The organism is Tahibacter aquaticus (genome assembly GCF_004363655.1).
GTDB classification, from domain to species: Bacteria; Pseudomonadota; Gammaproteobacteria; order Xanthomonadales; family Rhodanobacteraceae; genus Tahibacter; species Tahibacter aquaticus.
This window is the reverse complement of sequence record NZ_SNZH01000005.1, coordinates 182,421-240,091: the sequence shown is the minus strand read 5'-3', so window position 1 is coordinate 240,091 and position 57,671 is coordinate 182,421. Positions and strand designations below refer to the sequence as shown.

Sequence of the window (57,671 nt, the reverse complement as noted above, 5' to 3'; positions counted from 1 at the left end):
ATGCGGCAGTCGTTGTGGTTGAGGCTTTTCGGTCCGCCGCCGAGACTGTTCGAGGTCGAGGTATACCGGTCGGCCGGTGTCGGCGGCTGGGTCGGCCGCGGCGAATAGTTCCAGCCCAGCGCGGTTCCGGCGTCCGGCGCATCCCAGCCGGCGATGCCGTAGTCCGTCGCCATGAGCTGGGTTTCCTGTGCCATGGTGCTGCTGTCGGGCGGCAGCACATTGGCCGGCGCGACAAAGCTGCTTTGCATATGCCACTTGCCCACATAGCCGGACTGATAGCCGGCCTGGGCCAGATACGCGCTCAGCGTAGTCCATTCCTTGTTCAAGGTGCCGCCGACGTCGACCAGGCCGTTGGCCGGCGCATACAACCCGGTGTTGAGCACGCCGCGCGAGGGCGAGCAGCGCGAGGCATTGGTGATGGCGTTGACGAAAGTCAGGCCGCTGTTGCTGAGCTGACTCAGATTGCCCAGGTTGGCTTCGACCCAGGCAGCGGGAAAATACTGCAGCGCGCGCTGCTGGTCGGTCATGAAGATGACGATATTGGGCTGGGCAGGAAGAGCCATGGCGGATTCCTTAGGCGTGCTGCATTTTCCAGAGTGCCGGTGCTTGCCGTTTCAGCAGAGCGGATTTCGGGGCATCCGGCGATCACAGCCATCCTGCTAGGCTTTGTGCATGAGCGACATCCTCTACGGTCCGCGCTTCGAACGCCTGGGGCAGGACAGCATCGTGCTGAACGCGCGTGCGCGCCGCCATCAGGTGCGTGCAGTGCAGGGGCCGCTGTCGATCAAGCATGTACTGCAGGGCGAGGCGACCTGGAGCATCGGCACGCAGCGCTTCACCGTCGATGCAGACACCGCGTTGTTGCTGGGGCGCGATGAAATCTACGATCTCGACCTCGCCGCTGCGCAGCCGGTGGAAACCTTCGTGGTGTTCTTCTCCCACGAGATCGAGGCGGATGCCTGCAGTACCCGCCTGGGCCGCCTGCAGCAACTGCTGGATACGCCGCAGCAGCGCCGTCACGAGTTGCTGCCGGTAAGCCGGCGGCTATGGCCGTCATTGCGTTTCCAGCAGGCCCTGCACGAACTGCGCGGACTCGGCGACTTCCCACCCGGGCAGTCCGGCGCGGCGGAACTGCGTCTGCGCAGCCTGCTCGACCTGATGCTGGATCTGCGCAGCGAAGTGCGCAGCGAGCGCGAACGCCTGGCCGCGGCGCGGCCGGCGACACGGGCCGAATTGCACAGGCGCGTATTGCTGGGCAAGGCCTGGCTGGACGAGTGTTTTACCCAGCCGTTCGACCTGCGCGCCGCGGCGCGCGTCGCCTGCCTGGCACCGCATCATTTCCACCGCAGCTTCAAGGCCGTGCTGCGTTGTTCGCCGTTCGCCTATGTCGGCCAGCGCCGCCTGCTCAAGGCGCGGCGGCTGTTGCAGCAGCAGGCCTTGTCGGTCACCGAGGTCTGCCTGGCGGTGGGCTATGCCAGCCTGCCGACGTTCACGCGCCAGTTCCGCCTGCGCTTCGGCGTGGCGCCCGGCCGGCTGCGGCGTGGCGCGGACGGTGCGATTTAGCAAACGGCGATAAGTCGCCGGGACTGGTTCGTCGCATGCTGCGGCATCACGGCTGCGAGGGGCTGCCCATGTCCGAATCGTTGAATATCGCCGATGTGTTCTTTGCCGCGATCGGCCGCGGCGACAGTGCCGCGGTGGAGGCGCTGCTGCTGCAGCAGCCCGGCTTGATCGATACACGCAACGTGCAGAACGTGGGGGCGGTGCTATGGGCGCTGTATCACGAACGCGCCGAGTTGGCCCAGTCGCTGGCGGCACGGCGCGGCCGGCTGGATCTGGCCGAACAGGTTGCGTTGGGTCATGAAGCCGAGGCCCGCGAGGAATTCGCGCGCGATCCGGTCTTGCTACAGGGATATTCCGACGACGGATTCACCTTGCTGGGGCTGGCCGTGTTCTTTCGTCAAGGTGCGCTGGCGTGCTGGATGATCGCGCAGGGGGCTGCGGTGAATGCGGCTGCGACCAATGCCATGCGCGTGGCGCCGATCCATGCGGCCGTTGCGCGCAGTGACGGCGAAACCTTGCTCGCCCTGCTGCTGGCCGGCGCCGATCCGGACCTGGCCCAGACCCAGGGTATACGCCCGCTGCACGATGCGGCGCTGGGCGGCAAGCATGCCATGGCGGGATTGCTGCTGTTGCATGGTGCGCGGGTCGACCTGCGCGACGCGCGGGGGCGCACGGCGGCGATGATGGCCGAGGAGGCGGGCCATGCGATGTTGGCGCGGTGCTTGCGGCGGTTCGAAGGAGGCTTTTCTTTAAAAAATGCTTAGTGGAATATGTACTGGATGGTGGCGTCGGACGGCGGAATCGCACGGCTGAACCGCAGGTCGAAACCAGGCAGTGAGGCAGATTCTGGCGCCTGCCCCTTCACCTAACCTCTCCTCCAAACTTCGCTGGGGGGTAAGGAGGCGACGTACATAGCCAATGGCTCTGTCGCCTCCAGATGCCCAACGGGCCGGAGAGGGGTGGGGTGAGGAGGCAGGCCTTTGCAGCAAGGGTCAGCCGCCGTCATCGCGAGCGCTCCAGGCGTTGGCCAGTCATGGACGCGCCACCCTGTCACTCCACGCGCCACCGAATCACTCCACCGTCACCGACTTCGCCAGATTGCGCGGCTGGTCCACATCCGTGCCCTTCAGCACTGCCACGTGATAGGCAAGCAGCTGCAGCGGGATATTGAATACCGCCGGCGCGATCAGGTTGTTGCCGGCGTCGATGCGCAGCAGTGCGCCGCGGTCGGGGTCGAGCTTGACGTCGACGTCGGTGTCGGCAATCACGAACAGCTCGCCGCCACGCGCGCGTACTTCTTCAAGGTTGGATTTCAACTTTTCCAATAGTTGATTATTCGGTGCGACTGCGATTACCGGCATATGCTCGTCGACCAGGGCCAGCGGGCCGTGCTTGAGTTCTCCGGCCGGATAGGCTTCCGCATGGATGTAGGAGATTTCCTTCAGCTTGAGCGCCGCCTCGATCGCGATCGGGTAGCTGGCGCCGCGGCCGAGGAACAGGGCGTGCTGCTTGTCGACGAAACGCTCGGCCAGCAGGGCGATCTGCGGCTCCAGCTTCAAGGCTTCGGCGACCATGCGCGGCAAGGCCGCCAGTTCGCCGACCAGCTCTTCGTAGCGCGCATCGTCGATGCCGTTCAGGCGCGCCAGCTCCAGGGTCAGCAGGGCCAGCGCGGCGAGCTGGGTGGTGAAGGCCTTGGTCGAGGCCACGCCGATCTCGGGGCCGGCGCGGGTCATCAGCACCAGGTCGGATTCGCGCACCAGCGACGACTCGGGCACGTTGCACACGGCCAGTGCGGCGAGGTAGCGCGCGCTGGCGCGGCCGCTGCGCAGAGCGGCCAGCGTGTCGGCGGTTTCGCCAGACTGGGAAATCGCCACGAACAAGGTGCCCGGCGGCACTACGGTCTGGCGGTAGCGGTATTCGCTGGCCACTTCGACCGCGCAGGGCAGGCCGGCCAGGGCTTCGATCCAGTAGCGCGCCACCATGCCGGCGTGATAGCTGGTGCCGCAGGCGACAATGTGGATGTTTTTCACTTGTGCCAGCAGTGTCTCGGCGTCCACGCCGAACACGTTCGGCAGTATGCGCGAACCGGCGATGCGGCCTTCCAGCGTGCGCGCGACGGCCTCGGGCTGCTCGTGGATTTCCTTCAGCATGTAGTGGCGGTATTCGCCGCGTTCGACGGCGTCGGCGCTGAGGTCGGTCTCGCGCTCTTCGCGCGCGACCGGTGTGCCGTCGGCGTCGAAGATGCGGTAGGCGTCGCGGCGGATCTCGACGATGTCGCCTTCGTCGAGGTAGATGAAGCGGTTGGTCACGCGCAGCAGGGCCTGTACGTCCGAGCCGATGAAGTGCTCGCCCAGGCCGATGCCGACCACCAGCGGACTGCCGCGGCGCGCGCCGACGACGCGGTCGGGTTCGCGCGCCGACAGCACGGCGATGGCGTAGGCGCCGTGCAGGCGCTGGGTGGCGCTGACCACGGCCTGGACCAGGTCCAGGCCGTCGCGCTGCAGCGCATCGATCAGGTGGGCGATGACTTCGGTATCGGTCTCGGACGTGAAGGCATAGCCCTTGGCGATCAGTTCGCGCCGCAGCACTTCATGGTTTTCGATGATGCCGTTGTGCACTACCGACACCATTTCCGAGGACACGTGCGGATGCGCGTTGTGCGTGCTGGGCACGCCGTGGGTGGCCCAGCGTGTATGCGCGATGCCGATGCGCGCGGGCGCGGGGTCGCTTTGCAGCAGCTGTTCCAGTTCGCGCACCTTGCCCTTGGTGCGCCGGCGCAGCAGCGCCTGCCCCTGCAGCACGGCCAGGCCGGCCGAGTCGTAACCGCGATATTCCAGCGCCTGCAGGCCGGCGATCAGGATGGGGCCGACTTCACGGTCGGCGACGGCACCTACGATTCCACACATGTTCGACTCCGGAAAACAAAGGTCTTGGTATTGCAGCGGTGTTTCAGGGCAGCAGGCGGTGCGTTTGCGGGCACGCGGCGGGCCGGGTTGTGGCGCCGCGCGGGCGATGGGACTCGTCAGGTCTGCTGCCTGGCCGCGTACGGTAGGCGGGGCCTGGCCGCAGATCGCCGCCAGGCCGCTGGCCAAACCGCAGAATATGCGTCAGATCGCGCCTTCCCTGCCAGTGCGACGGCGGACAGCGGGTCAGACCGCGTAGAACTCGCGATACCACTGCACGAAGCGGCCTACGCCGACTTCGACCGGTGTCGCCGGGCTGTAGCCGGTATCGCGCATCAGCGCGCTGACGTCGGCGGCCGTGTCGGGCACGTCGCCGGGCTGCAGCGGCAGCAGGTTCTTCTGCGCCGTGCGGCCCAGCGCCTGTTCGATCAGTTCGATATAGCGCGACAGCTCGACCGGCCTGTCGTTGCCGATGTTGTAGACGCGGTAGGGTGCCAGGCTGCTTGCCGGCGTCGGCTTGAGCGGATCGAAGTCGGGATCGCCGGCGGGTACACGGTCCAGCGTGCGGATGACGCCTTCGACAATATCGTCGATATAGGTGAAATCGCGCGTGTGCTTGCCGAAATTGAACACGTCGATGGGCTCGCCGGCGAGGATCTTGCGGGTGAACAGGAACAAGGCCATGTCCGGCCGGCCCCAGGGACCGTAGACGGTGAAGAAGCGCAGGCCTGTCGTCGGCAGTTGGAACAGGTGGCTGTAGGTATGCGCCATCAGCTCGTTGGATTTCTTGCTCGCGGCATACAGGCTGAGCGGATGGTCGACACTGTCCTCGACGGCGAACGGCAGCTTGCGATTGGCGCCGTAGACCGAGCTGGACGAGGCGTAGACCAGATGCTCGATGCGGCGATGGCGACAGGCTTCGAGAACGTTGAGAAAGCCGACGATATTGGCGTCGATATAGGCGCGCGGGTTTTCCAGCGAATAGCGCACGCCGGCCTGGGCCGCCAGGTTGACCACGCGCTCGGGCGCGAAATCGTCGAAGGCCGCTTCCAGCGCGTTGCGGTCTTCCAGGCTGCCTTTGACGAACTGGAAACCTTCGCGCGCGAGCAGATGGTCCAGCCGCGCCTGTTTGAGGCGCACGTCGTAATAGTCGTTGAGGTTGTCGTAGCCCAGCACGTCGTCGCCGCGGTCGAGCAGGCGATGGGCGAGGCTGGAGCCGATGAAGCCGGCGGCTCCGGTGATCAGGATGCGCATAGTCGAAGACCGGAAAGAGAGGAAATGCAATAAAACCGCGTGTGCCGCGGCCCATCCGCCAACCGTGGCGGCGGCGCGCTACAGCCTTTCATCGACTTGGTCGCGCGGGAACAGGTTCTTGACGTCGAACAGCACAGCGTCGGGCTTGCCGGCGGCACGCAGCGCGGCGGCACCGAGCTGGGCGAACTCGCGATGTGCGACGGCCAGCACGATGGCGTCGTAGCGGCCCTGCGGCAGTGCGGGCAGCAGCTCGATGGCGTATTCCTCGCGCGCCTGCTGTGCATCGCCCCAGGGGTCGTACACGTCGACCTGCATGCCGAAGCCGCGCAGTTCGTCGATCACGTCGACGACGCGGGTGTTGCGCAGGTCGGGGCAGTTTTCCTTGAAGGTGAGCCCCAGCACCAGCACGCGCGCATCGACGACGTGGATGCGATGGCGTGTCATCAGCCGCACCACGCGCTGGGCGACATGGGCCCCCATGCCGTCGTTGATGCGGCGGCCGGCCAGGATCACGTCCGGGTGATAGCCGATCTCCTGCGCCTTGTGCGTGAGGTAGTACGGGTCGACGCCGATGCAATGGCCGCCGACCAACCCGGGCCGGAACGGCAGGAAATTCCATTTGGTGCCGGCGGCTTCGAGCACTTCCAGGGTGTCGATGCCGAGGCGGCTGAAGATCTGCGCCAGTTCGTTGATCAGCGCGATATTGAGGTCGCGCTGGGTGTTCTCGATCACCTTGGCCGCCTCGGCCACGCGGATGCTGGAGGCCTTGTGCGTGCCGGCACGGATGATGCGCCGGTACAGCGCATCGACAAAATCGGCCGCGGCCGGCGTGGAGCCCGACGTCACCTTGACAATATCGGGCAGGCGGTGGGCCTTGTCGCCCGGGTTGATGCGTTCGGGGCTGTAGCCGGCGAAAAAATCCACATTGTAGGTAAGCCCGGACTCGCGCTCGATCACCGGAATGCACACTTCCTCGGTGGCGCCGGGATAGACCGTGGATTCGAAAATCACCACGTCGCCGCGTGCCAGCGTAAGGCCTACGCTGCGGCTGGCGTTGAGCAGCGGGGCAAAGTCGGGTCTTTTGAACGCATCGATAGGCGTGGGCACGGTGACGATATAGACATTGCAGTCGCGCAGGCTGTCCAGTTCCCCGCTGCAGCGCAGGTGTACGGCACTGGCGAGTTCGTTAGCATCGACTTCAAGCGTGTGATCGCGGCCAGCGGCGAGTTCGGCGATGCGGGCGCGGTTGGTGTCGAAACCCAGCGTTGGCAGCTGGCGGCCGAATTCCACCGCGAGCGGCAGGCCGACGTAGCCCAGGCCGATGATGCCGATATGGACTGCATCGAGGCTGCCCGGGACCGCTGCACTCATGAACGCTCACTCCGTTGAAAGCGACGAAGTCTACTGTGCGGCGGCGGGCTGTTGCCATTCGGCGCGCATGCGGGCGGCAAGCGGCGGAATCAGCGTGTGGCCGGCCGCTCGCCGGTGACCGGCAACGGCTGCCGCGGCGAGCTGTACCAGTCGACGACGCGGCCGCGGGCGAAGCGTACATGCGAGGGGCCGTAGTCCCAGCGGTCGCGGTTGCGCAGCGGTGGTGCGCCAAGCAGCGCGGCGACGTTGTCGCGGCTGTCGCCCAGTTTCAGCTGTCTGGCGGGCCTGCTGGTGGCGGGCTTGATTGCTGTGGATCTGGTGCTTGCGGGCTTTGCTGCGATGGCTTTGCCTGCTGCAGCTGGTGCTGGTGCTGGTGCTGGTGCTGGTAATGCAGTGGCTGCGACGGCCGGCAGCGGCGCCTCGGCGGCAGGCGACTCCGTTCTTTTTATATTGATGTACAAAATTCCAAATGCCGCGACGATGACGCCGAGGCAGGCCAGTGCCAGTGCACCGGCGCGCCGCTGGCGCGTTGCGCTGGAACGTGGCGCCGGCGGGCCGCCAGCGTCCACGACGGCGCTTGTCAGCGGCAGGCGGCCGTGCTGGCGCTCGAACGCGCGCAGGCGGCGAAATGCGACGTTCGCGCTGTGCAAGGCATCGGCGCCGGCCGGCCCGGCGCGGTCCGGATGCAGTTCGGCCAGGCGGCGTCGCCAGGTCTTTTCCAGGGTGGGAAGGTCGCAGCCCGGCTGCAGGCCCAGCAGGCGGTAGTCGGCGAGGTAGTCGGCAGGCATGGACAAAGCGAAGGTCCTGGGCAGCGATCAGGCGGAAACTGTGACGCACATCTCATTTTGCCTGGCCTCGGCCTGCCATTACAGCCCCGGGACGCCGCCCTGTGTAGCCGGGCCGTGTTGCGCCCGGCCATATCCTTGGCGTCGGTTGCGCGGGGGGGAGTGTGACGACTAGGCAATACGCTGCTGTGCGCCAGGGCAGATTTTGGGTGTGGCAGCTCGCTTTTTTGCCGTCTGGCTGCCCGGGGCGGGCAATATGCTCGCCCGCGGCCCCGCTGCTCAGCGTTTTGCGGTCTTGCGCGGCGTTTTCTCGGTAGCGGATTTACGGGAGGCTGCTTTCCTGGCCGCCGGCCTCTTGCCTGCACTTTCCGTCGCCGTGGTCTTGCGCGCGGTGGATTTCTTTGCGGCGGCTTTTTTCGTCGTAGCCGTCTTCGCCACCGTCTTCCTTGTCGCAGCCTTCTTTGCCGTGGTCTTTTTCGTCGCAACCTTCTTGCGCGCCGGATGCTTGGCCTTGGGGCCGGGCTTGGCACCGCCGTCCTGCTTGTTCACCGTCGCCCAGGCGCGGCGTTCGGCTTCTTCCTTGGGTATGCCGCGCTCTTCGTAGCTTTGCTCGATATGTTCGGCCTGGCGTTTCTGTTTGCCGTTGTAGGCGGATTTGTCGCCGCGGGGCATGAGCCTCTCCTTTCATAAATACAAAATGTATAAACAAAATCAGGCTAGCCGCGCGGCCCACCCATCACCGGCAGGATGGCGCCGCTGATATAGCTGGAGCAGACCGGCGAGGCGAGGAAGACATAGGCCGGCGACAGCTCTTCCGGCTGCGCCGGCCTGCCCATGGCGCTGTCCTTGCCGAAGTTGGCCACGTCTTCGCCGTTGCGGTCGGCCGGGTTCAGCGGCGTCCACACCGGCCCGGGAGCCACGGCGTTGACGCGGATGCCACGGGACTGCAGGTTGCTCGCCAGGGCCAGGGTGAAGGCATGGATGGCGCCCTTGGTGGCGGAGTAGTCGAGCAGTTCCTTGCTGCCGAACAGGCCGGTCTCCGAGCCCGTATTGATGATGCAGGCGCCTTCGCCCAGGTGCGGCAGCGCGGCGCGGGCCATATGGAAGTAGCCGGCGATATTGGTTTGCAGGGTTTCCTGCAGATGCAGTTCGCTGAGGTCTTCCAGGCGGGAACAATGCTGCTGGAACGCTGCATTGTTCACCAGCACGTCGAGGCGGCCGAATTCCTGCACGGTGCGCGCGACGGCGCTGCGGCAGAACTCCACATCGCGCACATCGCCGGCAATGACCAGGCAGCGCCGGCCTTCGGCTTCGATGTTCTTACGCGTGACTTCGGCGTCTTCAGGCTCGTCCAGGTGCAATACGGCGACATCGGCGCCTTCGCGGGCGAACAACACGGCGACGGCGCAGCCTATGCCCGAATCGCCGCCCGTGACGATGGCGACCATGTCTTCGAGTTTGCCGCTGCCGACATAGTGCGGGGCGAGAAAGCGCGGCAGCGGGTCAAGTTCGAATTCGTTGCCGGGCTTCTTCAGGTGTTGCTGCGGCAGCGGGTTCTGCGGTTGTTCGCGCGGGCCGGCCTGCATCGCGCCAATAGGTTTTTCCTTGCGCTTGGCGCCGGGGCTGGCGGACTTCTGCTCCTTGCCGTCCACCGCCTGCTGGATACGGCGCTGGCGTTCGACTGTTGCGGCAGCGGCGGTTGCGGTCGGCGCTTTCTTGCGGGGCATTGCTTGTCCTCCTCACGGTATGTGCAGACTGGCAGACGCAAGAGCGATGCCAGTGCGATGGCTGCGCAAAGGCGACAAAAGCCACCGCTTGATCTGCAAAATGCGCGACTCGTGTACAGACTTTCGTGCAGCTTGCGCGGCGCAGCCGGCGCCTGTGCGAGGGCTGGCAGACTCTGCCAGAGTGGAAAAAAAGAAAAGTATCGTTAAGCCGCGCGAGATACGGCGTCACGGGTCGATGCATACATCGGCTTCACTGGCGCAGGCACGCTTCCTGCGTTGCAGGACTAGCAAGCTTGACTGCGAATCTGCCCGGAGCCGCCATGAAACGCCGCGTATCGAACATTGTTGCCATTGCACTGCTGGGCCTGGCCGCCGCGGCCCAGGCCAGCGAGCAGAAGCCACAGCCCGTCGACAGCGCCCGCGCCGAGCAGGAGCCCGAACAGCGCACGCCGCCTCCGCGCCAGCCCGTGCAACCTGTTGCTGCGGACAAGCGCGATTCATCGTTTGCCTCGTTCGATCAGCTCGACGCCGACAAGAACGGAAAACTGAGCAAGAGCGAGCTTGGTGCCGACGAAGCGGTGGGACTGGAGTTCAGCAAGATCGATCGCGATGGCGACGGCACGATTTCGCGCGACGAATGGAATGCGCACTGGGCCGGACGCCACGACAAGCATTGAAGCGGTCAACTTACCCAAGGAGAGAGAACCATGAGCCTGTCAATGATTTTGCTGATTATCCTGGTGCTGCTGCTGATCGGTGCCTTGCCGACCTGGCCGCATAGCCGCAGCTGGGGCTATGCGCCGGGTGGTGGCCTGCTGGTTGCCGTAGTCATCGTTGCGGTACTGCTGTTCGGCGGATACCTATGAGCGCGGCGCAGCAGCAGGCAGGGCTTGCCGGCGGTGCCATCGACGTGCTGGCCACTGCCCTGGTCAGCCAGGCCTATGCGCCGCAGGCGCATAGCACGCCGCCGCCCGACGACGGCCTCGGCGACGGCGGCAACAGCAACGATCCACTGGACCCGCGCAAGCCGTCGCGGCCGACCGATCCCGCGCCGGTGGATTCGCCACCCGTGCCCGGGCTGAAGCCTCTGGAATAGCGCTGTCTGCTGTGTTCGTGGCCGAGGTGTCTGTTGCGAGCACAGCATTTGTGTAATTGAATAAATCAAGAGCAATCCCTACGCCGCCGGCTGAACGCGCCAGCGCGGTGGCATGCAAACTGCTGCGGACCGTTCGCTCGCAAAGCAACGGAAACGGTCCCATGCATTCTCATCTCAGTTATCTCGTCTGTCCGCAGAGCGCCGACGGCGCCTGGTCCATCGTCAGCGGCGATCTGCTGCTGGCCTTGCACACCACCTGTTCGGAGGCGATCGACCACGTACTCGACCTGGCCGAAAGCTGCTGGCTGGAGTCGGGCATCAGTACCGATATCAGCGTTGTCGACGATGCGGGCGAAGTCTGCCTGTGGCATTGCTACGGCGTGCGCCTGCACTAGCACCGGCACCGATTCGATCGGCGACTGCCTGCCGCGGTCTGCGTCGTGGGGCGCGATAAGCGCAGTGAATTGCGCCGCGGGCCTCAGCGCACTACCCCGCAAAGCCGGTTGAGCAAGCCCGCGATCTGCTCCAGCGGCAGGCAATGGTCGGCGCCGGCCAGTTCCAGTGCTGCGGACGGCATCGCCGAGGCTTCTGCATCGTCGGGCCGCTGCACGATACCCACGCCGCCGCGGCGGCGGATCTGCTGCAGTCCTTCGGCGCCGTCGCTGTTGGCGCCCGTCATGACGACGCCGATCAGGCGTCCGCGGCACGCCTCGGCGGCGGACTGGAACAGCACGTCGATCGATGGCCGCGCATAGCCGACACGGGCGTCGACGGACAGGGCGAAGCGGCCGTCGACACCGAGCAACAGATGATAGCCAGATGGCGCAATATATATTTGTCCAGGTTTTGGCGCGCAGCGCTCGCTGGCTTCCTGCACCGGCAGCGTGCTGGAGCGGGCCAGCAGTTCGCACAGCAGGCTGACGTCTTCGGAACCGGTGTGGCAGACCGCAGCCAGCGGCAGGGGAAAATTCGCCGCGAGGCCCGACAGCAGCACATGCAGCGCGCGCAGGCCGCCCGCGGAACAGCCCAGTACGACCAGGTCGGCCGCTGCCCTCATGCGCGCTGCTGTTCCCGCTGGAAGATGCGCAGGCGCGCGTCGACGGCACGGAAGTCGCGGCCGGCGCGGGCGAAGGCGATGTTTTCCCGCGTACCCAGGCAGAGAAAGCCGCTGCGCACCAGGCTGTCGCGGAACAGTTCCAGCACGTGGTTCTGCAGCGGGTCGGTGAAATAGATCAGCACATTGCGGCAAAGGATCAGGTGCGCCTCGCAGAACACGCCGTCGCAGACCAGGTTGTGGTTGGCGAAAGTGACATTGCGCTTGAGCCGCTCGTCGATGGTGATGAGTTCGTAACGCGCGTGGTAATAGTCGGCGAGGGAATGCTGGCCGCCGGCGGCGAGGTAGTTTTCCGAATACAGGCGCGCCTCGCGCGCAGGGAAGATGCCTTCCTGTGCCCGGGCGATGGCGGCGTCGGAGAAGTCGGTGGCGTAGATCTGGCTGCGGTCGTACAGGCCGGCTTCTTCCAGCAGTATGGCCAGGGAATAGACTTCCTGGCCGAAGGCGCAGCCGGCCTGCCAGATATTGATCTGCGGGTACGAGGCCAGCAGCGGCAATACCTCGTCGCGCAGCCGGCGGAAGACGGCCGGATCGCGGAACATTTCCGAGACCGGCACCGACAGGCCGGCGATGACGACGGGCAGCAGGGCATCGTCGCGCAGCAGGCGCGCGGTCAGCTCGCCGATGGAACCGTGGCCCTGCGCTTGCACCAGGGCGTTGACGCGGCGGCGCAGCGAGGCGCGTGCGTACTCACCGAAATCGTAGCCATGGCGCAGCTTGAGCGCGCGCACGAACAATTCCAGTTCGACTTCCTCGACCTCGGGGCGCGACATCAGGCCGGCAGCCATACGCGCATCATCGACAGCAGCTTGTCGATGTCCAGGGGCTTGGACAGGTAGTCGTTGGCGCCGGCCTCGAGGCAGCGGTCGCGATCGCCGCGCATGGCCTTGGCGGTGATGGCGATGACCGGCAGCCGGGCCAGGGCAGGGCGCTTGCGGATTTCGCGGATGGTTTCGTAGCCGTCCATGCCAGGCATCATGATGTCCATCAGTACCAGTTGTATGGCCGGGTTGTCGTCGAGCTGGCGCAGTGCCTTGGGTCCGTCCTGCGCCATCAGCACGTTGAGGCCGCGGGCGCGCAGGGTCTTGGACAGGGCAAAGATGTTGCGCATGTCGTCGTCGACCACCAGCACGCTTCGCCCGCTCAGGCCGCGGTCCAGCTCGCGCGCGACGTAGTGGCGGTCGTCCTTGCGCATGCTGTGCAGGAACAGGCGCACCTCGTCGAGCAGGCGCTGCGGCGAGCGCGCGCCCTTGATCACGATGCTGTCGGTGAACTGGCGCAGGCGCAGGCTTTCGTCGCTGGACAGGTCGCGCGCGGAATGGATGACGACGGGCGGCGTGTCGTCCAGGCGGGCATACTCGTCGAGGAATTCGAAGCCGGACATGTCGGGCAGCTGCAGGTCGAGCACCAGGCAGTCGAAATGGCGTTCGCGCAGCAGGTCCAGGCCGTCGCGGCCGGTTTGTGCATTTTCCACAAGTACTGTCGGTGCGGCGAGCTGGTTGGCGACGATGAGATAGGAGTCTTCGTCGTCGTCGATCACCAGCACATGGCGCTGGCGGCCCTGGTCGTTGGCGAGCAGGCGCTCGAACGCCAGGGCCAGTCCTTCGCGCGGCGCCGGCTTGGTGAGGAAACCGACAGCGCCCGATTCGCGGCCCCGCGCCGATTCGTCCACGCCGGAAATGAAATGCACCGGTATGCCCTGGGTGGCCGGATTGGTCTGCAGGCGGCGCAGCACGGCCCAGCCGTCCATCCCTGGCAGCAGCACGTCGAGCAGGATGCCGTTGGGACGGAATTGCGCGGCCAGGGCAAGGCCGCTTTCGCCGTCGCCGGCGGCCAGCGCGCGGAAGCCCTTGGCGCGGATCTGCTCCACCAGCACGCGGGCGAAGTGGCGGTCGTCCTCGATGGTGAGGATGACGGTGTCGTCGGCGCGGATCGCGTCGCGGTCGTCGGCGATCCAGTTTTCCACAATGGTGGCTGTCGCCGGGGTGCTGGCGCGTGGGTTGGCCGGCGGCTGTACCGTTGCCGCTGGCAGCGCGGACGGCAGCACGGCAGGGCTGTCCAGCGTGATCATGCGTTGCTGCGCGCGCAGCGGCGTGACCAGGGTAAAGCGGCTGCCGCGGCCTTCGCTGCTGTCGGCGGACACGTCGCCGCCGAGCAGTTGCGCCAGCCGGCGCGCGATCGACAGACCCAGGCCGCTGCCGCCGAACTGGCGCGCGGTACTGGCGTCGACCTGTTCGAACACGCCGAAGATCGCCGCGAGCTTGTGCGGCGGAATACCGATGCCGCTGTCGATCACGCTCATGGCGACCAGTTCGTCCGCCGCCAGTCCCAGCGGCTGCGCCAGCTCGGCCGGACAGGCCGCGAAATTCACGCTGACTTCGCCCTCGCGGGTGAACTTGATCGCGTTGCCGATCAGGTTGCCGAGGATCTGTTCCAGCTTGGGCAGGTCGCTGTGCATCTGCAGCGGCAGGGTATCGTCGATTTCCAGGCTGAAGCGCAGATCCTTTTCCCGCGCCAGCGGCCGGTAGGTGCGCATCAGGCTGTGCGCCAGCTGCTGCAGCGGCACCGCTTCGATCAGCACGTCCATCTTGCCGGCTTCGATCTTGGACAGGTCGAGGATGTCGTTGATCAGCCGCAGCAGGTTGCTGCCGGCGTCGTAGATCACGCGGGCCGATTCGACCTGGTCGGCGGCGAGGCGGCCGTCGTCGTTGTCGGCCAGGTTGCGCGACAGGATCAGCATGCTGTTGAGCGGCGTGCGCAGCTCGTGCGACATGTTGGCGAGGAAGTCGGACTTGTACTGGCTGGCGCGGGCCAGTTCCTGCGCCTTGTGCTCGGTCTCGCGCTGCAGGCCTTCCAGTACGTGCTTCTGTTCGTTGAGGGTTTCGCCTTTCTGGCGCAGTTCCTCGTTGGACGCCTGCAATTCCTCGGCCTGTACGCGCAGTTCCTCTTCCGAGGCTTGGAGGCGCAATTGCTGCTCTTCCAACTGTGCGGTCTTGGCCGACAGCGCGTCGTTGGCCGAGCGCAATTCCTCGCGCTGCACGCGCAGGGCTTCTTCCGAGGCGATAAGTTCCTGCGCCTGGGCCTGGCTGCGCTGCAGCAGCAGCTGCGTGTGCAGGGCACGGCTGAGGTTGTCCCAGCTCAGGGCGACCAGCGGCAGCAGCGCATCGAGCAATTGCTGCTGGCGCTCGTCGAAGGCGGCGAAGCTGGCGAACTCGATCACGCCAAGCAGGCGCTGCTGCAGCAGCAGCGGCAGCGCGATGACGCTGCGCGGCGCGGCTTCGCCGCTGGCGGAGTGGATGCGTGCGTAGTCGTCGGGAACTGGCGCCAGCACGATGGTCTTGCTCTCCCGCGCGCACTGGCCGGTGATGCCTTCGCCCAGGGCGTAGCGCGTTTCCAGGTGACGGCGTTCGCGGTAGCCGTAGCTGCCCAGGCGCTGCAGCTGTGCGCTTTCGCTGTCGTAGCGGAAGAACAGGCCGATGCCGGCCTGCAGCCGCGGTGTCAGCTCGCTGCACAGGGTATCGGCGAATTCCTGCGTGTCGCTGCAGCGCTGCAGCGCCGCGGAGATTTCGCCGATCGCGGTCGTGTTGCGGTTCTGCCACCAGGTGTCGATGGCGGTGCGCTTGAACACTTCCAGTGCTCGCGCGATCGCGCCGACTTCGTCCTGGCGCTGCTGCTGCGGTACCACGACATCGTGGTCATGGTTGGCCAGCCGGGTCATCAGCGTGGTCAGATCGCGGATCGGCTGCACGATCAGGCGCGCGGACAGCCATAGCGCGACCGCGCCGACCAGCACGCCCAGCGCCAGCATCGCCAGCACCGCCCACTCGGTGGTGCGGGTGGCCTGGTCGGCTTCGCCGCGGCGCTGGTGCAGCTCGGCCTCGGCCTTGACCTGGATCTGGCCCAGCAGCGCCAGCAGCGGGTCGCCGTTTTTCCGGTCGAGCTGGTCGAAATGCTGGGTCAGCGCGTGCAGGCGCTGACTGCGCTGGCTGTCGCTGCCGATGGCATCGAGGTCGGCCAGGACGGGCTCGACCGCCGTGGCCAGCCAGTCGCGGCTGCGCCGGGAAATGTCGACTGCCAGGCTGTGCAGTTGTACGTCCTGGGCTGCATCGCCGCGGTCGAGCTCGTCCAGGCGCTGCTGCAGACGCTGCCGGGCCACTTTCAGCTGCTCGGCACCGTCGCTGCGGGTTTCGGCCAGCAGCGCATACACGGCGATCTCGGTTTCGTGCATGGCGCTGCGCAGTTCCTGCGCGGCGTCGATGACCTGGATGGTGGCCTGCTGCGCTGCGCGCGTGCGCGCCTGGCCGTCCAGCGCGAAGACAATGCCGGCGCAGGCGGCGACAAAAGCCAGCAGCATGGCGCCGAAGGCCAGCGCCAGTTTGACCTGTATGGGCCGGTTGCCCAGCCACGACGCGCGGGCGCCGGCCTCGTCCATGCGGTAGTCCACCTCTGCAGTGCGGCCGCGGCGCCGGAAGCGCAGGGCGGCGTACGCGCGCCATTGCCGCGACAGGCTGGCCAAGGCGTGGGCGTATTCCGATGGCGATGGTAGCGGAGTCACCGATTGTTGCGGCGCGCGAAAAAGGTGAAATTATTTCAGCGCACTCAGGTAGCAGGCGCGGGCGCCTACGGCCTGGCCCGGCGGCGCGGGTTGCCAGCCCGGTGCCGGCAGGGACGGGCCGGCCTGGCCCGTGCGGCCGGGCGGCGACAAAGACGCCCTCGGCAACACCGACAAATTGCAAAAACAATTAAAGATGCAGGGGTATGCCGGCTTCAGCCTTGCCGCCCGGCGCTGTTGCCTGGCGGCAGGGCGATCAACTGCTCGCCATTGCAGACAATCAGCTGTTCCGCGCCGTCGACAGCCCATTCCAGGCCGCCGGTGAACTGGGAAAATGCCGGCAGCAGCAATTGCCGCGCGCCGATCACGAAGGCCGGCCAGCGGCGCGGCAGGCCCGGCAGCTTAACCACCGGATGCAGATGGCCGCAGACCACGCCGGTGCGCTCCGGCAAGGGAGTGTGACTGAGCAGCAGCGGTGGCTGCACCAGCTGTGCGCCGGCAAGCTCGATCGCCAGCTCGGCACGGGCCAGCCAGCGGTCGTGATTGCCGGTCAGCGCGACGATACGCAGCGTGGCATGACGCGCGCGCCAGTCCAGCCAGGCCTCGCGCCAGGCTGTGCCGTGCTCGCGCCCGTGCAGTACGTCGCCAAGCAGATAGACACTGGCGGCGCCGGTCTGCAACAGCAGGCGCTGCAGGCGTTCGAGATCAAGCCGGCTGCCGCCGCTGGGCAGGGCCAGGCCGGCTTCGCGGAATCGGTCGCCTTTGCCCAGGTGCAGATCGGCCAGCAGCAGGCTGTTGCGCCGCGGCCAGTACACGGCACGGTCGGCCAGCAAGTGCAGCGGCTCGCCGTTGAAATCGATGGCCAGTTCTTCTGCGATGGCGGCGTTCCAGGCGGGCGGCGGCACGGGCGACGCGTGTTTTCCAATCTTCGCTGCTGAGCTGGCCGCGTGTGCTTTCGGCCCACAGCGCGAACGACAGCGGCGTCAGCGTCGCCGGCCGGCAAAGGCGCAGCGGCCGTTGCGCGCAGTCGGCCAGGGCGGCCTGCAGCGCGCCGAAATCGAGTTGCTGCTGCAGCACTTCGCGTTCGGCCAGAGCGAGCAGGAAGTGGTCCGGATCGTAGCGGCGCAGGGCGTCGTAGATCATGCCGCTGGAAGCTTGCAGCTGGCGCAGCGAACGCGGTGCGCGGCCGGGCAGGGATGGGGTCAGCAGGCCGGCAATGCGGGCGATTTCGCGGAACTGGCGCCGCGCCAGCTCGGCCAGGTTCAGCGCGGCTGCCACATCGGCGGCCAGCGCGTGCGGGCTCAGCAGCTGCTGCAGCGCGGCTTCGTCCAGATCGACGTCCTGCGCTGCGGAAAGCACCAGTCCGTAGTCGTTGGCGGCATAGGCGATGGTGTTCGGCGCCAGCCGGCCCCAGCGCAGCGCCAGCACGGCGGCCAGGCCTTCATTGCTGCTGCGGCCGGCAAACGGATAGAGGAACAGCTGGCGGCCCTGGCGTGCCGGCAGGCTTTCCACCAGCAGATGGCCGGGGCCGGGCAAGCCGGAAAGTTGCTTTTGCAGCGTCAGCAGCGGTTGCAGCGTTGTCCACTCTGGCGAATCTTCGCCCTGGGCCAGCAGGGCCTCCACTTCGCGGCCGAGTTCGTTCGACAGCGGCAGGCGGCCGCCGCGCCAGCTCGGCGTGGCGCCGTCGCGGTCGCGTGCCAGGCGCACGTAGGCGGTCATGTCTTCCAGGCGGACCAGGCGCAGGGTGCGGCCGGCGAACTGGAACTGGTCGCCCGGGCGCAGTGCTCCGGCGAACGCTTCCTCGACCGAGCCCAGGCTGCCGCCGCGCAGGAATTTCACTGCGACTGCCCCGTCGCTGGCGATGGTGCCTATGCCCAGGCGGTGGCGGTAGGCGATGCGCCGCTCGACGACGCGGTAGATGCCATCCTCGCCGCGCTGCACGCGGCGGAAATCCGGATAGCTGGACAGGGCCGCGCCGCCCTGCACGATGAAGTCCAGCACCTGTTCCCAGCTGCGCTGGTCCAGTGCGGCAAAGGCATGCGTGCGGCGCACCTCGTCGAACAGCGCGCCGGCGTCGAAGCCGCCGCCCAGGGCCAGGGTCACGCAGTGCTGGGCCAGCACGTCCAGCGACAGCTGCGGCGGTGTGCGCGACTCGATGCGGCCAGCGGCGACGGCCCGGCGCGCTGCGGCATATTCCAGCAGTTCCAGCGCGTGTGTCGGCACGCCGATGATGCAGGCGCTGCTGCCGGGCCGGTGGCGTGCGCGGCCGGCGCGCTGCAGCAGCCGCGCCATGCCCTTGGGGCTGCCGATCTGGATGGCCTGGTCGACGGCGGGAAAATCCACGCCCAGGTCCAGGCTGGAGGTGGCGACGACGCAGCGCAGGCGCTGTTCGCGCAAGCCTTGCTCCACCTCGCAGCGCAGGGCTGGCGCCAGCGAGCCGTGGTGCAGGGCCAAGGTAGCCGCCGGCTCGGGCCAGACCGCGGCCAGCGCCGCATGCCACAGCTCGGCCTGCGCCCGGGTATTGGCAAACAGCAGGCTGCTGCGCGCGGCGAAGATCTGCGCGATCACGCGCGGCAACTGGGCCAGGCCCCGATGTCCGGCCCAGGCGAAGCGCTCGCCCGGGCCGGGCAGCAGCGAATGCAGTTGCAGTGCGCGTGGAGCCACGCCGCCGACCAGGGCCGCATCCGGCTGCTGTGGCAGCAATACGTCGCGTGCCTGGGGCAGGTTGCCCAGCGTGGCCGACAGGCCCCAGGTGCGCAGCGGCGGCGACAGTGCGCGCAGGCGGGCCAGGCAGAGCTGCAGCAGCACGCCGCGCTTGTTGCCCAGCAGTTCGTGCCATTCGTCGACGATCACGCCGCGCAGCTGGCCGAAGTGCTGCGCGCTTTCCGTGTGCCACAACAGCAGGGCCAGCGATTCGGGCGTGGTCACCAGCGCGTCGAGCTTGCCGCTGCGGGCCAGGCGCCGCTCGCGCGCGCTCGCGTCGCTGCTGCGCAGGCCGATCTGCCAGTCCAGCCCCAGCGCGGGCAGCGGTTCGCGCAGCGCGCGCAACGTATCGGTGGCCAGCGCGCGCAAGGGTGTGATCCAGAGCAGCTGCAGGCGGCGCGTGCGCTTGCCGCCGTCGCGCGCCTGCTGCAAGGCGTCAAGCAGCGGACCGCCGTAGACGGCCCAGGTCTTGCCGCTGCCGGTAGGCGTATGCAGCAGGCCCGATTCGCCGGCGCGGTAGCGGCGCCAGACTTCGCGCTGGAACGCGAACGGCCGCCAGCCCTGCGCGGCGAACCAGCGCTGCAATTGCGCCAGCGGCGTGTCGGGGGGCGTGCTGCGCAGCTCAGCCCCGGCCTGTCGCGCTGGCGCTGTCACCGCGCCAGGGCCTGCAGCGTTTCCAGGCGATCGGCTTCGGCCGCAGGCTTGTCCTGGCGCCAGCGCAGAATGCGCGGGAAGCGCACGGCGAAGCCGGATTTGTGCCGGCTGGAGCGGTTGACTGCCTCGAAACCCAGTTCGAACACCTGCAGCGGCTGGACCGACCGCACCGGGCCGAAGCGCTCCAGCGTATGTGCACGTATCCATTTGTCCAATGCGAGAATTTCCGCATCGTCGAGGCCGGAATAGGCCTTGGCCACCGGCACCAGGGTGTCGCCGCGCCAGAGGCCGAAGGTGTAGTCGGTATACAAGGTACTGCGCCGCCCATGGCCGGCCTGGGCGTAAAGCAGCACCGCGTCGATGCTGAGCGGCGCGAGCTTCCATTTCCACCAGTCGCCGCGGCGGCGGCCGGCCTGGTAGACGGAGCTGCTCCGTTTCAGCATCAGCCCTTCCACCCCTCGTTCGCGCGCGGTATCACGACAGCGGGCGGCTTCGTCCCAGTCGGTGGCGGCCACCTCGGGCGAGAGCAGGATGCGTGCATCGGGCAGGCCAGTGAGCAGTTCCTGCAAGGCAGCGCGGCGCTGTGCCAGCGGCCGTTCGCGCCAGTCTGCGCCGTCGAGTTCGAGCAGGTCGTAGGCGAGCAGGCGCGCCGGCGCCTCGGCCAGGCTCTTGGGGCCGGGCTTGCGCCGCTGGATGCGCGTCTGCAATGCGCTGAACGGCAGCGGCATGTCCTGGTGCAGGGGCCAGGCCAGCAGTTCGCCGTCGATGACGCAGTCGCGCGGCAGTTGCTGCGCGGCATTTTCGATTTCCGGAAAGCGGCCATCCAGGCGTTCTTCGCCGCGCGACCACAGGGCCGTCTGGTGGGCGCGGCGGATCAGTTGCAGGCGGATGCCGTCCCATTTCCATTCCAGCAGCCAGTCGCCGATCGCGCCGAGACTGCCTGCCTCACCCTCCAGCGGCGAGGCGAGGAAGAACGGGTAGGGCTGGGCGCGATCCTCGGCGGTTTCCTGCGCCGACAGCAGCTGTTGCAGGAAAGCGGGGCTGGGCAGCCAGGCGCCGAGCATGCGCTGGGCGATGCGCGCGATGTCCACGCCGCTGAGTTCGGCCAGCGCCTGCTGCACCAGCCGCTGCGATACGCCGACGCGTAGTGCGCCGGTAAGTAATTTGTTGAAAACAAAACGTTGTTCACTATCCAGCGAAAGCCACGCGCCGACGACCAGCTCGCGCCGCAGCGCTGCTTCCCGGCCGGCGACGGCGAGCAGGCGCTGCTCGATCCAGACGTGCAGCGGCGCGGCATCGATCTGCTCCGGTTCGTCCAGCAGCAAGGTCAGGGTTTCGGCCAGGTCGCCGACATGGTCGTAGCACTCGTCCACCAGCCAGGCCGGTGTGCGGCTGGCCTCGGCAATCCATTCGCGCAGCTCGGTGCTGCCGGCGATGCGCGCTTTGGTGCCGCCGATCTTGCCGCCGCTCAGCAGCCACAGCGCCCAGGCCGCGTCGACGGGCGGCGCCTGGCGGAAATAGTCGATCAATGCAGCACGCTTGTCCGAGGTGGCGGTGCTGCGGTCGAGTCGGCGATACAGGTCGGCGAAGCGCTGCATCAGTCTTCACCGCCGAAATCGGTGGCAAAGGTGCCAGCGCTCAGACCGCGTTCGTTGAGTACGCGCACCAGCGCATCGGTGGCGCCGTGCGTGGCAATGACGCGCGTGGCGCCGGTCTGCTCGATGGTCTGCAGCAGTGCCGGCCAGTCCGCATGATCGGACACGACGAAGCCGCGGTCATAGTTGCGCCGGCGCCGGTTGCCGCGCAGCTGCATCCAGCCCGAGGCAAAGCCGGTCTGCACGCGGCGGAAGCGGCGCATCCAGGCGCTGCCTGCGGCCGATGGCGGCGCCAGTATCAGCTCGCCTGCATAGTCTCGGCCGCGTTCCTGTTCGGCGATGGGCAGGCTGTCGAGCAGACCGATGCCGGCGCTGCGATAGACGGCGACGCCGGCGGCAATGGCGCCGTGCAGCAGCGCCGGCCGCGATGTATGCAACCGCAGTTCGGCCAGCAGGCGCTGCGCCTTGCCCAGCGCATAGCAGAACAGCACGGCGGCTTCGCCCTGGGCGGCGCACTCGTCGCGCCAGGCGACGATATCGCGCGCCACCGTGGCCGTATCCGGCCAGCGATAGATCGGCAGGGCAAAGGTCGCTTCGGTGATGAAGGTGTCGCAGCGCTGCGGCTGCAGCGGCGTGCAGGTGGGATCGGCCTGGCGCTTGTAGTCGCCCGAGGCGACCCAGACGCGTTCGCCGCATTCGATGCGCACCTGGGCCGAGCCCAGTACATGGCCAGCCGGATGCAGCGATACGCGCGTGCGGCCCAGGTCGAAGGTTTCGCCGTAGTCGAACGCGCGGTAGTCCTGCGTGCCCAGGCGCCAGTGCAGGATAGGCAGCCCGGCCGCAGCGGCGTAGTAGCAGCCCATGCCCGGGCGGGAGTGATCGCTGTGGCCGTGGGTAATCACCGCACGCGCCACCGGCTGCCACGGATCGATATGGAAATCGCCGGCCGGGCAATACAGCCCGGCACTGGTGGCTATGACGAGATCGTCGTGATCGGCTGGCACGCTGTGCCGTCTCCTTGCCTGCGCCGGTCGAACCAGACCACGGCTGCGGTGACAAGGTCGTGAACCGGCATGCCCGCTGGACTGCGCCTATTCGGTCTTCAGCGTGCGCGACGACCAGTGGATATGCACGATGCGCCAGCCCTGTGGCGTCTGCCGCAGCAGCATGGTCTCGATGCTGCGCTGCTTGACCGGCTTGCCCTGGCGTTGCGAGCTGACGTCGCTTTCGCTGAGCACCCAGGCGCTGTCGCCGCTGACCTCGGCGTGGCGCGATGCCAGCGTCGACTGCGCCGTCTTGCTGAACTGCATGTCGGCGTCGAGGTGGTGGCTGGCGTATTCGTCGCGACTGCGTTCCACATGGCCGCTTTCGAACACCTGCAGCTGTGGCGCGAGCAGGGCCAGCGCCGCCTTGCCGTCGCCCGCATCGAGTGCTTTGTGGAAATTTTCCACCGTGGCCACGGCGGCGGCCGCGGCGGGATCGTCGACAGGTGCCTGCGCCAGCGCCGTGGTGGCGCAGGCACCGGCCAGTGCCAGGCCGGACAGCAACACTGCCAGCGGATGCGGGCGATGGAACATGGGTCAACCTCCGGGTTTCATGCCGTGTTTCGAATGGTCCATGGGCGCCGCGGCCGGGGGCTCTGCGGGCGGCTGCGACAGCTGTGCCGGCGCATACGGATCGCGCCGCACCGGCTGGCCGAAATCCGCATCGCTGCTGACGCGCCGCGCAATCTTTCCCTTGGGGTAACGATACCAGCCCGGGTCGCGATAATCGTCGGCGGCCTGGTCGTCGCGCACCTTGACCACGGTGAACATGCCGCCCATCTCGATGGGGCCGAACTGGCCCTGGCCGGCCATCATGGGCAAGGTATTGGCCGGGCCGGCCATGCCCATGGCGACGTGTTCGCTGTGCTCGGACATGCCGTCCTTGCCCATGGCCATGTAGCCCGGCAGCATCTGGCGGATTTGCGCTTCCACGCCGCGCTGGTCGACGCCGGTCGGGTTGGGAATGCCGTGGCCCATGGGCCCCATGGTGTGGTGGGCCATATGGCAGTGCAGGGCCCAGTCGCCGGGTTCGGTGGCGAGGAATTCCAGGTCGCGCATCTGGCCGACGCCGATAATCTCGGTCACTTCGCGCCGCCACTGCGCCCGCGGCCAGCGTCCGGCATCCGAACCGGTGACCCAGAACGGGTTGCTGTGCATGTGGATGGGATGATTCCACATGGATAGGTTGCCTATGCGTATACGCATACGCTCGCCGGTGCGCATGACCAGCGGTTCTATGGCCGGGAACACCTTGGAGTTGAAGGTCCACAGGTCGAAGTCCTGCATCACCGACGGGTCTGGCCGGTAGGTGCCCGGGTGCAACGCGTAGTTATGCAGCAGGAAGGCGTAGTCGCGGTCGATCGGCTCGTCTTCGCCGTTGCGCGGGTGGATGATGAACAGGCCCATCATGCCGAAGGCCATCTGCGTCATTTCGTCGGCGTGCGGGTGGTACATGTGGGTGCCGTGCTGGCGCAGCACGAACTCGTAGACGAAGGTTTCGCCGGGTGCGATGCGCGGCTGGTTCAGGCCGGCGATGCCGTCGTAGCCGTTGGGCAGGTCGATGCCGTGCCAGTGCATGGTGGTGCCTTCGCCCAGGCGGTTGGTGACGAAGATGCGCACGGTATCGCCTTCGACGGCTTCCAGCGTCGGCCCCGGCGTGGTGCCGTTATAGCCCCAGCAGCGGGCGCGGCTGCCCGGCGCGAATTCGTGTTCGATCTCTTCGGCGACGAGGTGGAATTCCTTGACAGCGCCATTGCGCTTGAACGGCAGGGTCCAGCCGTTCAGCGTGCGCACGGGGCGGTAGTTTTCGCCGCTGCGCGCTGTGCGTGCCGCGGCGGGCGGTGCGGGCGTCTGCGCCTTGACCGTCGCGGCGGCGAGCAGTCCGGCACCGCCGGCGCCCATCAGTTGAAGCAATTCGCGGCGGGTCGTCATGGCTGCTGCTCCTGGTCGGTGGCGGTGTCTTTTGCGTCCGCGTCGGTGTGCTGCTGATCGTGTTTGCCTGCCGCTGCTTTCTGCGCCGGCGCGGCGGGCATGGAATGGCCGGCATGCGGATCGTTGGCAGGTTTGGTTTCCGGCATGGAATGGCCGGCATGCGGATCGCTGGCGGGTTTGGTTTCCGGCATGGAATGGCCAGCGTGCGGATCGTTGGCGGAATTCGTTTCCGGCATGGAATGGCCGGCATGCGGATCGCTGGCGGGTTTGGTTTCCGGCATGGAATGGCCGGCATGCGGATCGTCCGCTGGTGCCTGCAGCAGGCTCTGCGCATCGAAAGTGCGTTCCTGCGCCTGTGCATCGCCAGGCAGTTGCGTACCGACGGCGCGGCCCAGCTCGACCCGGGCCAGCCAGTAGTCGCGCACGGTTTCCAGGTAGGCCTGGTAGGCGTCGAATTCCTGCTGCCTGGCCAGCAGCAGTTCGAACGCGCCTATCAGCATGTAGTTGTGTCGTTCAAGCTGGCGCTGCACCACGGCTTCGCGCTGCGGCAGCAGGGCATTGCGGTAGTCGTCGGCGATGCGGCGCAGGGCGGACACCTGCTCCACGCCGTTTTGCACATCGGCGTCGACCTGCCATTGCAGCTGGGCGAGATCGGCACGGCTGAGTTCCAACTTGGCCTCGGCCCGGGCAATTGCCGCCTGGCCCTGGTTGAACAGGGGCAGGGCCAGCGACAGGGTAGGACCGTGCAGGCGGCTGCCGTCGGTTTCCTTTTCCTGTTCGACGCCGACCTCGACTTCGCCCAGCAGACGCCAGCGCCGTGCCAGACCCAGCGCGTCGGCCAGCAGTTCGCTTTCGCGCCGTGCGGCGGCCAGGTCCAGCCGCTGCGCGCGGGCCAGCTGTTGCAGCGGTTCGAGTTCATCGTCCTGCGGCAGCGGTGCCAGCAGGGGCAGGTCGAACTTCCAGCGCGCCGCATCGCTGCCGGACAGGCCCAGCCGCGTATTCAGGCTCAGCCGCGCGCGCAGGGCATCGGCGTTGGCCCTGGCCGCTGCGATGCGCGCCTGGCTGGCCGCTGCCTGTTCCAGTTTCAGTTCCAGCGCGTTGATATTGCCGGCAGTGTAGAAACGCTGGGCCAGTTCGGCCGATGCGTCCGCCGCCTTGGCCACGGCCTCGCGCATCAGCGCAATCTGGTTGGCGGCAGCGGCCTGATACCAGTCGGCCGCGGTATCGGCAGCCAGGTTCATCAGGTTGCCGGCGATGCTCAACTGGGCTCGTTCGTATTCGCCTGCGGCGAAGCGCTTGCGCGACGGCAACAGCAGCAGATCGCTCAGCGGCGCACTCAGGCCGCGACTGATCTGGTGCGCATCGCCGTCTTTCATCGCCGTGACGGAAAACGTGGGATTGGCGATGCGGCTGGCCTCGACCACATCGGCCTGGGCAATGCCCAGTTCTGCATAGCGCGCGGCGATCTGCGGATTGCGCAGCTGGGCCAGTTGGAAGGCGCGCGCCGGTGTCAGTGGCTGGGCCAGCAGTTCGGTCACGCGCGCGCCGATGGCGGCCTGGCCCTGGGCATCGTGCTGCCACTGGAATGCACTGGGCAGGCGGGTTTGCAGCAACTGCTCGACCTGGTCGGCGCCTTCGCGGCGCGACACGCTGGCGCAGCCCGCAAGCAACGCCAGTGCGGCCACCAGAGGCAGCCGGGCAATCGGAATTTTCATCATCGTACTCGGACTAACGGCCGCCATTGCCGGATAGCGGCTGGCGGCTCATGCACGCAGGAAAGCGGCAGCGGCCATGAGGCGCTGCATAGAAGAAACGCGCGTGCTTCAGCCGATGGGAGGACGCAGGCCAACCGCCAGCGGCACATCGCGGCGCGCGTGCACGGCGGCAGGGCCGAGACGGTCGGCCGGGGCAAAACTGAGGCAGTCGAGAGTGGCTGGTGTTGTTGCGGCGGCCTGGGCGCAGGCGCAATGGCCGGGCTTGCAGCAGTCGGTGTCGTGCATCGTCGTCCGGTCGGACTGTGTTGCTGCGCCGGCGTCGCCGTGCTGCGGCATATCGCCATGGCAGGGCGCCGACTGCTGCATCGCCACCATTGCCTGGCTGTGACTGGCCATGGCCAGCGGCGCCAGAAAACTATTCAGGCACAGCAGCAGGGCAAGCAGGCAGTTGACGGCGGTTCGCAGCACGCAGGGTCCGGGCGGAGGAGGCGGCGCATAGACTGCGCGTCGCGCGGCAAAGTTTCAAGGCGACCGCATGGCGCGCTGCCGGCGCCGGGTGCGCATGCGCTGTCACGTCGCGCCATCGTTCACGCAGCGTCGACATTTCGCTGGCTGCGCGCGATCGCGGCAATCGCCGGTTTAACCGGAAACAAACAATCGCGACAAAGAAAAAAGTTCCACTAGGCTTCGTACGAAGCCTTGCATTTCCATGGCGGGCTGAGTGGTTGTCGATGTTCGATCTAAAACAAAGCCGTGACCTGTTCCAAAATCATCGAAGCTCTTACTCGCGAAGGCCGCGATTGTCCCGGCCTCTGCAGCAACGGAACAGCGACACCTGCAGGTTTCGACGTGGTAAAGCCGTGCCCTTCTACAGGGGAAGCAATGCGAAAGGCGTGGTCTTGCTGCATCGACTGGAGCTGCCCGCGAGGGGCAGCGCAAGCGTGCAATACACAAGATAGAAAAGCCGTGCATTTGGGAGAGTTATTGTGAATAAATCCAAGCTTTGCAGTGTTATTGGCCTGGTTCTTTTTGGTGCCGCAGGATCGGTGCTGGCCGCCAGCCCGCTCATGAAGCAGGCGCGCCCCAGCGCCGAACAGGTCGAAGAGAACAAGATTTTCCATCCCGGGCCGTTCACGTCCCGCGTAGCGCCCACGCCCGACGCCTCGTCGTTCGGCTTCACCGTGAACACCACCGGCCAGCCGACTTATGCGCGTGCATTTTCCGACTGTTCCGGCCTGTCCAGCAGCGGCAACGGTGTCGCCTATGTCGCGACGCCGTTCCGTGTGTCGTCCGCCGGCACCTATACCATCCTCAGCGAGCAGGATTTCGACGGCTTCATCTTCGTCTACTCGCCAACCTTCGATCCGGCCAACGCGCTGACCAACTGCATCGTCGGCGGCGACGACTTCACCGGCGGCACCGACTCGCAGATCGTCACCACGCTCGCTAGCGGCACCGACTACGTGCTGGTCAGCACGGCGTTCTCCGCCGGCGATGTCGGTTCGCTGACGAACACCATCACCGGTCCGGGCACGGTCACCGGTGTAGGCACCACGATCAGCAAGGCGATCGCCAGCCCCGGCGTGCCCTCGGGCGGCGGCAATGTCACGTTTTCTTTCGTCGCCAGCAACAGCGGTACTGCATCGGAGTCGGCCATCGTCGCCACCGATACCTTGCCGGCCGGCATGAGCTATGTGTCGGATACCTGCAGCGGCAGCGCGGCTGGTTCAGTCTGGACCTGGAACATCGGCACGCTCGCCGCCGCGGCGACGGCGAACTGCTCGCTCACCGTGTCGGTTACCGGCGCAGGCTGCCCCGCTGTCGACAACACGGTCAGCCTGGCGTCGGCGTCGGGCAACACGGCGTCGGCATCGGCCAACAACCTGGCGGAAGCTGTCGGCGATCCGAGCTTCGAGGAAGGCAATACCGGCACCACCTGGACCCAGACCGGCACCAGCGGCTCGCCGGTCTGCAGCGGCGCGGCCTGCGGCTTCGCCGAAGCGCGCACCGGCGACTGGTGGATCTGGTTCGGCGGCTGGGACGACCGCGTCGAGACGGCAAGCGTTGTGCAGAGCGTGACGATTCCGACCAGTGCGACCAACCTGACCTTCTGGGTCAAGCTGCCGGACTGCAACGCCGCCCAGGGCGCCAACGATTTCGCCCGCCTGACCATCGACGGCACCGAAGTGTGGCGCGAGGATGCGCTGTCGGCCAATTGCGGCGAGGCGGATTATCGCCAGGTCGTCATTCCGCTGGGGGCAGGACTGGCCAATGGCGCAGCGCATGCGCTGTCGTTCGAGTCGGTACAGAACGGCGACGGTGCCTTGTCGAATTTCTTCGTCGACGATGTTTCCATCCAGACGACATCCTGCGCTGCTGTATTGCCCGACCAGATCTTCAAGAACGGCTTCGAGCCGTGATCTGACCGTTTCGCTCCGCCGTGACGACAAGGCCGCCGCAAGGCGGCTTTGTCTTTTGCACAGCCCCGGCTTGCTGCCTACACTTGCCGGCCCCGCAGCGCAGGACGCAGGCATGAAGCTGGAGCAGGGCCAAGCACAGGTATGGTATGCCTGGACCGAGAAGTGCCGGCATCCGCAACTAATGGATTATTACCGTTCGTTGCTCAGCGCCGACGAGCGCGAGCGCTGCGAACGTTTCGCCTTCGACTATCTGAAGACCGAATACCTGCTGACCCGTGCGCTGTGCCGGCTGACCTTGTCGCGCTACGTACCGTTGCCGCCGCAGGACTGGCGCTTCCGCCGCAACGACTACGGCCGGCCCGAGATCGACCTGCCCGGCGTCGCCACCGGCCTGCGCTTCAATCTTTCCAATGCGCGCAGCCTGGTCGCCTGCGTGGTGACGCGCGATGCTGATGCCGGCGTCGACGTGGAGGAGACCCAGCGTGGCGAGGAGATGCTGCCTATCGCCGCCCAGTATTTCGCGCCGCCGGAGCTGCAGGACTTGTCCGCACTGGCGCCGGCGCTGCAGTCGCGGCGTTTCTTCCAGTTGTGGACATTGAAAGAAGCGTATATCAAGGCGCGTGGCATGGGCCTGGCCATTCCGCTGGAGCAGTTCTGGTTCCGCCTGGAGCAGGGGCGCATCGGCATCGGCTTCGATGCGGCGCTGGACGACGTTGCGGCGGACTGGCAGTTTGACTATCGCGAACCCGCTGCCGGCCATGCCATGGCCTTGGCCGTGCGCAAAGGCGCGGCGGCCGATTTCGCGGTCAGCTGGCGCGAAACCGTGCCGATGCCCGGCTAATCCACATTGTTGGTTGGAGTTGCTTGGGGTTGGTAGGTTGTGGGTAAGCCGCAGGCGCACCGCAACAGCGGGCTGGCCCACCATCGAAATGCCCATGGCGAAGCTGCTTTTTGCTACGTCGCGAATCGGTGGCTACGAATTCCTTGCTGCTTTTTCTTTTTCGTCTATGTATACGAACTGGTTCGGCATGGATTCTTTGATGGTGCGACACCTCGATGTTGGTGTGCGCCTGGCGGCTTACAGCAACCTGCGTCACTCAGGCCAGTTGCTTCCTGAAAAACGCGATGGTGCGCTGCCAGGCCAGGTCGGCGGCGGCCTTGTCGTAGCGCGGCGTCGTATCGTTGTTGAAGCCGTGCTGGGTGCCGGCATAGACGAAGGCTTCGTAGCGGATGCCGTGTTCTTTCAGTGCGGCCTCGTAGGCGGGCCAGGCGGCGTTGATGCGTTCGTCTTTCTCGGCGAAGTGAATCAGCAGCGGCGCCTTGATCCTGCCCACGTCTTCCAGCTTGGCGCCCTGGCCGTAGAACGGTACCGCGGCGGCGAGGTCGGGCAGCTGGGTGGCGAGGTAGTTGGCCATGCCGCCGCCGTAGCAGAAGCCGACCACGCCGACCTTGCCGTTGGCGCCGTCGAGTTTCTTCAGCGCCGCTGTCGCGGCGAGGAAGTCGGCGCGGGTCTTTTCCTGGTCCAGTTTGCCGAACAGCTCGCGTGCCTTGTCTTCGTCGCCCGGGTAGCCGCCCAGCGGTGCCAGGGCATCGGGTGCGAACGCGATGAAACCGTCCAGTGCCAGGCGCCGGGCAATGTCTTCGATATGCGGATTGAGGCCGCGGTTTTCGTGCACGACGAGCACGACCGGCAGCTTGCCCTTGGCCTGGGCCGGGCGGGCCAGGTAGCCCTTGACCTTGCCGTTGCCCGCGGGCGAGTCGAATTCGGTATGCGCGATCTTGATGCGCTGGTCTGCCTCGGCCACCTGCTGCGCGACGGCAAACTGCGGGCTCAGCTGCTGCAGGATCAGCTCGGCAGTCAGCACGCCGGTGGCGTATTGGGCGATGGCGGTGAGGAAGCCGCGCCGGCTCAGGCTGCCGTGGACATAGGCATCGAATTGGCGCAGCACTTCGGGATCGAAATCGGAGCTGGTCTTGCGCGTCATTGGCGATCCTTGGCGGGAGCGGGGGCGAACGAGAATGACCCGGCCCCACCTCGCTGTGCAAGGCGCAACGCAGCGCATTTGCCGCAGTGCCGCCACGGCTGGGCGCAAGCGGTTCGGCCCTGGCCAGCGGCCACGTCCGGGCGCGGGGACGTGGCCGCCGTGGTCGCGGTTATGCGGCGCGCCGCTGTCCGCGCCGCCGCGCGGTGGCGGCGAGCGCAAGCAGCAACAGCGCGAGTGCGGCCAGCCCGGCCGGCGTCAGCGACGGCACGATGCGCACGATGGCGATGGCCGTCGTGACCGTGGAGCTGTTGTTGGCCGGGTTCGGGTCTGGCGTGCTGCTGGCGATGTCGGCCGTGTTCAGGATCGGGGTTGCACCGCTGTAGCCGGGCGGTACTTCCATGGCCAGGACGATCGCGCTGCTGGCACCGTTGGCCAGGCTGGGCAGGGTACAGGTGAGCAGGTTGCCGGCGACGCTGCAGCTCCAGCCCGGGCCAGTGGCGCCGAGGTAGACCAGGCCGGCAGGCAGCGCATCGGTGACGCTCACGTCGACGGCGGTGTTGGGGCCGGCATTGCTGGCGGTCAGGGTGTAGCTGATCGGTCCGCCGGGCGAGCCACCGCCGCCGGCGGTCTTGAGCACGGACAGGTCGGCTTCGTTGCCGACCGGCACCGTGACCGTGCTGGTGCAGCTGCCGGCGCAACCACCGCCGCCACCGCTGACGGTCGCGGTATTGGTCAGGGTGTTGCCGGCCGCGGCGGGCAGCGGCGTGACCGGAATGACGAAGACGCTGCTGGCCCCCGGCGCGAGCCCGGCGGCAATGCTGCAGACCACCTGCTGTCCGCTCGCGCTGCAGCCGGCCGGCAAGGTGCCGAGGCTGAGTCCGGCGGGTACGGTGTCGCTCACGCTGGCGGCAGCTGTCGTAGCAGCATTGCCGGTATTGGTCACGCTAAGGCTGTAGCTGGCTGGCGTGCCGACGACGAAGCTGGCGGTACTGGCGGTCTTGACGATGCTCAGCTGCGGCGCCTGTACCGGCACGTCGACGCTGCTGGAGCAGGTCGCCGCAGCCGGGCAGGTAGGGTCGCCACCGCCGGACACGGTTGCCGTATTCGTCACGGTCGTGCCATTGGCCGCTGCCGACGGCGTAACCGGCAGTACGAAGGTCACGCTGGCACCGGCGGCGAGCCCGGCCGGCACCGTGCAGCTGACATTCTGGCTGCTGGCGGTGCAACCCGCCGGCATGGCGCCAAGCACCAGGCTGGCGGCGACGCTGTCGCTGATGCTGGCCGCGGCCGTGGTTGCGGCACTGCCGATATTGGTCGCGGTCAGGCTGTAGCTGGCTGGCACGCCGACCACGAAGCTCGCCGCGCTGGCGCTCTTGACGAGGCGCAACTGCGGTGCGGCGACCGGCGTATTGACGCTGCTGCTGCAGTTGGCTGCGCCGGGGCAAGCCGGATCGCCGCCGCCGCTGACCACGGCGGTATTGGTCAGTACGCTGCCGCTGGCCGCGGCGGTCGGGGTGACCGCAATGACGAAGACCACCTGGCTGCCGCTGGCAAGCCCTGTCGCGATGCTGCAGCTGACGACCTGGCCGCTGGCGCTGCAGGCGGGCGGCAGGCTGCCGATGCTCAGACCGGCGGGCACGTTGTCGCTGACGCTGGCAGCGGCAGTCGTCGCAACGGCACCGGTATTGGTGACGGTCAGGCTGTAGCTGGCGGCTACGCCGACGACGAAGCTGCTGGCACTGGCGGTCTTAACGATGCTCAGCGCCGGCGCGTCCACCGGCACGCTGACGCTGCTGCTGCAGCGCGCTGCTGCCGGGCAGGTGGGGTCGCCGCCGCCGCTGACGGTGGCGGTGTTGTTGAGCGTCTGGCCGTTGGCGGCGGCCGTCGCTGTCAGCGGAATGACGAAGGACAGGCTGACGCCCGCGGCCAGTCCGCTGGCGATGGTGCAGCTGATCACCTGCCCGGAAGCGCTGCAGCCGGCCGGCATCGCACCCAGGTTCAGGCCGGCCGGTACCGTGTCGCTGACCTGCGCCGTGGCGGTGGTCGCGGCGCTGCCGATGTTGGTCACCTGCAAGGTATAGCTGGCCGGTACGCCGACGACGAAGGCGGCGCTGCTGGCGGTTTTCCGCACGCTCAGTTGCGGGGCGTTGACGGGAGTCTGGGTGGAGCTGCCGCAGTGCGCTGCGGTGGGGCAGGTGGGATCGCCGCCGCCGCTGACGACGGCGCTGTTGCTGACCGTACTGCCGCTGGCCGCGGCGGTCGGCGTGACCGTAATGACGAAGCTCACCGGCGCACCGGGAGCCAGCCCGGCGGCAATGACACAGCTGACCACTTGTCCAGCAGCGTTGCAGCCGGGCGGCAAGGTGCCGATGGTCAGGTTGCCGGGAATGGAATCGCTGACCGTGGCGCTGGCCGTGGTCGCCGCCGTGCCGGTATTGGTCACGCTCAAGGTGTAGCTGGCCGGCACGCCGATGACGAAGCTGCTCGCGCTGGCGGTCTTGACCAGGCTGAGCTGGGGCGCATCGACCGGCGTCGTGGTGGAGCTGCTGCACTGCGCCGCTGCCGGGCAGGTGGGATCGCCGCCGCCACTGACGCTGGCCATGTTGGTCACCGTCGTGCCGCTGGCTGCCGGCGTCGGCGTAACCGGAATGGCGAAGCTGAGCAGGGCGCCGCTGGCCAGCCCGGCCGGGATGCTGCAGGTCACCACCTGGCTCGCCGCACTGCAGGCCGGCGGCAGGCTGCCGATGCTCAGCGAGCTGGGAATGGTGTCGCTCACGGTCGCCGTCGCGGTGGTCGCGGCTGTGCCGATGTTGGTCACCTGCAGGGTATAGCTGGCTGGCACGCCGACGACGAAATTCGCGCCGCTGGCGCTCTTGGCGATGCTCAGCTGCGGTGCTTCCACCGGCGTATTGGTTTCGCTTTCGCAGTGCGCTGCACCGGGACAGGTGGGATCGCCGCCGCCGCTGACGCTGGCGGTATTGGTCAGTATCTGGCCGCTGGCCGAGGCGCCGGGCGTTACCGGAATGACGAAGCTCACTGGCGTGCCGACAGCGAGGCCGGCGGGAATGCTGCAGGTCAGCACCTGGCCGGCGGCGCTGCACGCTGCCGGCAGGCTGCCGATGGCCAGGCCGGCAGGAATCGTGTCGCTGATCGTGGCGACTGCCGTCGTCGCAGCCGAACCGGAATTGGTCACAGTCAGGGTATAGCTGGCCGGCACGCCGATGACGAAGTTGGCGCCGCTGGCGCTCTTGCTGATGTCGAGCATGGGCGCGCCGATCGGCGTCGTGGTCGAGCCGGTACAGCGTGGTGGCAGGCTGGGGCTGCCGGCGATGCAGCTGGGGTCGCCGCCGCCGGTAGCCGTGGCCATATTGGTCACCGACAGGCCGCTCAGGCTGGCCTGCGGCGTCACCGGAATGGCGAAACTGACCGGTGTGCCGGTGGCCAGGCCAGCGGCGATGGTGCAGGTGACGACCTGGCCGGCGGCGCTGCAATCCGGCGGCAGGCTGCCGATACTCAGGCCGCTGGGCACCGTGTCGCTGACCGTGGTCACCGCGGTGGTGGCGGCGCTGCCGGTATTGGTCACCTGCAAGGTATACAAAGCCTGCACGCCGATGACGAAACTGGCCGGCGTGGCGGTCTTCACTACCGACAGCTGCGGCGCGCCGACCGTATCGGTGGTGGTGCCGGTGCAATGTGCGGCGGCAGGGCAGCTGGTGTCGCCGCCGCCGTTGACCGTGGCGTTGTTGGTCAGGCTCTGGCCGTTGGCCGTGCCTTGCGGTGTGACCGGAATCGAATAGCTGACGCTGTTGCCGGGGGCCAGGCCCGCGGGCAAGGTGCAGGTCAGCGCCTGGCCGCTGGCGGAGCAGCCGGCCGGCAGGCTGCCGATGGCAAGCCCTGCGGGAATGGTGTCGGTGATGGTGCCGGCCAGCGTGGCAGCCTGGCCGGTGTTCGCCACGCTGAGCACGTAAAGGCTTTGCACGCCGACGACGAAGCTGCCCTGCAACGACTTGGTCAGTTCCAGGTGCGGCGCATCGATGGGCGTGGAAATAGTGCCCTGGCAATGCGCTGCCGCCGGACAGCTGCTGTCGCCGCCGCCGCTGGCACTGGCGCTATTCACGGCCGGCGAGGCCGTGCCGACGGCGATGGTCACCGGCACCGTGACCGGCGGCGCATTGGCGCCGGGCGGCAGTACGGCGGCGCTGGTGCAACTGACGACAGTCGTGGTGCTGGCGGCGCAGTTCCAGCCGCTGCCGCTGGGTGTGGCGGTGGTGGTGATGCCGGCGGGCAGCGGATCGCTCAGGTTCAGCGTACCGACCGTGCTCGACGTGCCGGAGTTGCTGAGTTGCAAGGTATACGTGCCGCTCTGGCCGACGGCGAATGCGTTGGGACTGGCGCTCTTGACCAGGGTCAGCTGCGGCGTGCCGGAATCGGTGTTCACGACGGTGCCCGAAACACTGCAAGGCAGGGTCGTGCAGGTAGCGCCAGGCGGTGGCGCAGCCGTGGCGGTATTGGTGATGGAGCCGGTGGCCGTGATCGCCACGGTGCCGGTAACGGCAATGCTGAGGCTTTCGCCTGCGCCCAGCGCCACCGCATTCAGGGCGATGGCATTGCCGCTGCCGCTGGCACTGGTGCCGGCGGCCGTGGTGTCGCAGTCGGCAATCGCACCGCTGGCGCTGCAGCTCCAGGCAGAGACCGTGACCGCGGCCGGCACTGTGTCGCTGACGCTGATGCCGCTGGCTGCGGCCGGGCCGTTGTTGGTCACGCTGATGGCGTAGCTGAGCGGGCCGCCGGGCAGGTAGCTGCCGCTGGGCGTGGCGGTCTTGCTGATGGCGAGATTGACGCGGGCGGTATTGGTAAAGGTGCAGCTGACGTCTGCATTCGGCATCGTGAAACTGCCGCTCTGGTTGTTCGTGCCGGCGACTACGCTTGTGCCGGTACAGGCCAGCGCCGTGGCGTAGGCGCCCAGTCCGTTGTTGGGTGTGCCGGCCAGCTCGGCAATGCTGACGCTGGAGCCGACTTCGATCGTCGACACGCTGCCGCTGCCGCCGTTGCCGACATTGGTCGCCACGCTGCTGCCGTTGACCTGCAGGTCGAAGCGGCCGCTGTCGGCTGCGGGAACCAGGGTCTTGTTCAGCGTCACCGTGCGCACGGCTCGGTTGGCAAAGCTGCAGCTGAAGTCGGCGCCGGGCGTGACGTCGGCCGCGGCGATGGTATAGGTCGCGCCGCTCAGGCTGCCGACCGTGCCGCTGCCGTTGCTGCAGCTGGCGCTGGCCAGCACGAACGGAACCGGCGCCGCTCCTTCGGCAATGCTGATGTCGCTGCCGGCGGCGCTGATGCCGAACGGCTGCGTGCCGGCGCTGGCGTTGCCGTCGACTGGTGTGGGGGTGGCGACTGCTGCCGTCGTGACGCTGCCGCTGGCCTGGCTGGTATTGGCCAGGGTGAAGGTGAACGGGCCACCGGCCAGGCCCAGCGTGGTCTTGCTCAGACTAAGGCAGCCCGGGTCGACGCCGGCGCTGGCGCTGTTGTTGGCTGTTCCACCAGGAACCGGCGTGACGAAGCCGGCCTGGGCCGCGGTGGCTTCGGCGACCTGGCCGATGGTTGTCACGCCGGAGCTGTTGCTGACTGCGGCGCATTGGGTCGGTGCCAGGGTCGCCACGATGCTGTACGTAAGCGTGCCGCCGGCCGCGCCGGCATTGCCGGCGGGCAGGGTGGCGGTTGTCGCGATCGCGCCGCTGCCGCTGGGGGCAGGGCAGGCCGGCGCGGGCGTGCCGCTGGCGCTGCAGGTCCAGGCGAACGCGCTGAAACCCGCGGGCAGGGCGTCGGCCAGGTTGACTGTGGCGTCGTGCGCGGTCAGGTCGTCGACGGTCGGACGCGCGGTATTGTTCTGGAAGGTCACGTTGAATGTGGCCGTCCCGCCGGCGGGCGGGTTGGCATTGACGACGCTCTTGGTTGTGCGCACGTCGACATCGTTGTCGACGATGGTATAGGTCGTGGTTGCCTGGGCCGCGGCGTTGCAGGTCGCGGTAGAGCCCAGTACGTAGGCCGCACTGGTCTGGATCTGCAGGCTCAGTGTTTCGTTGTCTTCGATGATCGTGTCGTCGATGACCGTGATCAGGCCGGTCAGCGGCACGGCGGTCGGTGTCTGGTAGACGCCGGCGGGAATGGTGAAGGTCGAGGTCGTGGTGTAGTCGCTGCCCAGCGTCGCGGTGCCGGCAACGACGGTGATCGAGACCGGGATGCCGCCGGCCGGTACGGTTCCGACGACCAGCAACTGCGGCTGTGCCGACGGCTGGCCTTCGCGGCTGGAGAACTGGCCCGAGCTCAGCTCGATCACCGGTCGCAGGGTGATGTTCATGTCGTCGAAGAAATTGCCTGCGGCCGAGCCGCCGGCGGCACTGATCGAGGCGAGTCCGAAATCGTGGGCACCGCTGCTGCCGTTCCAGGTGAACGTGCCGGAATACCGGCGCCAGCCGCTGGTGGCGATGACCGAGCTGCAGCTCGGCGTTACCACGGCGCCGTCGTTGGCGCCGGCTACCGGGCCGTTGGTCGGCGCAACCACGGTGTTGCCGCATTGAACGACGCCACCACCGCCGTCGTTCTCGGTGCTGGCCTGCAGCACCGTATTCGCATTGCTGTCGATATTGAATTCGGCTACGTCGGGCACAGAGGCGCTGGCGCGCCCACGATGCCCGAGCGAGAACGACACGGTTTCGCCGTTGATCAGGCAGACGCTTTGCGACAGACGCGAAACCACATAGGCATTCAGCTCCGCATGCTGGGTGCCGGCCAGCGACGGCGCCCCGGCACCGCCGTTGGCCCATATCTCGATCAGGCCGCCGCCGGTCGCGCCGGGCGTCGCAGCCGTGATGTTGGGCGGGCAGTAGGAAGCGGGCTGTGCGCCGCTCGCGACCGGGTGCGTGGTGTTCCAGCCGGGAATGGCGTCGGCGCCGATGATGAAGACGCAGGTCGTCGCCCCCGCGCTCGGTAATTCGAAGCCCGTATTGACGAAGCCGCGCTGGATCTGCGCCTTGGCCATGCCCGCACCGAGCAGCAGCAGTGTCGCGGCGGCCGTGGCGGCCAGGCGGGCAGCCTGCGTCAGACGCCTGGGCGTGGTGCCTGCGCCGGGAATCGAAGCGGCTTTGTCTGCCGCAGGCATCATCGGCGAAAGCAGAACCGCGCAGTGCGGCGGGCGGGCAGGGCAGCGGGACATGGGCATTCCTCACGCGACGGCGATGGATTCGGGTGCGCCGCAACGACAGCTGTCCGGCGTAGTGCGCGGAGCCGTTGTTGCGGATTGCAAGTGTTTTTTTATCCACAAGTTGGAGCTGCGCCTAGGCGCGCGGCGGCGCGGCGGCGCGTCCAGCACTTTGGACGGATACAGGCAGGTCGAGCGGGCCCCCAGGTCCCGTTCTCTTATCCACTATTAAACATAGGATACGGCTAAGTACTGCAACACCATACGGCTGTCAATGGATGAATGACGATTGGGGAAAACCCGTATTGGTTGTAGAAAAAATACTTATAAATTTTACAAAAAAGTGCTCATGGGCAGGAATTGGTGCGATGCATCAATGCTCATGCGTATTGTTTTTGTGACTGAATTGGGATGCAGGCAGCCGGGCAGATCGCTGACACTGCGCGGGTTTGACAGCCGACGCCCGATGGGCCGACAAGCACTGAATTTCCCGACCTTCCGACCCCTCAGGGAGAATGCCCCATGCGTCCCAGCCGACTCTGCGCCGCCGCGCTGCTCGCCGTTCCCCTGGTCGCTGCCGCACTGGACGACCCGCTGTTCCGTGACAGTTTCGAAGCCAACATGGGCTTCCGCAGCATTCGTCTGCCCGACCGCAACGATGCCGTCGCCTGCAGCGGAGCCGCCAATGCCAGCGCGCAGATCGCCCGCGTCTACGTGATACAGACGCACCTGCTGGAACCGACCCATCCGTTCTTCGTGCTGGCGGCGAACCGTCCGGCCCTGCTCAAGGTGGACGTCACCGGCAGCGGTACCGCGCCACAGGTGCGCGTCGCGGCTAGCGTCGCGGGCAGGGCGCTGGGCAGCCTGTGCCTGGCCGGCCCGGCCAGTCTGCCGGCCAGCGTCGATCCGAATGCGCCCAGCCGCAGCAACAGTTTCACCCTGACCTTGCCGGCCGGCTGGATGCAGGCTGGGCTGGCCTTGAACATCACCGCCGGCAGCGCCGTGCGCACGCTCGATGCGGCCACGCTCAAGCTGGGGCCGGAGCCGATACTGACCCTGCTCGCGCCCGACCTGATGCTGTTCGGCGATACCGCGCCTACGCCCAAGCCGGCCAACTGGGAACAACAGTACCTGTCCACATTGCCGGTAAGTGCCATTCACTACACGGGCGTCGTGCCCATTGTCACGAATCGCTTTCCGATCTCGCCGCGCAGCGACGGCCGCACCGGCAGCGGCGTGACGACGGCGCAACCGGCCATGATCGCTACCACCAAGCCCAGCTGCACTGCGGCGCAGCAGAGCGCGGGTACCTGCACGCTGTATAGCGGCTTCGGTTTCATCAACGGCGGCCGGCGTGCGGTCGAGGTACTGATGAACGCCAACGGCATGGAGCGTTTTGCCCAGATCTACGGCACTTTCTCGCTCAACAACCAGATTGGCGGCGGTTTGGCCGGCGGTGGTGTCGGCGCGGGCGACGACTTCGGCCTGACATTCAACCACGAGATGGGCCACAGCGCCGACATGCCGCATTGGGGCGACAGCTGGTACGGCCGCGTACCCGCGCCGACCGGCGATCGGCAGCATCCGTATGCGGGCGAATACGGCAGCTTGCCGAACAGCCCCACCGGCGGCGGGTTCGGCAGCAGCTGGGCCTACGACTACGCCAGCGACAGCTTCATCGCGCCGGTTTGCGCGGCAACCGGCAAGGAACGGCAGGAACCCATGCAGCGCAGCGGCAGCACCTGCCTGCCGCCGGGGCAGGCCTACGACTGGTACAGCGACTATTCGTCATTGTTCCAATTTCGCTTTTTTGTCGGTGCTGCCGCGGCCTACAGCGGCAGCGTGGCGTATCCGCGCGACCCGCTCGGCAATGCGGCAGCGACACCGTTCCAGATGCCCGCCAAGGGCGGCAAGGTAGTGGCTGTGCTGCCCAACAGCAGCCAGCCCCTGCTCAAGCGCTGGGACACGGCCAGCGGCAGCTATGTGGCGCAGGCGCAGCCGGCGCTGAGTGCCAACCAGATGAAGCATTTCTACCCGCAGCAGTACAACACCAAGGTGGTTACGGTCTGGGGCTCGTACAGCAGTGCCACGCCGGCCGCGACCAGCATACAGCCGCCGCTGCGCTACGTCGGCCATCTGAAGAAGACCTGGAACCCGTCCGACGCCGCCGATTTCACCGACATCAAGAGCTGGGTGTCGGGCGATGCATTCTGGTGGGGCGCCGACCTGGTACTGCGGGTGAACTACAGCGACGGCAGTTTCCGCCAGGCCGTGCTGAAAGTCGCGCCGCGCTCGGCCGATCCACTCAGCGGCGACAGCTATGCGCCCTGGGCGGTGAATCTGCCCGACGACAAGACCATCGCGAGCATGGTGCTGTACAGCCGCCCCATGGAAGTGCGCAATCCCGGCGACAACCGGCCGTACAACCTCAGCTACAGCGGCAACACCACGACGGCGGCCAATTACATGAGCACGGCGACTGTCGTCGCCAACTGGCCGTGACGCGGCGGCGCGGCGGCCGCGGCATTGCCGTGGCCGGCCCTGCAGTGTCGGGCAGCGCAGGCGGGGGCAGGAATGCCGTCAGGCTGGCTGCAAGGCAACGGCCAGCACCAGGCTGGCGTTGATTGCCAGCACGCCGGCGACGACCGGCCGTGCAAATGCGGCGCCGCCGACGCTGGCGCCGAAGCACTTCACCAGCGAGTTGGTGGTGAATGCTGCGGCCAGCGCCCAGGCAGCTTCGTGCGCAGCCACATTGCCGCTGCCGACCAACTGGCCCAGCGATATGGCGGCGGCATGTACATCGGCCAGTCCGGCCGCAGCGGCAGCGGCCAGCACGCCGCCTTCGCCGATGAAATGCTGCAAGGCCGTGGACAGCAACAGTGCGCCGGCAATCACCGCGGCAAACAGCAGTGCCTGGCGCAGGGCGAATGGCCGGCCGGCGAGGGTCTGTTCGCCACCGGCCTGCGCCGTGCGTCCGCGCCAGACAAACCAGGCCGCAATCGCCACCGCGGCAATGCCGGCCGCAGCCAGCGGTACCAGCAGCCGCTGCAGCAGTGCGGGCGCGATCGCCAGCAGAATCGCGGTCAGTTGCACGACCGTGGCCACGCACGACAGCAAGGCGGCAGCGACGCAGCCGTGCAGCAGGCGCGGATCGGCCGCGGCGCGCTGGCCCATGCCGGCGATGGTGGCGGCGCTGGAAACGAAGCCGCCGAGCAGGCCGGCCAGCACCAGGCCGCGGCCGCTGCCGAGCAGGCGCAGGGCGATATAGCCCAGCGCATTGATACTCATCACCAGCACCACGAACAGCCATAGCTTGCGCGGGTTGAGCACATCCCAGGGATCGACCGCCCGGTCGGGCAGCAGCGGCAGCACGATCAGGGCGGAGGCGGCCAGCAGCAGCGCGTCGTTGAGCTCCTGCTCGCTCAGCACCTGGCGAGTGAAGCGGTGCAGGGCAGACTTGCTTTGCAGCAGCACGGCCAGGGCGACAAACAGTCCTGCCGCCAGCTGCGGCTGGCGCTGCGCCAGCGCGCCGAGCAGGAAGGTGACCAGCAGGGCCAGTTCAGTGGTCACGCCCGGATCGTGTTCGACGCTGTGCCAGTACGAAGCCGCCGCCAGGGCCAGCACCGCCGCACCGGCGACGGCCAGCGCCACGGGGCCGAGCAGCATCGCCACCGCGCCGGCCAGCGCGACAACGCTGAAGCTGCGCACGCCGGCCGGTTCGTGTTCCGGCTGGCGCGCTTTCTCGCGTTCGCGCCCTACGCCGACCAGCAGGCCGCCGCCGATGGCGGCAATCAGTCCGAACAGCTGTTGCGCGCCGACCGGGTCCATCGGTAGTGCCTGGCAATGGGTGGGGGCGAGCATAGCAGCAGGGGCGGGCGTTGGTTTTTGCGAGGCGCCGCGGCTTACGAATGGAAAGATATACGCGATAAATAGTCTATTTTCGTCTAGCTGCTCTGCTCGGGCGTCAGCCGGTAGACGATGTTCAGAATGCGCACGACCCGCTCTGCGATGGTGTCTTCTGGCAGGAATTCGTCCAGTACCGCGAGCAGTTGTTGCGGCATGCCGCGTTCGAGCAGGTCTTGCATCGCCTGCACATGGATGGTCCGCGCCGAGCCGCCGGTCCTGTACAGGCTCAGTACGGGCTTTTTGCGCTTCAGTGCGTATTCCGCTTCGGCCAAGGCGCCAGCTTTCCCGCCGATCGCCAGCACGCAATCGGCCTTGCCGATCAAGGTCTGGCGAAAATCGGCCAGTGTGTCGAACCGCCGGTCGATCTGTCTGCGGTTCTTTCTGTCGTCACTGCCGCCTGTGTCGACTACCGTGATCGCCGTGCCGCCGGCCCGCTTGAATCCCTGCAACAGTGGCCGACCGATATGAGCGCCGTAGCCGGTCTGGATACGCCAGCCGTACTCCGCCAATGACGTGCCCAGTGCGCAGCTCAAGGTTTCGAGAGCACCGCTGCTGGCAGAGCCGATCACGGCCACACACGGCGCCGCAGCCCCACTCCAGCGCTGGCCGCCCAGCAGTGCCAGGTCGAGAAGTTGCGGCTTCTGTGCGAGCGCGTCCGGCTGCACGCCCAGGTTGGTCGCAGCGCGGGCTACCAGCGCAACGGCGATCTGGCGGCGGCTTTTGTCGGAGGGGTTGTTGATGATGTTCTGCGCATCGCCCAGGGCTGCGCCTGTGCCGGCGATCAATGCGTCCAGCCGATGCCAGTGTCCCAGTTCGCCGATCTTCTGCGCCGCCAGCAGAGCGCTGCATTGTTCGAACGGTGTCATCGGCTGGGCAATCGCGCGAACCACGATGTCCACCGGCGCCATTTCGGGCCGGCCGGCGCACAGCCCCAGCGCGACCAGCCGCTTTGCTTCGGTTTCCGCGCCGAAATACTCGCCGATGCGCTGGTCTGAAAGTGCGGTTCTGCCCGCATGTTCGGCAATCTCGGCCAGCAGTGCGTCCATCGGCAGAGGGGGCGAGGCCGAGTCCGCATGCAGATTGCGTAGCGATTCGTAGCGCAGCGCGAAAACATCGAGGCCATCGGCGCTTGCTTGCGCCTTTCGGCGCAAGTTCGCGCCGATCTCGCGAAAGTAGCCGCTCGCATCGAAATGTGGATTGCTCTCGAAGAACACGTTCAGGTCACGCAGCAGCGTATGCAGCCTGGCGTCGGCGGCGGTGGTTCCGTCGCGCAGATGCGCCTGCAGTGTCAGCAGTCCTTCCTGCAGCAGCCGCGGCTCGCGCCATAGGCGCGCGTAGTCCAGTTCCTTGAGCAGGGCGTCGACGATTTCGGCACTCGGGATATCCGCAGATCTTGCCGCCAGCAGGCCGATGAGCCGTTCCGGCATGCACGGGCTGGTCAGCGCCGCTGCGGTATTGCCGTGCGCTATCGGTTCTTCGCGCTGCAGCGCTTCCACCAGATCCTTGATGCGGAAGTACCAGCCGGCGCTGCCGTATACCAGGGCCAGCTGCGCCAGCTTTTTCAAGGACTGGCCCGGCCAGACCGACATCTGCGCATGGATCAGATGCAGCGATTCGTTCAACAGCGCAACGGCGGCCTGTTCCGTCGATGCGTCAATAGGTATTTGTATATCAATGGTCCCGTCACGGCCTTGCGCGGCGGAGCGGGGAAACGCAAACGTCGGCAGGCCGGCAAGCCACGCATGGTCAACCACGTATGCGATTCCCTTGCCCCAGCCGATGACGATGACGGCGGCTGCTTTCAGTACCGGCCAGCGATATTCGTCTTCGGGGCTGGAAACGGGATGCAAGCGGCCCTGCTCGAATGCGCCGCGGCGGCTTGCATGGACGACGCGAAGCAGGCGTTCGTCGATGGCTTGAGTATCCAGGCCCAGCCGCCGCAGCTCGTCTGCAAACGCCTGTGTCGCGGCCAGGTCGACGCCGTTGTAGCCACAGGTGATCAGGCCGCAGCCGAGCCTGGCGAGGCTGCGGCCGGTCTGTTCGGCAGCGGCGCGTTCCAGCGCTGCGCGGCGTTTGGCGACGCTACCGGTTACCAGGATCCAGCTGCCATCGAATGACTGCCGGGGCGTGGACGCATAGTCGCGGCGCAGTTCCAGCGCATTGCGGCGCAGCGACTCTAGATGCAGCCGACGCGTATTGCGCGGCAACGGCAACACTACTTCGGCGTGGCTGGGCAGCAGCAGTCCGAATGTCTGCGAGGCGCCATCGCTGTCCAGCGCAACGACATTGACGAGGTAGGGCTCGATCGCGGGAATGGCCAGGCAATGGCCTTGGGCTTGCGGGTTCAGCGACAGGTGCAAGGCATCGCGCTGCCAGTCCAGAAAGACCGTCCGGTCGGCGGCGGGCAGGGTCACGACGACACTGGCAGCAGCACCGTCGAGACGATCGCCGCGATGGCCGAGCAAGGCCAGCTCGCGTGCACGCCGGTGCGCCACGACGCGGGCCGGCAGCGTGCGCAATGCCCGTTCCGACCAGGCCAGCAAGCTGTCCCGATCTGGTCCGTCGATAATCGAGCGCACGGCATTGTCCAGTGCCTGCTGGATTTCCCGGTGCTGCCGGTTTTCGTCCAGGTTGCTGCGTGGCTGCTGCTGCAGGTCGACCAGGCCCCAGTAGATCAGGTCTTCTTCACAACACAGCACGGGGGAAATTGCTTCATGTTCCTTGGCAACGATGGCGCGTACGGCATCGAGACGACCCTGGTCGCGCGCCAGGCGCGGACGCAATTCCAGCAGAACCTGCGGCAGCAGTACCAGCGACGAGGCAGAGCGGAATGAAACCAGTGGACTTGACCACAGTTCCGCTTCGAGCAGCGGGCTGCTATGCGGCAGAAAGGCACGGCGCAGACGGCGCAGCAGTCCGGGCTGGACTTCGACCGCGAGCGAGGCCAACTCGGCTAATGCGAGCAACGGCGCAGCCAGCCCGGACAGCAGCGAGCTCATGGCGACCGCTGCCATGCGCGCGCCCTTCTGAGCTGGCGGGCGTGGGATGGACGCGTGTGCCGATCCCATGCCAGCACCCGCACGCGTTCGCGTAGCGCATCGAGACAGCGTTCCGCTTCGTCCGGCACCAGCGCGTAGAGCGGATTGCGATTGGCCTGCAACAGCTCGGTGAAATTCAGCCAGCGCGCCCATTCGAACGGCTGCGGCACATGCGCGCCGCGGACCAGGCCGAGGTCGCTCACGATGAGTACCGGTGTCTGCGGCGGCGGCGGGCGATACTCGTGCCATTTTTCCGAGCCCGGTTCGGCAACGGCACATTGCAGCATCTTCCGGCTGTGGCGGCCGGGCGCAGACAAATCGGCTGCCGGCGGTTCGCTGGCAATGCTGCGGGCTGCCGGAGGAAAGCCGACGCAGCGCAGAACCTGCACACGTTCGCGACCGACGATGCCCTGGATCACGTGGCGCAAGTGGGTCTGGTCGGCGAAGAACACCATCATCGACAGATGGCGGTCGAGCAGCACCTGGGCGCCGCGCTGCATGGTCGGGCGAATACGCCGCGGCAGCTTGCGCACTGGCCGCCCGCGCAACAGCTGGCGTATCAGCGCGCGCTCGTCCAGGCTGCCCAGTGCCGCGTCGGTGGCCAGCAGGGCGCCGAGCACGCGCCGCTCCCAGCTACGCTCCAGCAGCGGCTCCGCGGCTGCAACCGCGCCGTCGCCAGGATGCAGCAGCTGTCCGCCACCGGCTTCGATGCGGATGCAGTCGATCGGTGCCGGCGCCGCGTGGTCGAACGCGCGATAGTCGAATTCCGCCGCGGCATCGGCCGGTTGTCCTGCGGGTTCGTACGGCAGCTGCGGCGGGGTTGCCGGCGCAAGCCCGGCCGGCTCCTGCGGGTTAGGCGGCTTCGCCGCAGGAAGCTGCGGCGGTGCCGGCGTGCGGGCGACCGTGCCTGTGCGCACAGCGTCTGCGGGGGGTTCCGCCAGCAGCAACCGACAGACCTCCTCGCGTTGTTGCGGTGTGTCGATCTTCAGCGTGTCGAAGGCGATCAGCAGATCGCCCAGGCTGATGATGTTCACGCGGCCACCTCTTCGGCGCCGGCCAACCTGCCATGTTTCCACAGTGCCAATTTGCTGATCTCTTCGAGGTGCTCCAGCGGGGTAGTGCGGTTGTCCGTGCCCAGTCCGACCAGTGCGCGCGCCGCGTCGAGCAGCTCTGCCGCTGATGGCGGGCGCAGACGCTGCTCGTTGGCGACCTCGCGCAGTTCGCCGAAGCGCTGCAGCAGCCGCTGCAGCACCGTGTCGTCGAGCTGCTCCTCGCTCAAATGGCGGCGGACGATCTTGCGCAGGCGCTCCCTGTCGGGCAGCAGCAGGTCAAGCACGATGCAGCGCCGCATGAAAGCCGGCGGCAGATCGCGTTCGTCATTGGTCGTGATCATCAGCAGCGGTCGCATGTGCGTGGCCGCATCCACGCGCACGTCGACGCCCATGGCGCGCACGCTGAACCAGAGCACGCCCAGCGGCACCAGCAAGTCGTTGGGAAAGTCTGGCTCGGCCTTGTCGATTTCGTCGATCAGGATCACAGCCGGCGTGTTGTCCGGGTCGTCCACTACCCAGCCGGTCTGTTCGTTGCGCAGCGGCTGGGCGGCTGGCTGGCTGGCCATGCCGCGGCGAAGGGCCTGCGCCGGATTGAGCGCCCACCACAGCACGCCCGGATCGATGTAGTTCGCGGGATTCTCGTGCAGGCGACCGGCCTGCGCATCGGCAATGCGGCCGACCTGGTCGACGCGCCAGAGCAGCTCGGACGCTTCGGTCTTGGATGAAATGACGACTTCGAAATAGCGCCATCGCTTCAGTCGGGCCACGTCCGCGGCCAATGTCGACTTGCCGCTGCCCGGTTCGCCGCGCAGCAGCAGCGGCCTGCCGGTGGCCAGTGCCACGTTGACGGCGAGTACGATGGCCTCGTCGTATTCGTACCCGGCGGTGTTGGGCTGCTGATTCGCCGTCGGCGCAGGCGGCGTGCGGGCGAGCAGGTCGGGATCGAAAAGCTTATGGTAGTGCGTGGACATCGGGCATACTCCTCGAATCCTGCAAATTGAATATAAGTAATAGTTAACTATTTATTGAGAATATGTTTTCGCTCTGTGTGCGTGTGCTACGGCTTCCTTCTCAGCCGCAGGCGTGCGTCGTTCAGCGAGTCGAACACGCTTTTTTCCTCGTCGGCGTCTTTGTAGGGTTGCGAAACCGGGTAGCGGCTGCGCAGCAGCTCGGTCGGCGCATGCTCGTCGAGCAGCAGCAGCGCGTGCACATTGGCGTAGCTGGCAACCACGTCGCGCGGATTAATCCGCGGGTCGTAGGCAAATGCCATCACGGGATTCACGACATTTTCCCGCAGCAATCGCTCCAGTTGCGCCTCGCCCATTTCGCTTTCTTCGGCGTTGAAAAGCAGCAGCAACTGTTCGCGCAGCTTGCGTTTTCGCTCCGACGCAGTGAATTCGGTCAGCGCCATGAACCCCAGGTGCCGGTCGATGTCGCCATAGCGGTTCAATGCACGGGCCACGAGCATTTTCGCGCCTTCCCTGCGGGCCACTGCGGCGACGCATAGCGATTCGCGCTGTCGCAGGCAGTGCAGAACCTCTACCGCCCGGCGGCACAGCTTCTGCGCGACGGACATCTCGGCAATGGCCTGTGGATTGGCGAGATAGCCTATGGACAGGCTGATGGCATTGCACAATTCGGCGCTGCCGGCACGCAGCACGGCGCGGGCAATACGGCTCAGCAGCACGTCAGCCTGTACTTCGGGATCGATGTTCAGCGCTTGCGCCACACCCTTCAGCGAAGGCGGCGGAAGGTTGTACAGTTCTGCTGCGACTTCCCGCTCGAACGGTTCCTCGTCCGACTCCAATGGCAGGTTGCAGCGGCGTGCGATCGATGCAATCGGCCTGGCGTACAGGCGGCCGAATACGCACTGTCCCTGCTCGTCTTTCAGCGTCTCGATGATGACGCCGACGACTGCCCCTTCCCAGATGCAGGGAGCGCCCGAATAGCCCGCTGCCAGGGCTGCTTCCGACATCTGCAATTCGGTACAGAACAGTACAATTTCGCCATCGTGTGCGGCGCGAATAGTGCCGCCGATGGGAGTGCCATCGTGTGCGTCGATGTACGGATAGCCGTGTGTTTTCCAGAGTGGCTGGGCACTGCTGTCGCTGAGCTGGGCCAGGGTCAGGGGTGATAGGCTGTCGGGAAAGTCTGGCCGGCGTTCGGCGTGCAAGGGGAGCATGACCCAGTCCTCGCGCGCATCGCTTTGCTCGACTGCCGCCAGATCGATAGCTATGCTCGATTGCTCGTGGAAGGCGACGGTCGCATGCGAAGCCCGCCATTGCGGGCTGCCCGCGGCGATCGAGGCCTCTACATCGGCGACGACATGCATCGCCGTGAGGATGCACAGCGAGTTCTGCGCGTCGCGCACCAGAAATCCCGTGCCACGGTCCCCTCCTGCCGTGATCCGCACGATTCCTCGCCGGATATCCATCATCGCGGCCTCGCTGCAGCACGCCGCCTGCCGAGGGGCGCTGCGCTACACATCCTGACTGGCGGGAAATGGCCTGCGCTCACGGTGCCGGCCTCATGCCGGTGCCTGCACCAGGCCGACGCCGACATCGTCGGGATGCGCATCGGGCAGCGGCACGGCGCTGTTGATCAGGGCGCTCTTGACCTGCTGCAGCCACTGCGGATGACGCCTGACTGCGGATTCGCCGCAAAATTTCTCTATCCACAATGCAGCGCAGCCGGCCACATGCGGCACTGCCATGCTGGTGCCGCTCATGCAGCGCAGTCCGGAATTCTTGCCGGCAGACAGCACGTCGACGCCTGGTGCGACCAGTAGCGGATCGCTGTTGGAAAACGCGGCAACCCTGCGTCCCGCGTCGACCGCACCCACGGCGATCATGTGCTGCGAAGACGCTGGCAGTTCAGCCGCTACGACATGGTCGGCATCGCTGTCGCGCCGGGAAGAGTTGCCCGAAGCGCTGATGAACAGGGTTTCGCGGCCGACGTAGGGGTTGCTGCTGAGCAGCGAACACAGCGTATCGAACAGGCGCGTATTCTCCCGATAGGCTTTCAGCGCCTGCGACCAGGCGACGTCGCCCGGAAGCCGCTGCGCAATCAGTGCCTTGGCCATGGCGATGGGGTTGACACTGAGCGACATGGAAATGACGTGTGCTCCCTCGGCAACGGCCCATTCCATCGCCTTTACCAGTGCCTCGGTGGACGATTTGCTGTGCTTGCCGATCACCTTGCCGATCAAGACCTGCGACACGCCGGGAGCAACGCCGATACGCACGCCGTCGATGGGGCCGCCGAAAATGGTGGCGGCGCAGTGAGTGCCGTGGCCGTGCCAGTCGCCGTTGCCTTCGCCGGTGAAATCCCTTTCCTGCAGGCTGCCTGCATCGAAGCGCCGGAAGGCTTCATGGGCGCGATTGATACCGGTATCGAGTATGGCGACGACGACGCCTTTGCCGCTGACAGTGCTGTTGCGCGCGCCTACCGCATCGAGGCCCCAGGCGGACAGGCGCTCACTGCTGTCCAGTGGCACCGATCGGGGGCGGGGCCGGATCAGGCGCAGCGGCATGCACGTGGCGACGGCGCGGTTGCGCCGGTCCTCGCGCAGACTGCGGGCTTCCGGCTCGGTGGCCTGCTGCACGGAAATTTCCAGCCGCGTGGTGGCAGAGATGCGCAGCCTGGCTCCGCTTTCCTGGGCAGAAATCGACTGGCGTGTGATGCGCTTGTCGTCCTGCTCGAGTTGGCGAACCACGACGTAACTGGTTTTCTCCCGCCTGCTCATTTTTCCGATCCCCGCCCTGGCCTTGGTCCGTTGGCAGGGGGTGTCGTCGCGGTGCGCATACTCTCAGCGCCAGGCGTGGCGAATGCGGCTGCCGCCAGCCGCTTGCGCAGGCGCATTCCTGCTGCGGGCTGGCGTCGCTCAGCGGGCTTGCAGTACGAGCAGCTGCCCCGTAGCGCCCAGCTCCACCGCATGATGACTGCACACCACCAGCGTCGCGCCGCCGATCCAGTGCCCGATCCCCGCAGCAACGCGTGTGCGCGTCGCTGCATCGAGTCCTTCGAACGGCTCGTCCAGCAGATACAGCACGGCGGGCCGCAGCAGGCAGCAGGCCAGTGCGACGCGGCGCGCCTCGCCGCCGGACAGGCCCAGGCCGTATTCGCCGATCGGCGTGTCGAGTCCGGCCGGCAGGCGCTGCAGCCAGGCGCCCAGGTCGACGGCGTGCAGCACCTCGTGCAGACGCGCGTCGCTGGCGGCGGGATCGGCCAGGCGCAGGTTCTCGGCCAGGCTGGCAGCGAACAGGTGCGGTCGCTGCGGCAGGCAGGCGATGCGCTGGCGCAGGCTGGCTTCGTCGTAGTCGGCAAGGGCGCGGCCGTCCAGCAGCAGCTCGCCGTGCTGCGCAGCGAGCTGGCGGCTGAGCAGGGCCAGCAAAGTACTTTTGCCGGCGCCCGAAGGCGCGCGCACGAGCAGGCGTGTGCCGGCGGGCAAGGACAGGCTGAGTGCTGCCAGTCCGCTGTTACGGCCTGCAGAGGTATACGCCAGCTGGTGCAGTTCCAGCGCGCCACGCGCGGGCGGCAGTGTGGCTACGGCCGGAAACACCACCGCCGGTGCCTGCTGCAGCAGCTCGCCGATACGCGCCTGGGCGGCGCGCGCCCGCGCCCAGGCGAGCAGGGCGCCGCTGGCGCCGGCGACTGCTTCCAGGCTCGCCACCACGGCCAGTACCAGGCCGACGCGCGCGGTCGGCGGCAAGGCCGCTGCGGGCGTTGCCGCGAGCAGCAGCCAGGCCGTCGCCCCGAGCAGCAGTACCGTCGCCGCCTGGCCCAGGGCTTCGCGCAGGCGCTGCTGCAGCTGCAGGCGAACCAGTTGATCGTCCTGCGCCTGCCACGCACTGCGCCAGTTGCTCCAGGCGCCACACAGCGACAAGGTGGTGAGGCCGCGCAAGGCGTCAACCAGGCGTTCGCGCCGCAGTGCTGTCTGCGCCAGCAACTGGCGGCTCTGCTGCGCGCCCTGGCGCGCGACCAGGGCAGGCACGATGGCGGCCGCTGCCGACAGGCCGGCGGCAGCCATCAGGCCCAGGCGTAGGTCGAGCACCAGCGCCAGCACCACCACGCCGCCGGCTATCGTGCTACTGCCCAGCAGCGGCAGCGCGGCGCGCAACGGCGATTCGTCCAGCGTGTCGATGTCGCCGACCAGGCGCTGTAGCAGATCGCCTTCGGACCAGCGCGCCAGTGGCAGCGGCGCCAGCACGCTCAGCTGGGCGAACACGGCGCAGCGCAATTGCGCCAGCAGGCGCAGCACCGCGTCATGGCCGATGACGCGTTCGCCGTAGCGGGCCGTGGTGCGCACCAGGGCGAGCAGGCGGATGATGGCGCCGGGGCGGAAAATGTCGAAGGCCACCGCACCGGCCGCGGCGCCGGCGATGGCGGTTGCGGTGATGAAGCTGCCGGAATACGCCACCAGTCCTGCCGCAGCGCCAAGGCCCAGCACGCTCAGCAGCGCGGCCAGCAGCAGCGGCCGCGCCTGGCTGCGCAGCATAATCAACAAAGACAATCCTTTCTTTTGCGGCATCATGCGCCGGCCGCCACGCGGTGGGCCGTGCGGTCTTCTACCAGGCGGCCATGTTCGAACACGAGTACGCGGTCAATCCAGGCCGGCAGTTCCTGCGCATGCGTGGCCAGGATCACGCTGGCGCCGCGGCTGGCCTGCTCCAGCGCATCGAACAGGTGGCCGGCGCCGTCCTCGTCCAGGTGTGCGCTGGGTTCGTCCAGCAGCCAGACTGCGGCATCGCGGGCCAGGGCGCGGGCCAGGGCCAGGCGCTGCAGCTGGCCGCCGGACAGTGCGCCGTCGGCGGCGTCGACAATGCTTTCCGCCTGTTGCGGCAGGTTTTGCACGGTGTCGGCAAGACCGGCCGCCTGCAGCGCCGACCAGAGCCGGCTGTCGTCGTTGCGGTCCAGTCCCAGCAGCACGTTGTCGCGCACGGACAGGCGAAACCATTCGGGCCGCTGTTCCAGCCAGGCCAGCTGGCGCCACCAGTGCAGGCGGTTGCGCTGTGCCAGCGGCCGGCCGTCGACAACGATCTGGCCCGAACTCGGCGCGACAAAACCCGCCAGCAGGGCGAGCAGCGAACTTTTGCCTGCGCCGCTGGCACCGCGCAGGGCGACGCGCTCGCCAGCGGCGATCTGCAGCGACACCTGGTCCAGCGCGCAGCGGCCGTCGGCATAGCGCAGCGTGACCGCGTCGAAGCGGATCGCCGGCGCGCGAGCCGCCGGCTCGCTGTTGCTTGCCGGGGCGGTGCTGCTCCAGGCATCGGCCGCCGGCACGGCCAGGCGCAGCCGGGTGATCGCCTCGGCCGCGGCCAGCGCGTCGGCGCGGGCGTGGTAGTCGCTGCCCAGCTGGCGCAGCGGGGCGAAGAATTCCGGGGTCAGCAGCAAAATATACAAAGCACTGCCCAGGCTCGGCACGGCGCCGTAATGTCCGCTGTCGAAGCGGCCGAGCAGGGCCAGTCCCAGGTACAAGGCCACCAGCGCAATGCTGACCGAGGCGAAGAACTCCAGTACCGCCGATGACAGGAAAGCCAGGCGCAGTACCGACAGCAGCCGCCGGCGGTAGTCTTGTGCGCTGGCGTCCAGGCGCTGCGCGCCGAGGTCGGCGGCGGCGAGCAGGCGCAGCGTCGGCAGCCCGCGCAGCAGGTCGAGAAACTGCGCGCCCAGGCGTGCCAGCGCGCCCGCCTGCTGCCGGCTGGCCTCGGCCGCACCCATGCCGACCAGGCGCATGAACAGCGGAATCAGCGGTGCCGTGGCGAGCAGCAGCAGTGCCGCCAGCCAGCTGTGCGGCGCGATCAGGGCAAGCAGCAGCAGCGGCACCGTGGCGACAATCCAGCGCTGCGGCAGGTAGCGCGCGTAGTACGCGTCCAGCGCGTCGACCTGTTCCACCGCCAGCGTCGCCAGTGCGCCGTCGTCGCCGACGCGGGCACGCAGGGGGCCCAGCTGGGCCAGGGCATCCAGCACTTCGTCGCGGGCGCGGCGGCGCACCAGTGCTGCGGCGCGCAGGCCGGCCCAGTCGCGCAGGGCGAGGCAGGCGGCGCGCAGCACGGCGCCGGCCAATGCCTGCGCCAGGGCGGCGGCGGTGCGACTGCTGTCGGCGCTAATCCAGCCCTGGGCGACGCTCGCCAGGCCGAAGGCGAAGAGGGCGAAGGCGAGTGCTGCAGCCGTGCCGGCGGCGGCGGCCAGCAGGGTCCAGCCGCGCAGCGCCTGCGCCTGTACATCCAGCCAGCGCTGGGCGCTGCTTGTCCATTCGCTCATCGCCGCCGCGCAGCAGCGCCGGCCCGGCGGCGTATTATTTGTTGCATTGAATACAAATTCAGAATTGATCGGGCGGTGGGGGCGGCTCTGCCGGCGCAGCTTCGGCCGGATAGCCTTCGAATTCCAGCCACATCGCATTGATGATGGCGGCGAAGCAGGCCATCAGCACGCCGAGTATCCAGGCGAAATACCACATGGGTGCAACTCCTCAGTAATGCGCGTCGGAGCCGCGCACGTCGTCCAGCGTGACCGGCCCGCGCATGACGCGGAACACCCAGCTGGTATAGAGAATGATCAGCGGCAGGAACAGCACGGTCATGCAGAACATCCAGCGCAGGGTGAGCAGGCTGGAGGTGCTGTCCCACACCGTAAGGCTGTGGCTGGGTGCAATGCTCGACGGCAGCATGAACGGAAACATGGCGACGGCGGCAGTCAGTATGGTTGCGCCGACCGAAACCGCGCTGGCGACGAAGGCCCAGCCCGGGCGGCGCGGGCCCAGGCGCCAGGCCAGTGCGGCGCCAGCGAAGCCCAGCGCCGGTATCAGCCAGAGCAGCGGTGCCGCGCGGTAGTTGGCCAGCCACGCGCCGGCTTCGCGCACGGCGGTCTTGGCCAGTGGATTGGACGCACCTTCGCTGCCGGCAAAACTCACCAGGCGATAGCCGTCGATGCCCAGCACCAGCCACAACCCGGCCACGGCGAAAGCGCTGGCATAGACCAGCGCCGCAATGCCTTGCCAGCGCCGCGCCCGGGCATGCAGCTCGCCGACCGTCTTCAATTGAAGGAATACCGCGCCGTGCATGGCCAGCATGGCCAGGCTTACCACGCCGCAGACCAGGGCGAACGGATTGAGCAGGCCGAAGAAGTTGCCGTCGTAGAACACGCGCATCTCGGCATCGAAGCGCAGCGGCACGCCTTGCAGCAGGTTACCGAAGGCGACGCCGAACACCAGCGCGGGCACGAAGCCGCCGACGAACAGGCACCAGTCCCAGGTCGAGCGCCAGCGCGGATCGGGCAGCTTGCTGCGGTAGTCGAAGCCGACCGGACGCAGGATCAGCGCGAACAGCACCAGGATCAGCGCGACGAAGAAGCCCGAGAAGGCCGCTGCATAGATCAGCGGAAACGCCGCGAAGATGGCGCCGCCGCCGAGTACGAACCAGACCTGGTTGCCTTCCCAGGTCGGGCCTATGGTGTTGATCAGCACGCGGCGTTCGTCGTCGGTGCGGGCGATCACCGGCAGCAGGGCGCCTATGCCCAGGTCGAAGCCGTCCATCACGGCGAAGCCGATCAGCAGCACGCCGAGGAACAGCCACCAGATCACGCGCAGCGTCTCGTAGCTCATGAGCAGGGCGAGCAGGTCGGACATGGCGTTCTCCTCAGGCGATGGACGGCGCGGATGCCTGCGCTGCCGGGTGGCCAGGCACGTCGGCCGGCCCCTTGCGCGCAAACTTCAGCATGAGGTAAAGCTCGACCACCAGCAGGGCGGTATACAAAAGAACAAATCCGCACAGGCTGAAGACCAGGTCGCCGACGCTCAGCGACGAGACGCTCATCCAGGTGGGCAGCACTTCGGCCACGGTCCAGGGCTGGCGCCCCAGCTCGGCCACCAGCCAGCCCATTTCCGAGGCGATCCACGGCATCGGAATGGCCACCACCGCCAGCTTGAGCAGCCAGCGCTGGCGCATGATGGCGCGGCGCGAGGAGGAGACCAGCGCCAGCACGAACACCACCAGCATGAAGAAACCCGCACCGACCATGATGCGGAAGGCCCAGAACAGCGGCTTCACCGGTGGTAGCGCGTCGCGCACGGCCAGCGCGATCTGCGCCTCGGTCGCGTCGACGACGTTGGGCGCATGGCGCTTGAGCAGCAGGCCGTAGCCGAGGTCGTCGCTGAGTTCCTTCAGGCGTGCCTTGGCGGCGGCATCAGCCGGATTGGCGCGCACCTGCTGCAGCGCGGCGTAGGCATGCATTCCGTTGCGGATGCGACGCTCGTGTTCGGCCGACAGATCTTTCAGGCCGGTCACCGGCTCGGTCAGCGAGCGCGTCGCAATCAGGCCCATCATCCAGGGAACCTCGATCGCGTGATTCGTGCGCATGTTGTCCTGGTCGATGAAGCCGATCACGGTGAACGGCGCCGGCGGCGGATGCGTTTCCCACATGCCTTCGATCGCGGCCAGCTTGACCTTCTGCACGTGGCCCAGCTCGTAGCCGGATTCGTCGCCCAGCGTGATCACCGACAGCACCGACGCCAGGCCGAAGGCGGCGGCGATGGCGAAGGAGCGCTGGGCGAAGGCGATATGCCGTCCGTGCAGCAGATACCAGGCGCTGATGCCCAGTACGAAGCAGGCGCCGGTGGTATAGCCGGCGGAAACCGTGTGCACGAACTTCACCTGCGCCACCGGGCTGAAGAACACCTCGGCGAAACTGGTCAGCTCCATGCGCAGGGTTTCCGGATTGAACTCGGCGCCGACCGGGTATTGCATCCAGCCGTTGGCGACCAGTATCCACAAGGCGGAAAAATTCGAGCCGAGCGCGACCAGCCAGGTCACCATGAGGTGCTTGACCTTGCTCAGGCGTTCCCAGCCGAAGAAGAACAGGCCGACGAAGGTCGATTCGAGGAAGAAGGCCATCAGCCCTTCGATCGCCAGCGGCGTGCCGAAGATATCGCCTACGTAGTGCGAGTAGTACGACCAGTTCGTGCCGAACTGGAATTCCATGGTGATGCCGGTGGCCACGCCCAGGGCGAAATTGATGCCGAACAGCTTGCCCCAGAACTTGGTCATTTCCTTGTAGACCGGGTTGCCGGTCATGACATAGACCGACTCCATGATCGCCAGCAGGAACGACAGTCCCAGGGTCAATGGCACGAACAGGAAGTGATACAGCGCCGTGGCGGCGAACTGCAGGCGGGACAGATCGACGAGCGTGTCGGAAATCATCGTCAGGTTTCCCTGGGCTGGCTGGCGCGACGCGAACCGCCGCGGACTTGCGTGCGGGTCCACTTCGCGCAGTAGAACATATTTGGCAGAAGTATCGGCGGCCTGCGACTGTGTACCGCAGCGGGTCGTACCGCTACGGCAGCGCCAGTCCGAGCAGGTGGCGAGCCCGCGGCCAGTGTCGCAGTGCAAGGCGTTCGAGCAGCAGCACCAGCAGCATCGACATGCCTAGCAGCGGCAGCAGCGTACCCAGCACAACCAGCGCGACGATGCAGGCAGCGGGGTAGCGCATGCCGTTGACCCGGGGCGGTGCGCCCAGCATGCCCTGCGGCCGTCGCCGCCACCACAGCACGGCCGCGCTCGTGCTCAGCACGATCAGGCCCAGTGCGGTGAACACGCCCAGCAGCTGGTTCAGCGGCGGGAACAGCTGGCCTTCGTGGATGGCGATGCCGTAGCCGATAAACCGGTCCAGCAGGGGACGCTCGGCAAATGCCGAGCGCCGCACGACGTCGCCGCTGCGCCCGTCCACGACGATCTCGGCGCGCAGCGGCCGATTGGCTGCATCGGACTTGATGGTCCATTGCGCCGGCGTCTGCACCGGCGGCACCACGAGCACCGGCACGGCAAGGCGCGCCGCTGTGGCCAGAGGCACTATCCGGTCCAGTTGCGACAGATCCGCGGTGGCTGCATGGGCGGATACGCCGGCATGGCCATCGTGGCCGGCCGCCGCACGGCCGGCGGCCAGGACGGCGTCGCGTTGCGCGGCACTGCCGGTAGTCCAGTCCTGTGCCACCTGGGTTTGCGCATACGCCTGCCGCACGGATTTCAGCATGCCGCCCCAGTTCTTGGCCCAGGGCAGGCCGGACAGCAGAAGGAACAAGGCAAAAAGTGAAATCCACAGGCCGGTCACCGCGTGCAGGTCGCGCCAGAACACGCGCGATCCGGAGCCCAGCCGCGGCACCACGACACCACGCCAGGCAGTGCCCCGGGGCCACCACAGATACAGGCCGGTGAGCAGCATCAGGATGGTCCACGAGGCTGCCAGTTCCACCAGCAGCGAGCCGCTGCTGCCCAGGCGCAGCTCGCCGTGCAGCTGGGCCACGACACGCATGAAGCGGTCGTTCTCGGCCACCGTGTGCAATACCTTCAGCGAGGCGGGATCGACGAAGACCCGGCTGACCTCGCCGTCGCGTGCGACGAGGATGCGTACGGCATCGCCCGCACTGCCGGGCAGCTCGTAGCTGTGCAATACCGAACCCGGTACGGCGCCGAGTGCCGCTGCCACCTGGCGCGACGGCGCCTGCGCCGCTTGCGTGGTGACGGCGGCGAAACGGCGTTCCAGCAGCGGTTCGAGCTGCGGTTTGAACAGATAGATCAGGCCCGTGCAGGCCAGCCACAGCACGAACGGCAGGCAGAAAATGCCAGCGTAGAAATGCCAGCGCCAGATCAGGCGGTACAGCGCCTGGCGAGGCGCGGCGGGAAGTGGCTCGGCTGGGCGCATGCAGATGGCGTGTAGGCGATTGGCAAAGGCAAGCGGCGATTCTGCCCGCAATCCGCACCGCCGGCCTGCGACCGTCGGTCGCAGACACGGCGTATGGCGCAGCGCCCGGCAGCGCAACGTGGCGGTGGTGGCTGCTGCGACACTAGCCTCGCCGGGGCTGCACTGTAATTGTCTAACGTCGCGCCGGCCGGCTACATTGCCCGGCATGCCTGCCTCTTCACCCGCACTCATCGTCCTGCTGCGTCGCCATCTGCGCGTCGTAGCAGTGCTGTTTGTCTGCCTGGTGATGCTGAAGACGGGTTTTGCCGTGGCCTGTGCGGCCGATTCGCTGGGTGGCCTGTCCGCGCCGGTGGCCGTAGCCGCCGTCGGCG

Annotated in this window: 41 protein-coding genes and 1 pseudogene (2 of these 42 cut by a window edge); 10 read left to right on the top strand and 32 right to left on the bottom strand. The window is 67.3% G+C overall.

The genetic code is table 11. The features are described 5' to 3' along the window. A protein-coding gene (locus tag DFR29_RS10180; RefSeq protein WP_133818481.1) for a sulfatase-like hydrolase/transferase crosses the window boundary here: on the bottom strand, positions 1-563 show its beginning. It extends 1,033 nt beyond the left edge of the window; only the first 563 of its 1,596 coding nucleotides appear in the window; the start codon lies at positions 561-563; its stop codon lies beyond the left edge, outside the window. Positions 564-672: 109 nt separating this feature from the next. Between DFR29_RS10180 and DFR29_RS10175 the strand changes: the two genes are divergently transcribed. Together DFR29_RS10175 and DFR29_RS10170 are read left to right on the top strand one after the other, a co-directional pair. Further along, positions 673-1,563 carry a helix-turn-helix domain-containing protein gene (locus DFR29_RS10175; RefSeq protein ID WP_133818480.1) on the top strand — a complete coding sequence of 297 codons (891 nt, stop codon included), beginning with the start codon at positions 673-675 and terminating at the stop codon, positions 1,561-1,563. A 68-nt stretch (positions 1,564-1,631) separates the two neighbouring features. Next, a complete protein-coding gene (locus DFR29_RS10170) occupies positions 1,632-2,327 on the top strand; it encodes an ankyrin repeat domain-containing protein (RefSeq protein WP_133818479.1) in 696 nt (231 codons plus the stop codon). A gap of 306 nt (positions 2,328-2,633) precedes the next feature. Here DFR29_RS10170 and glmS read toward each other — a convergent pair whose 3' ends face one another. The 6 genes from glmS to DFR29_RS10140 all read right to left on the bottom strand — a co-directional run bounded on the left by glmS (position 2,634) and on the right by DFR29_RS10140 (position 9,603). After that, positions 2,634-4,469: a glutamine--fructose-6-phosphate transaminase (isomerizing) gene (glmS, locus tag DFR29_RS10165; RefSeq protein WP_133818478.1), complete on the bottom strand. Its 1,836-nt coding sequence runs from the start codon at positions 4,467-4,469 to the stop codon at positions 2,634-2,636. Between the two features lie 243 nt (positions 4,470-4,712). Beyond that, positions 4,713-5,720, bottom strand: coding sequence for an NAD-dependent epimerase (locus tag DFR29_RS10160; protein ID WP_133818477.1), 1,008 nt, complete (start codon positions 5,718-5,720; stop codon positions 4,713-4,715). A gap of 78 nt (positions 5,721-5,798) precedes the next feature. Continuing rightward, entirely contained in the window at positions 5,799-7,091 is a 1,293-nt protein-coding gene (locus tag DFR29_RS10155) for a nucleotide sugar dehydrogenase (protein ID WP_133818476.1), read from the bottom strand. 89 nt (positions 7,092-7,180) lie between these two features. Continuing rightward, a complete protein-coding gene (locus DFR29_RS10150; protein WP_133818475.1) occupies positions 7,181-7,885 on the bottom strand; it encodes a hypothetical protein in 705 nt (234 codons plus the stop codon). Positions 7,886-8,155: 270 nt separating this feature from the next. Next, positions 8,156-8,548, bottom strand: coding sequence for a hypothetical protein (locus tag DFR29_RS10145; RefSeq protein WP_133818474.1), 393 nt, complete (start codon positions 8,546-8,548; stop codon positions 8,156-8,158). 44 nt (positions 8,549-8,592) lie between these two features. Further along, on the bottom strand, positions 8,593-9,603 hold the full coding sequence (locus tag DFR29_RS10140) for an SDR family oxidoreductase (protein WP_133818473.1): 1,011 nt from the start codon (positions 9,601-9,603) through the stop codon (positions 8,593-8,595). 320 nt (positions 9,604-9,923) lie between these two features. On the opposite strand from DFR29_RS10140, the gene DFR29_RS10135 reads away from it, so the two are divergent. From DFR29_RS10135 to DFR29_RS10120, 4 genes are all read left to right on the top strand, one after another. Then, a complete protein-coding gene (locus DFR29_RS10135) occupies positions 9,924-10,280 on the top strand; it encodes an EF-hand domain-containing protein (protein WP_133818605.1) in 357 nt (118 codons plus the stop codon). Positions 10,281-10,310: 30 nt separating this feature from the next. Continuing rightward, a complete protein-coding gene (locus tag DFR29_RS10130; RefSeq protein WP_133818472.1) occupies positions 10,311-10,469 on the top strand; it encodes a DUF3309 family protein in 159 nt (52 codons plus the stop codon). After that, a complete protein-coding gene (locus DFR29_RS10125) occupies positions 10,466-10,699 on the top strand; it encodes a hypothetical protein (protein ID WP_133818471.1) in 234 nt (77 codons plus the stop codon). The genes DFR29_RS10130 and DFR29_RS10125 overlap by 4 nt, the downstream gene beginning before the upstream one ends. 161 nt (positions 10,700-10,860) lie before the next feature. After that, entirely contained in the window at positions 10,861-11,094 is a 234-nt protein-coding gene (locus tag DFR29_RS10120; protein WP_133818470.1) for a hypothetical protein, read from the top strand. An 83-nt stretch (positions 11,095-11,177) separates the two neighbouring features. On the opposite strand, the gene DFR29_RS10115 is transcribed toward DFR29_RS10120, so the two are convergent. From DFR29_RS10115 to DFR29_RS10065, 11 genes and pseudogenes are all read right to left on the bottom strand, one after another. Beyond that, the gene (locus tag DFR29_RS10115) at positions 11,178-11,756 is read right to left on the bottom strand and encodes a chemotaxis protein CheB (protein WP_133818469.1); all 579 of its coding nucleotides are present in this window, start codon (positions 11,754-11,756) and stop codon (positions 11,178-11,180) included. Continuing rightward, on the bottom strand, positions 11,753-12,601 hold the full coding sequence (locus DFR29_RS10110) for a CheR family methyltransferase (RefSeq protein ID WP_243746007.1): 849 nt from the start codon (positions 12,599-12,601) through the stop codon (positions 11,753-11,755). The genes DFR29_RS10115 and DFR29_RS10110 overlap by 4 nt, the downstream gene beginning before the upstream one ends. Then, positions 12,586-16,368, bottom strand: coding sequence for a response regulator (locus DFR29_RS10105; protein WP_243746006.1), 3,783 nt, complete (start codon positions 16,366-16,368; stop codon positions 12,586-12,588). Before DFR29_RS10105 ends, DFR29_RS10110 begins: the two co-directional genes overlap by 16 nt. Before the next feature lie 212 nt (positions 16,369-16,580). After that, positions 16,581-17,243 carry a ligase-associated DNA damage response endonuclease PdeM gene (pdeM, locus tag DFR29_RS10100; protein ID WP_425598829.1) on the bottom strand — a complete coding sequence of 221 codons (663 nt, stop codon included), beginning with the start codon at positions 17,241-17,243 and terminating at the stop codon, positions 16,581-16,583. Then, positions 17,236-19,689 (bottom strand): annotated as a pseudogene (locus DFR29_RS10095) (ligase-associated DNA damage response DEXH box helicase); the annotation flags it as partial. The gene pdeM and the pseudogene DFR29_RS10095, both read right to left, overlap by 8 nt. A gap of 29 nt (positions 19,690-19,718) precedes the next feature. Continuing rightward, positions 19,719-21,320, bottom strand: coding sequence for an ATP-dependent DNA ligase (locus DFR29_RS10090; protein ID WP_133818467.1), 1,602 nt, complete (start codon positions 21,318-21,320; stop codon positions 19,719-19,721). Beyond that, the gene (locus tag DFR29_RS10085; RefSeq protein WP_133818466.1) at positions 21,320-22,321 is read right to left on the bottom strand and encodes a ligase-associated DNA damage response exonuclease; all 1,002 of its coding nucleotides are present in this window, start codon (positions 22,319-22,321) and stop codon (positions 21,320-21,322) included. The genes DFR29_RS10090 and DFR29_RS10085 overlap by 1 nt, the downstream gene beginning before the upstream one ends. Before the next feature lie 87 nt (positions 22,322-22,408). Next, positions 22,409-22,894 carry a nuclear transport factor 2 family protein gene (locus DFR29_RS10080; RefSeq protein ID WP_133818465.1) on the bottom strand — a complete coding sequence of 162 codons (486 nt, stop codon included), beginning with the start codon at positions 22,892-22,894 and terminating at the stop codon, positions 22,409-22,411. A 3-nt stretch (positions 22,895-22,897) separates the two neighbouring features. Then, the gene (locus DFR29_RS10075; RefSeq protein WP_208113558.1) at positions 22,898-24,292 is read right to left on the bottom strand and encodes a multicopper oxidase family protein; all 1,395 of its coding nucleotides are present in this window, start codon (positions 24,290-24,292) and stop codon (positions 22,898-22,900) included. After that, a complete protein-coding gene (locus DFR29_RS10070; protein ID WP_166653998.1) occupies positions 24,289-26,007 on the bottom strand; it encodes a TolC family protein in 1,719 nt (572 codons plus the stop codon). The genes DFR29_RS10075 and DFR29_RS10070 overlap by 4 nt, the downstream gene beginning before the upstream one ends. Positions 26,008-26,115: 108 nt before the next feature. Continuing rightward, positions 26,116-26,475: a CopL family metal-binding regulatory protein gene (locus tag DFR29_RS10065; protein ID WP_133818463.1), complete on the bottom strand. Its 360-nt coding sequence runs from the start codon at positions 26,473-26,475 to the stop codon at positions 26,116-26,118. 518 nt (positions 26,476-26,993) lie between these two features. Here DFR29_RS10065 and DFR29_RS10060 point away from each other — a divergent pair. Then, the gene (locus DFR29_RS10060; protein WP_133818462.1) at positions 26,994-28,427 is read left to right on the top strand and encodes a DUF11 domain-containing protein; all 1,434 of its coding nucleotides are present in this window, start codon (positions 26,994-26,996) and stop codon (positions 28,425-28,427) included. A gap of 112 nt (positions 28,428-28,539) precedes the next feature. Further along, a complete protein-coding gene (locus tag DFR29_RS10055; RefSeq protein ID WP_133818461.1) occupies positions 28,540-29,268 on the top strand; it encodes a 4'-phosphopantetheinyl transferase family protein in 729 nt (242 codons plus the stop codon). Positions 29,269-29,524: 256 nt separating this feature from the next. Here the strand turns inward: DFR29_RS10055 and DFR29_RS10050 are convergent, their stop codons facing one another. Beyond that, positions 29,525-30,412, bottom strand: coding sequence for a dienelactone hydrolase family protein (locus tag DFR29_RS10050; protein ID WP_133818460.1), 888 nt, complete (start codon positions 30,410-30,412; stop codon positions 29,525-29,527). Between the two features lie 169 nt (positions 30,413-30,581). Continuing rightward, the gene (locus DFR29_RS10045; protein WP_166653997.1) at positions 30,582-37,622 is read right to left on the bottom strand and encodes a DUF7507 domain-containing protein; all 7,041 of its coding nucleotides are present in this window, start codon (positions 37,620-37,622) and stop codon (positions 30,582-30,584) included. A 507-nt stretch (positions 37,623-38,129) separates the two neighbouring features. On the opposite strand from DFR29_RS10045, the gene DFR29_RS10040 reads away from it, so the two are divergent. After that, positions 38,130-40,109: a M66 family metalloprotease gene (locus tag DFR29_RS10040; protein ID WP_133818458.1), complete on the top strand. Its 1,980-nt coding sequence runs from the start codon at positions 38,130-38,132 to the stop codon at positions 40,107-40,109. A 78-nt stretch (positions 40,110-40,187) separates the two neighbouring features. Here the strand turns inward: DFR29_RS10040 and DFR29_RS10035 are convergent, their stop codons facing one another. The 12 genes from DFR29_RS10035 to DFR29_RS09980 all read right to left on the bottom strand — a co-directional run bounded on the left by DFR29_RS10035 (position 40,188) and on the right by DFR29_RS09980 (position 57,300). Further along, positions 40,188-41,435 carry an MgtC/SapB family protein gene (locus tag DFR29_RS10035; RefSeq protein ID WP_133818457.1) on the bottom strand — a complete coding sequence of 416 codons (1,248 nt, stop codon included), beginning with the start codon at positions 41,433-41,435 and terminating at the stop codon, positions 40,188-40,190. A 116-nt stretch (positions 41,436-41,551) separates the two neighbouring features. Next, the gene (locus tag DFR29_RS10030) at positions 41,552-44,512 is read right to left on the bottom strand and encodes an SLOG cluster 4 domain-containing protein (protein ID WP_133818456.1); all 2,961 of its coding nucleotides are present in this window, start codon (positions 44,510-44,512) and stop codon (positions 41,552-41,554) included. After that, positions 44,509-45,585, bottom strand: a complete 1,077-nt coding sequence (locus DFR29_RS10025; RefSeq protein WP_133818455.1) for a hypothetical protein — start codon at positions 45,583-45,585, stop codon at positions 44,509-44,511. Before DFR29_RS10025 ends, DFR29_RS10030 begins: the two co-directional genes overlap by 4 nt. Next, positions 45,582-46,574 (bottom strand): AAA family ATPase, encoded by a 993-nt coding sequence (locus tag DFR29_RS10020; RefSeq protein WP_133818454.1) that lies wholly within the window; start codon positions 46,572-46,574, stop codon positions 45,582-45,584. Before DFR29_RS10020 ends, DFR29_RS10025 begins: the two co-directional genes overlap by 4 nt. Before the next feature lie 86 nt (positions 46,575-46,660). Beyond that, a complete protein-coding gene (locus DFR29_RS10015; RefSeq protein WP_279571517.1) occupies positions 46,661-48,037 on the bottom strand; it encodes a trypsin-like peptidase domain-containing protein in 1,377 nt (458 codons plus the stop codon). A 93-nt stretch (positions 48,038-48,130) separates the two neighbouring features. Continuing rightward, positions 48,131-49,318, bottom strand: a complete 1,188-nt coding sequence (locus tag DFR29_RS10010) for a S8 family serine peptidase (protein ID WP_166653995.1) — start codon at positions 49,316-49,318, stop codon at positions 48,131-48,133. A gap of 168 nt (positions 49,319-49,486) precedes the next feature. Beyond that, positions 49,487-51,100: a thiol reductant ABC exporter subunit CydC gene (cydC, locus tag DFR29_RS10005; protein WP_243746012.1), complete on the bottom strand. Its 1,614-nt coding sequence runs from the start codon at positions 51,098-51,100 to the stop codon at positions 49,487-49,489. Between the two features lie 32 nt (positions 51,101-51,132). Continuing rightward, positions 51,133-52,866 (bottom strand): thiol reductant ABC exporter subunit CydD, encoded by a 1,734-nt coding sequence (cydD, locus tag DFR29_RS10000; RefSeq protein ID WP_166653993.1) that lies wholly within the window; start codon positions 52,864-52,866, stop codon positions 51,133-51,135. 58 nt (positions 52,867-52,924) lie between these two features. Continuing rightward, positions 52,925-53,062 (bottom strand): cytochrome bd-I oxidase subunit CydX, encoded by a 138-nt coding sequence (gene cydX, locus DFR29_RS09995; protein ID WP_133818449.1) that lies wholly within the window; start codon positions 53,060-53,062, stop codon positions 52,925-52,927. A 12-nt stretch (positions 53,063-53,074) separates the two neighbouring features. Beyond that, positions 53,075-54,229: a cytochrome d ubiquinol oxidase subunit II gene (gene cydB / locus DFR29_RS09990; protein WP_133818448.1), complete on the bottom strand. Its 1,155-nt coding sequence runs from the start codon at positions 54,227-54,229 to the stop codon at positions 53,075-53,077. Between the two features lie 10 nt (positions 54,230-54,239). Continuing rightward, positions 54,240-55,802 (bottom strand): cytochrome ubiquinol oxidase subunit I, encoded by a 1,563-nt coding sequence (locus DFR29_RS09985; RefSeq protein ID WP_133818447.1) that lies wholly within the window; start codon positions 55,800-55,802, stop codon positions 54,240-54,242. A 133-nt stretch (positions 55,803-55,935) separates the two neighbouring features. Next, positions 55,936-57,300, bottom strand: a complete 1,365-nt coding sequence (locus tag DFR29_RS09980) for a PepSY-associated TM helix domain-containing protein (RefSeq protein ID WP_133818446.1) — start codon at positions 57,298-57,300, stop codon at positions 55,936-55,938. A gap of 205 nt (positions 57,301-57,505) precedes the next feature. On the opposite strand from DFR29_RS09980, the gene DFR29_RS09975 reads away from it, so the two are divergent. After that, positions 57,506-57,671, top strand: partial view of a hypothetical protein gene (locus tag DFR29_RS09975; RefSeq protein WP_133818445.1) — the start only. It continues 221 nt past the right edge of the window; only the first 166 of its 387 coding nucleotides appear in the window; its start codon is at positions 57,506-57,508; the stop codon falls past the right edge of the window.

Excerpts from the sequence above, each read along its gene's own strand:
- DFR29_RS10175 (WP_133818480.1), top strand. The coding sequence starts at position 673 with ATGAGCGACATCCTCTACGGTCCGCGCTTCGAACGCCTGGGGCAGGAC.
- DFR29_RS10170 (WP_133818479.1), top strand. The coding sequence starts at position 1,632 with ATGTCCGAATCGTTGAATATCGCCGATGTGTTCTTTGCCGCGATCGGC.
- glmS (WP_133818478.1), bottom strand. The coding sequence starts at position 4,469 with ATGTGTGGAATCGTAGGTGCCGTCGCCGACCGTGAAGTCGGCCCCATC.
- DFR29_RS10160 (WP_133818477.1), bottom strand. The coding sequence starts at position 5,720 with ATGCGCATCCTGATCACCGGAGCCGCCGGCTTCATCGGCTCCAGCCTC.
- DFR29_RS10155 (WP_133818476.1), bottom strand. The coding sequence starts at position 7,091 with ATGAGTGCAGCGGTCCCGGGCAGCCTCGATGCAGTCCATATCGGCATC.
- DFR29_RS10145 (WP_133818474.1), bottom strand. The coding sequence starts at position 8,548 with ATGCCCCGCGGCGACAAATCCGCCTACAACGGCAAACAGAAACGCCAG.
- DFR29_RS10140 (WP_133818473.1), bottom strand. The coding sequence starts at position 9,603 with ATGCCCCGCAAGAAAGCGCCGACCGCAACCGCCGCTGCCGCAACAGTC.
- DFR29_RS10135 (WP_133818605.1), top strand. The coding sequence starts at position 9,924 with ATGAAACGCCGCGTATCGAACATTGTTGCCATTGCACTGCTGGGCCTG.
- DFR29_RS10130 (WP_133818472.1), top strand. The coding sequence starts at position 10,311 with ATGAGCCTGTCAATGATTTTGCTGATTATCCTGGTGCTGCTGCTGATC.
- DFR29_RS10125 (WP_133818471.1), top strand. The coding sequence starts at position 10,466 with ATGAGCGCGGCGCAGCAGCAGGCAGGGCTTGCCGGCGGTGCCATCGAC.
- DFR29_RS10120 (WP_133818470.1), top strand. The coding sequence starts at position 10,861 with ATGCATTCTCATCTCAGTTATCTCGTCTGTCCGCAGAGCGCCGACGGC.
- DFR29_RS10115 (WP_133818469.1), bottom strand. The coding sequence starts at position 11,756 with ATGAGGGCAGCGGCCGACCTGGTCGTACTGGGCTGTTCCGCGGGCGGC.
- DFR29_RS10110 (WP_243746007.1), bottom strand. The coding sequence starts at position 12,601 with ATGGCTGCCGGCCTGATGTCGCGCCCCGAGGTCGAGGAAGTCGAACTG.
- DFR29_RS10090 (WP_133818467.1), bottom strand. The coding sequence starts at position 21,320 with ATGCAGCGCTTCGCCGACCTGTATCGCCGACTCGACCGCAGCACCGCC.
- DFR29_RS10080 (WP_133818465.1), bottom strand. The coding sequence starts at position 22,894 with ATGTTCCATCGCCCGCATCCGCTGGCAGTGTTGCTGTCCGGCCTGGCA.
- DFR29_RS10075 (WP_208113558.1), bottom strand. The coding sequence starts at position 24,292 with ATGACGACCCGCCGCGAATTGCTTCAACTGATGGGCGCCGGCGGTGCC.
- DFR29_RS10070 (WP_166653998.1), bottom strand. The coding sequence starts at position 26,007 with ATGAAAATTCCGATTGCCCGGCTGCCTCTGGTGGCCGCACTGGCGTTG.
- DFR29_RS10055 (WP_133818461.1), top strand. The coding sequence starts at position 28,540 with ATGAAGCTGGAGCAGGGCCAAGCACAGGTATGGTATGCCTGGACCGAG.
- DFR29_RS10050 (WP_133818460.1), bottom strand. The coding sequence starts at position 30,412 with ATGACGCGCAAGACCAGCTCCGATTTCGATCCCGAAGTGCTGCGCCAA.
- DFR29_RS10045 (WP_166653997.1), bottom strand. The coding sequence starts at position 37,622 with ATGTCCCGCTGCCCTGCCCGCCCGCCGCACTGCGCGGTTCTGCTTTCG.
- DFR29_RS10040 (WP_133818458.1), top strand. The coding sequence starts at position 38,130 with ATGCGTCCCAGCCGACTCTGCGCCGCCGCGCTGCTCGCCGTTCCCCTG.
- DFR29_RS10035 (WP_133818457.1), bottom strand. The coding sequence starts at position 41,435 with ATGGACCCGGTCGGCGCGCAACAGCTGTTCGGACTGATTGCCGCCATC.
- DFR29_RS10030 (WP_133818456.1), bottom strand. The coding sequence starts at position 44,512 with ATGAGCTCGCTGCTGTCCGGGCTGGCTGCGCCGTTGCTCGCATTAGCC.
- DFR29_RS10020 (WP_133818454.1), bottom strand. The coding sequence starts at position 46,574 with ATGTCCACGCACTACCATAAGCTTTTCGATCCCGACCTGCTCGCCCGC.
- DFR29_RS10015 (WP_279571517.1), bottom strand. The coding sequence starts at position 48,037 with ATGGATATCCGGCGAGGAATCGTGCGGATCACGGCAGGAGGGGACCGT.
- cydC (WP_243746012.1), bottom strand. The coding sequence starts at position 51,100 with ATGCTGCGCAGCCAGGCGCGGCCGCTGCTGCTGGCCGCGCTGCTGAGC.
- cydD (WP_166653993.1), bottom strand. The coding sequence starts at position 52,866 with ATGAGCGAATGGACAAGCAGCGCCCAGCGCTGGCTGGATGTACAGGCG.
- cydX (WP_133818449.1), bottom strand. The coding sequence starts at position 53,062 with ATGTGGTATTTCGCCTGGATACTCGGCGTGCTGATGGCCTGCTTCGCC.
- cydB (WP_133818448.1), bottom strand. The coding sequence starts at position 54,229 with ATGTCCGACCTGCTCGCCCTGCTCATGAGCTACGAGACGCTGCGCGTG.
- DFR29_RS09985 (WP_133818447.1), bottom strand. The coding sequence starts at position 55,802 with ATGATTTCCGACACGCTCGTCGATCTGTCCCGCCTGCAGTTCGCCGCC.
- DFR29_RS09980 (WP_133818446.1), bottom strand. The coding sequence starts at position 57,300 with ATGCGCCCAGCCGAGCCACTTCCCGCCGCGCCTCGCCAGGCGCTGTAC.